This window comes from Streptomyces sp. NPDC006372, assembly GCF_040612515.1.
Classification (GTDB): Bacteria; Actinomycetota; Actinomycetes; order Streptomycetales; family Streptomycetaceae; genus Streptomyces.
In genome coordinates, this window is record NZ_JBEXQJ010000014.1 from 114,773 (window position 1) to 171,278 (window position 56,506).

Here is a 56,506-nt window from a genome sequence, read left to right on the forward strand (position 1 = left end):
ACCCGGACCGGGTCGGCACGCTGGCCTATGTCAGCGGAACGGGCATCGGCCCGGACACCGGCTGGCACGGCGCGTACCAGGAGAACCAGCGGGCCCGGCTCGGGGAGCGGCCCGGACGTCTGGCCCGCTGGCGGGAGCTGACGGACACGCCGGGGCGCGACGAGGCCCAGGAGCGGGAATGGGCGGTCCTGCACTGGTCGGCCGAGTTCCCGGACACCGGCCGGGCGACGGAGCACGCCGAGCGGATGGCCGAGCCCTGGTTCGGGATCAACTCCGCGTGCAACAAGCAGCTGAACGCCGAGGCGAGGAGCGTCTGCGGCACCCCCGGCCTGTACGCCGCCTGCGCGGCCCTGGACGTGCCCGTGCTCATCGTCGACGGGGCCGAGGACATCCGGCCGCGCTCGGCGGTGGACTCGCTGGAGCGGGCCCTGCCGCACGTGACGCGAGTGACGTTCCCGGACGCCGGTCACCTGCCGTGGGTGGAGGATCCGCGGGGCTTCCGGGAGGCTGTCGCGGCGAGCCTCGGGTCCGGATAACCGGTCGAGAGCCACCCGGTCCGTTCGCATACTGGGCCGATGACCATCCGAGTACGCACCACCCACACCGCGGACCTGGCCCCCACCGAACTCGACGCCGTACGGGCCCTCCTGGACGCCGCTTTCGACGGCGACTTCGGGGACGAGGACTGGGACCACGGCCTCGGCGGCATGCACGCCCTCGTGCACGACGCCGCCGGGCTCGCCGCGCACGGGGCGGTCGTGATGCGCCGGGTGGAGCACCGCGGGCGGTGGCTGCGCGTCGGGTACGTCGAGAACGTCGCCGTCCGGGCCGATGTCCGTCGCACCGGCCTGGGCGGGCGGGTCATGGCGGAACTGGAACGGGTCGTCGACCGTGCCTACGACTTCGGCGCCCTCTCCGCCGGCGACGACGGCGCCCGGCTCTACACCTCCCGGGGCTGGCAGCTCTGGAGCGGTCAGGTACACGCCCTCAGCCCGCGGGACGGCATCGTCCGGCTGCCGGAGGAAGAGGACAGCACCTACGTCCGGCCTGCGCTCGCAGGCGCCCTCGACCCCGCGCACGCACTCCTCTTCGACTGGCGCGACGGCGACGTGCTCTAGAAATCAGCGCAGGTCAGCGCGGTGTGACCCAGTCCACCGTCTCAGATAGTAGGAAGTCCGAGTAATTGTGGAGACAGACGCTCCGGCCTCCCTTACTTTTGTAGGAGCCGAACGTCTCGCTCGACCAAGCGAATGGCGGTCGTGAGCCGGGCCCCGTGCAGGCAACCCCTGCGGCACCGCTCCCCGCCCCCTCCGGCGTCTCGTATCTCTCTCTGCGCTCCACGCTGTCGAAGGAGTCGATTTCCCATGGCCGAGACGACCGTCCGCCGCCGAGTCCGCCACGTCTCCCGTACGAGCGAGTCCGACCGCAAGAACGCCGCAGCCGCCCTCCAGCGCGCCCTCGACCGCAGGGACAACGGCGGGTCCAGCGGCCACTGAGCCACCGGCGAGCGGTGCGGGGTTCTCACGCCCCGCGCCGCACCTCGAAGTGGTCGATCCGCTCACCGTCCGACGCCAGCGCCGACACCTTCAGCCTCGGCGCGGCGCCGCTCAGTGCCTCCACCGAGAGGAACGAGAACCCCCGGTAGCGGACCCGCGACCACTGCACCGACTCCGCCTTGGTGTCCTGCGACCTCGTCCACCGGAAGGTGGCGACCGACTCGTGGTCGGCGGTGTTCCCCTCGTAGCTCTCCTTCACCCCGTCGGGGAAGCCGTACAGCTCCTTGCCGCCGCCGCCCGCCGTGACGTACACGATCCCGTCCCGCCGCGGATCCGTCGTCCCGCCGACCGGCACCGGCCTGCCCACCTCGCCGTTCTTGACGGCGTCGGTCCGCTCGTAGACGTGGTTGTGCCCGTTGATCACCAGGTCCACCTCGTGCTGCGCGAACAGCGGCAGCCACTCGGCGCGCACCCCGCCGTCGGAGGCGTGCGTGGACGTCGAGTACGCGCAGTGGTGGAAGAAGACGACGATGAAGTCGACCGAAGCGTCGGCCCGCAGCTCCCCGAGCTTCTTGTCGAGCCACTTCGTCTGCCGCCCCTCCGTGTAACCGAAGTTGGCCGGGATCTCGTACGACACGTCGTTCGCGTCCAGCGCGACCACGCCGACGTTGCCGTACGTGAAGGCGTACACCCCGGGTGCCGTGCGCGCGTCGAAGCCGCTGTCCGGCAGCGCGAAACGGGCGAGTTGGCCGCCGTAGCCGTCCGGCGAGTACCAGGCCTCCATGTCGTGGTTGCCGGTCGTCACCATCCACGGCACCGACCTGGCCACCGGCTCGGTCTGCTTGAGGAACCGGTCCCACTGCCCGGCGTCGAAGACGTCCGACTCCTTGCCCTTGCCGGTCGGGTCGGCGTAGCAGATGTCACCGGCGTGCAGATGGAAGGCGGGGTCCCGGCGCAGCAGCGTGCGGTCGTTGAGGGCCGCCTCCTCGCCGACGCCCTGGTCGCCGAACGCGGTGAACACGAACCGGTCCGGCGGGCTCGCCGGTGCCGTGCGGAAGGTCGTGACGGTCGACCGGTGCTTCGGGGACGCCGGGTCGAAGCCCTCGTGGCCGACGCCGTAGTAGTACGTCGTGCCCGGGCGCAGGCCGTCGAGCGCCGCGTGCAGGTAGTACTGCTCGACCGCCGGCCGTACGCCCTTCAGCTCCGGGGTGTGCAGATCGCGCAGTTCGGCCTCGACCTTGCGGCCGAGGTCGTCGGGGCGCAGCCCGACCCGGACGTACGGCTTCTTGACCGCGAGCGGCACCTGCCAGGAGATCCGCATCTGGGTCTTCGGGTCGGCGCCGAAGGCGAGATGGCGGCCGAAGGGCGTGATGAAGGAGCCGGGCGCCTTGGACGTGCTCGGTGACGGGCTCCCGGTCGCCGTGGCGCCGCCCTGCCCGGAACCCGAGCCGGAACCGGAGCCGCAGCCGGTGAGCAGCCCGCCCGCCACGGCTCCCGCCGTCACCAGCGTGCGCCGGCGCGTCAGCCGGGTCCGCAGGTACTCGTGCTGCTCCGCCATGCTCATCCGGCGGGCGAGCTCGGGCGGGATGCCGAAGTGGGGGATCTCCATGTCCAGTCAACTTCCCAGCGAAGCCCAACGTCCCCACCACGTACGGGTGAACGCAAACCGACGGCCGCGTGCCGTCACCCGAGCGGCCGCCCCGCCGCTGTCCGCATCACGGACACCGTGTGTCATCCCATGGGACGAGGAGTAGGGTGCCCGCATGTCTCGCAGCATCAATCTCGCAGTGATCCCCGGTGACGGCATCGGCCAGGAGGTCGTGGCCGAAGGTCTGAAGGTCCTCTCCGCCGTCCTTCCGCAGGATGTGAAGCTGGAGACCAAGGAGTACGACTTCGGCGCCCGGCGCTACCACGCCACCGGTGAGACCCTCACCGACGCCGACCTCGACGCCCTGAAGCAGCACGACGCCATCCTGCTCGGCGCGATCGGTGACCCCAGCGTGCCGTCCGGCGTCCTGGAGCGCGGCTTCCTGCTCAAGCTCCGCTTCGCCTTCGACCACCACGTCAACCTGCGGCCGAGCAAGCTGCTCCCCGGTGTGGCCACCCCGCTGGCCGGCGAGCCGAGCATCGACTTCGTCGTGGTCCGCGAGGGCACCGAGGGCCCGTACACCGGCAACGGCGGCACGATCCGCCAGGGCACCGAGCACGAGGTCGCCACCGAGGTCTCGGTGAACACGGCCTACGGTGTCGAGCGCGTGGTCCGGGACGCCTTCGCGCGTGCCCAGGCCCGCCCGCGCAAGAAGCTGGCACTGATCCACAAGAACAACGTGCTGACCTTCGCGGGTCACCTGTGGACGAACATCTTCAACAAGGTGGCCGCGGAGTTCCCCGAGGTCACCACCGAGTACATGCACGTCGACGCGGCCACCATCTACCTGGTCACCCAGCCCGAGCGCTTCGACGTGATCGTCACCGACAACCTCTTCGGTGACATCGTCACCGACCTCGCCGCGGCCGTCTCCGGCGGCATCGGCGTGGCGGCCTCCGGCAACATCAACCCGTCCGGAGAGTTCCCGTCCATGTTCGAGCCCGTGCACGGCTCGGCCCCGGACATCGCCGGCCAGGGCAAGGCCGACCCGAGCGCCACGGTGCTGTCCGTCGCCCTGCTCCTGCGCCACCTCGGCTACGAGGCCGAGGCCGCCCGCATCGACGACGCGGTCTCCGCCGACCTCGCGGAGCGCACCGGCAAGCCCGCCCGCTCCACCTCGGAGATCGGCGACGCGCTCGCCGTACGCGTAGCCGGCTGACCCGCCGCCGCTCCTCCACAAGCCGCCGGGTCGCATCCGCACCCGGCGGCTTCCGCATGTTCCCGCCGGGTGCCACCATCGACCACCGGGCCGGATTCACCCCGTTCCGTCCGCCGCCGCCCCCCGGGCGATAATCGAACGTGAGGCCGCGGAACGAGGGAATGCTCGGACGTCCTAGCACTGGTCATCATCAGAGCAGTACCGAGCGCGGCCCGTCACTACAACCGGTGAAGGACATCAACCCATGACGACGCCCACGATCGAGCTCAAGCCCTCCGCCAACCCGCTCTCCGCCGCAGAACGCGAGGCGATCCTGGCCAGCCCCGGGTTCGGCCGCCACTTCACCGACCACATGGTGACGATCAAGTGGACGGAGGGCCGTGGCTGGCACGACGGTCAGCTCGTGCCGTACGCGCCGATCTCCCTCGACCCCGCCACCACGGTCCTGCACTACGCGCAGGAGATCTTCGAGGGCCTGAAGGCCTACCGCCGCCCCGACGGCTCGGTCGCCACGTTCCGGCCGGAGAAGAACGCCGAGCGCTTCCAGCGGTCCGCGCGCCGGCTGGCGATGCCCGAGCTGCCGGTCGAGACGTTCATCGAGGCGTGCGACGCGCTGGTGAGGCAGGACAAGGAGTGGGTTCCCGCGCACGGTGGCGAGGAGTCCCTCTACCTGCGCCCGTTCATGATCGCGACCGAGGTCGGTCTGGGCGTGAAGCCGGCCAACGAGTACCTGTTCCTGGTGATCGCCTCCCCGGCCGGCGCGTACTTCCCCGGCGGGGTGAAGCCGGTGTCCATCTGGGTCTCCGAGGACCGGGTCCGGGCCGTCCCCGGCGGCATGGGTGACGCGAAGACCGGCGGCAACTACGCGGCGTCCCTGCTCGCGCAGGCCGAGGCCGCCGCCAAGGGCTGCGACCAGGTCTGCTACCTCGACGCCGTGGAGCACACGTGGGTCGAGGAACTGGGCGGCATGAACCTGTACTTCGTCTACGGCGACAAGATCGTCACGCCGTCGCTCACCGGCTCGATTCTGGAGGGTGTCACGCGTGACTCCCTGCTCGCCGTCGCCCGTGACCTCGGTTACGAGGCCGAGGAAGGGCGGGTCTCGGTCGAGCAGTGGCAGCGGGACTCGGAGAACGGGTCGCTGACCGAGGTGTTCGCCTGCGGTACGGCTGCTGTGATCACGCCGGTCGGTACGGTGAAGCGGGCCGGGGCGGAGTGGAAGCAGAGCGGGGGAGAGCCGGGCGAGGTCACGCTGCGGCTTCGGCAGGCGCTGCTCGACATCCAGCGCGGTACGGCCGAGGACACGCACGGCTGGATGCACCAGCTGGGCTGAGTGGTCCGGCCTTCTTCCGGGGGCTCCGCCCCCGGACCCCCGGGCTCAGTCCGGCCCGGACACCGAGGGCGGCCCGCACGGCCAGAGCGTGTCCGCGCCGGTGCTCGACCGGCAGGGACGCACGGTCGCCTTCGCCAGCTCCTCACCCGACCTCGTGCCCGGCGACACCTACGGCACCTCGCCCTACGTCCGCCATCTCGGGTGACTGACCGCATTCTGAGACAACCGTGAGTGAGACGCGGGGGCTGTGCCAGACTGCCCCCGTGCTCTCGTTCGCCACGATTATTGGCAGCAGGCGCGCCGGTCCGCAGTGACCGCCACGTACGACCAGGTACGGGCGGACACCGTCGTCCTCGACCCGCGCGCAGACCTCTCGCACCCGCGAGAGGTTTTTCGCTTTTCTGGCCCACCCGCAGTCAGGAGCGAGAGCGCGAGGGACTATGTGGGGGCGGTGGAGCCGGTCATTCCGGTACGACCGAGATCCAATCCTCAGGAGCCTTGAGACCATGACCGCAACCAGCGAGCTCGACGATTCCTTCCACGTCTTCGACACCACCCTGCGCGACGGCGCCCAGCGGGAGGGCATCAACCTCACCGTCGCCGACAAGCTCGCCATCGCCCGGCACCTGGACGACTTCGGCGTGGGCTTCATCGAGGGCGGCTGGCCGGGCGCGAACCCCCGGGACACCGAGTTCTTCGCCCGCGCCCAGCAGGAGATCGACTTCCGGCACGCCCAGCTGGTCGCGTTCGGCTCCACCCGCCGGGCCGGCACGACCGCCGCGGAGGACCCGCAGGTCAGGGCGCTCCTGGAGTCCGGCGCGCAGGTGATCACGCTGGTCGCCAAGTCGCACGACCGCCATGTCGAGCTCGCCCTGCGCACGACCCTGGACGAGAACCTGGCGATGGTCCGCGACACGGTGTCGTTCCTCAAGGAGCAGGGCCGCCGGGTCTTCGTCGACTGCGAGCACTTCTTCGACGGCTACCGCGCCAACCCCGAGTACGCGAAGTCGGTGGTCCGCACGGCGTCCGAGGCCGGCGCGGACGTGGTGATCCTCTGCGACACCAACGGCGGCATGCTCCCGGCGCAGATCCAGGCGGTCGTCTCCACGGTCCTCGCCGACACCGGCGCCCGGCTCGGCATCCACGCCCAGGACGACACGGGCTGCGCGGTGGCCAACACCCTGGCCGCCGTCGACGCGGGCGCGACGCACGTGCAGTGCACCGCGAACGGGTACGGCGAGCGCGTCGGCAACGCGAACCTCTTCCCGGTCGTCGCGGCCCTGGAGCTGAAGTACGGCAAGAAGGTCCTGCCCGAGGGCCGGCTGCGCGAGATGACGCGCATCTCGCACGCCATCGCCGAGGTGGTCAACCTGACCCCCTCCACGCACCAGCCCTACGTCGGCCTCTCCGCCTTCGCCCACAAGGCCGGACTGCACGCCTCGGCCATCAAGGTCGACCCGGACCTGTACCAGCACATCGACCCCGAGCTGGTCGGCAACACCATGCGGATGCTGGTCTCCGACATGGCCGGCCGGGCCTCCATCGAGCTCAAGGGCAAGGAACTGGGCATCGATCTGGGCGGCGACCGGGAGCTGGTCGGCCGGGTGGTCGAGCGGGTCAAGGAGCGCGAGCTCAAGGGCTACACGTACGAGGCGGCCGACGCCTCCTTCGAACTCCTCCTGCGCACCGAGGTCCAGGGCCGGCCGCTGCGGTACTTCGAGGTCGAGTCCTGGCGCGCCATCGTCGAGGACCGGCCCGACGGCTCCCACGCCAACGAGGCCACCGTCAAGCTCTGGGCCAAGGGCGAGCGCATCGTCGCCACGGCGGAGGGCAACGGCCCGGTCAACGCGCTCGACCGGTCCCTGCGCGTGGGCCTGGAGAAGATCTACCCGCAGCTCGCCAAGCTTGAGCTGGTGGACTACAAGGTCCGCATCCTGGAGGGCAAGCACGGCACCAACTCCACGACCCGCGTCCTGATCTCCACGTCCGACGGCGCGGGGGAGTGGTCCACGGTGGGTGTCGCCGAGAACGTCATCGCCGCGAGCTGGCAGGCCCTGGAGGACGCCTACACCTACGGGCTGCTGCGGGCCGGGGTGGATCCGGCCGAGTAGCCGACGACCCTCCCGGGGCGCGTCTCACATCGCCGTGTCCCGGGAACGCGGTACCGGGACCTCGCCGCCCCGGTCACGTCCGGGCGCCCGGTCGAGACGGAAGAGGCCCGCGGTGTGGGGACGCTGGCCGGTGGCGTGGGTGGTCGAGCGGGTCAGCTCCTCGACACCGTCGGCCAGGTAGCCGACCCATGCCGTGCCCTCGTCCTCGATGATCCGCTGGGCGTCCGTGCGCAGCCGCTCGATCACCCCGAGCAGCGCGGCCTGCTCCTTGTCGCTGGGGGAGTCGGTGGTCCGCAGGAACGCCTGCGCCCACTCGGACTGCGCCCTCTTGAGGATCTGCTGGAGGGCCTGCTGCGTACGGATGTACCGCGTCCAGGACGCCGAGAACCCGAAGATCCGGTCGAACAGGACGCAGCCCGCCCCGCCGGCCAAAAACACGAAACCCCACTCGGGCTGCACGGTCGTGGGGGCCGCCGCGTGCACCAGCGGGGTGAGCGTGCCGACGATGCCCAGCAGCGCGGCCAGCGCCCGCAGCGAACGCGACCACAGCGACGGCCCCCGGCGACGCGCCAGGTACCAGTCGATCGCCCCCGTCACCTCCCCCTCGGCGTGCCGGAACAGCTCCCACAACAGGTCGGCCCGCGTACGCGACCGGTCCAGCTCGGCCAGTGCGGACACCGTCATGTCCGCGGCCTTGCGTCTTGTGAACATGCCTCTGTCTCCGCCCCTTCTGCTGCGACCGCCGGCCCGGACCGCCCGGCCCCCGCACGGCAGTGAGGGCCCCCCGTGCCAGAAGGCATCGTAGGGGCAGCCGCCTTCCGAAATCCCCGCCCCGGCAGATCTCCCTTTCTGTCCGGTTTCAGGTAGCTTCGAAGATATGAAGGCCGCGCTGACGCGTACCGTCGTACGTCTGCTGATCGTGCCGGTCGCCGCCGTACTGGCGGTGCTGATGGCCGGTGCGCCCGGCGCACACGCGGCCACCGACCTCTCGACGGTCGCCCAGGAGCTGCGCCGGAGTCCCGTCTACGTCGATCCGGCCGCCTCCGACCAGCTGGCCGCGTCGGACGCCGAGGCACTCGCCGCCAAGATCAAGGACGCGGACAAGCCCGTCTTCGTGGTGGTCCTCCCGGCCGGTTACCCCACGCAGGACCTCTTCCGGAACCTCCGCACCGAGACCGGCATCACCGGCCTGTACGGCATCCGCCTCGGTGACGCGTTCGACGCCCGTGCCGACAGCGCCGTGATGAGCCGCCAGTCGGTGTCCAACCTGGTCAGCGCCGTCCAGGGCGCGGGCGATGCCAAGGCCCAGCTGAACGACTTCGTCGACGACGCCCTGCGCAGCAACGTGGGCGGTTCGGCGCCGAGCAGCTGGAGCGGCGGATCGGGCCACGACGTGCCGGTCGGCGGCCTGATCACGTTCGGCGTGCTGGCCGCGGCCGGCGGCGCGGGCGCCTACGCGGTGGTCCGGCGCAACCGCCGCCGCCACGAGGAGGAGCAGCGGGCCGCACTGGAGAAGCTGCGGGTGGTGGTCGACGAGGACATCACCGCCTTCGGCGAGGAACTCGACCGCCTCGACTTCCACCCCGGGGAGCCCGGCGCCGACGACGCGATGCGCGCCGACTACGAGCGCTCCCTCGACGCCTACGAACAGGCGAAGTCCCTGATGGACGCCGCGAACCGGCCCGAGGACGTCAAGGCGGTCACCGAGGCCGTGGAGGACGGCCGGTTCTCCCTGGCCCGCCTCGAGGCCCGCCGTGCGGGCGGCCCGCTGCCGGAGCGCCGCCCGCCCTGCTTCTTCGACCCGCGCCACGGCCCCTCGGTCGCCGACGCCCTCTGGACGCCCCCGGCCGGCACCGAGCGCGAGGTTCCGGTCTGCGAGGCCGACCGGACCCGTCTCGCCGAGGGCCGCGACCCGGTGATCCGCGAGGTCGACACCGACCGGGGCCGCCGCCCGTACTGGGAGGCCGGCCCGGCGTACGGCCCCTGGGCCGGCGGCTACTTCGGCGGCGGCATCCTGCCCGGCCTCCTCGTCGGCACCCTGCTCGGCAGCATGATGGCGGGCCCCGCCTACGCGGCCGACTACGGCTCCGGCTACGGCGACTTCGGCGGCTACGACGGCGGTGACATCTCCGGCGGGGACTTCGACGCGGGCGACTTCGGAGGGGGCTTCGGCGGCGGCGACTTCGGCGGTGGCGGGGACTTCGGCGGCGGCTTCTGACCCCGCCGGGTTCAGCGCCGCCCCCGCGTGCCCACGAGCCGGGCCGGGCTCAGCGCTTCAGCGCCGCTCCCTGGCCCACGAGCCGCGCCCGCCGCCCCCACAGCGGCACCGCCGCGACGAACGCCAAGGCGACCAGCCCGGCACTGACCCACACCGGCGACCGGTACCCGAACCCCGCGTCGATCGCCGCGCCACCGGCCCAAGGGCCCAGCGCGGCGCCCACGTTGAACGCCGCCGTGGCGAAACCCCCGGCCAGCGTGGGCGCGCCCGGTGCCGCGTACAGCACCTGGGAGATCAGCGTCGAGCCGACGCCGAAGGACAGCGCACCCTGGACGAAGACGAGCCCGAGTGCCAGGGCCGGGTGCCCGGCCCCGAGCGCCAGGAGACACCAGCCCGAGCAGGCCGCGACGCCCCCGCCGGCCAGGACCGCCGCCGGGCGCCGGTCGGCGAACCGCCCCGCGGCACTCACGCCCACGAACGAGCCGGCCCCGAACAGCGCGAGCACCCCGGGAACCCAGCCGCGGCCCAGCCCCGTCACCTCGGTGACCAGCGGCGCGAGATAGGTGAAGGTGCAGAACGTCGCGCCGTTGACCAGGGCGCCCAGCAGCAGGGTGACGACCAGCCGGGGGCTGCGCAGCGACCGCAGCTCACGGCGCAGCGCGGGCGGCGCACCCTCGGCGGCCGCGCCGCCCGGCACCGACCTCGCCACCGCCACCAGCGCCGGCAGCGACACCAGTGCCACGGCCCAGAACGCCGCGCGCCAGCCCCACAGCCCGCCCAGCACGGCCCCGGCGGGCACCCCGGCCACACACGCCAGCGTCACCCCGCCCAGCAGCATGGAGGTGGCCCGCCCCTTCGCGTCCGCCGGGACCATGCCCACGGCCGCCACGAGGGCGACGGCGAGGAACCCGGCGCCCGCGAGCGCCCCCACGACCCGCGTGGCGAGCAGTACTTCGAAGCTGTCGGTGACGGCACCGACGACATGGACGGCGAGGAACACGATCAGGAACGCCAGCAGCGCGCCCCGCCGCGGCCAGCGCCGCGCGAGCCCCGCCACGAGTGGCGCCCCCACGACCATCCCCACCGCGAAGGCGGAGGTCAGCGCCCCCGCCGCGGGAACGGACACCCCCAGATCCCGCGCGATGTCCGGCACCAGACCGGACAGCATGAACTCGGACGTTCCCTGCGCGAACACGGCAAGGCCCAGCAGAAGAAGAGCGAACGGCATGAAGAAACCCCGCACCGAAGGTCGACGACGGACATGACTCGTCGGACGGCGATCCGGCAGCGGGGTGAGCGGGCCTGGCCTCAGCGGCCCGGCGTCAACGTCACGAACAGCCACCGGAGAGCCGGTGGTTCGGGTCTGTCGGACTCGGGGCTGGACACGGAACGCAGGCTAGGCAGTCGCGGCAGCGCCGGTCCACCGGTTTTTCCCCCGGACCGGACCCCTGCACGATGACGACCGCCGCCAGGCAGACGGCCAGCCCCAGAGCGGTCTGCGCGCCGAACGGCTCACCGAACATCAGCGCGCCCCACACGGCGGTGACCGGAGCCATCAGGAACATCAGCGTGTTCACCTTGGTCACCCCGGAACGCTTCAGGATGAGCCAGTACAGCCCGTACCCGCCGAACGTGGACAGGCCCACGAGCCAGGCGACCGCCACCCAGAACCCGGCCTCGGCGGGCGGCGCGGCGGCCCCGGTGGCCAGGGCGAGCACGGAGAAGAGGACCGCGCTGGTGGCGCAGTGGACGGTCAGCGACACCGAGGGAGCGACCCGCGATCGGGACCGGCTCTCCAGGAAAGTCGCCGCGACCAGGGCCAGCATGCCGAGCAGCGGCACCGCGTACGCCCACCAGGCGACATCGGTCCCGGCCGCGGCGTCGGCCAGAGTGACCACGGCGACGCCGCTCAGGCCGAGACCGAGGCCGACCCACTGCCGACCGGAGACGTACTGCCCCAGCAGCGGCCCCGCGAGCGCTCCGGCGACGAGCGGCTGGACCCCGTCGATCAGCGCCGTCGTGCCGCTGGAGACGCCGAGCTGGATGGCGTAGTACACGCTGAGCAGATAGCCGCTCTGCGACAGCACGCCGATCACCGCCTGCCGGGTCACGTCCCGTGCGGTGAGCCCCCGCCAGGCCCGCCGCATGACGACGGCGACGCCGACGAGCATGACGGCCAGCGGCAGGAACCGCCACATCAGGACCGTGATCGCGGACGCGCTGCCCGCGCCGAGCTTGGCCCCGATGAACCCGGAGCTCCAGCACAGGACGAAGGCGGCGGAAAGCAGGATGTTCACGACACCACAACCAGTAGACAGATCGGTTTACCCGTTCCCGTTGACTATACAGATCGGTATACTCGGATGCCATGGGTACCACCGCCGACACCCCGCACCGGATCACCATGACGCCCGCCGCCCGCCGCGCCCTGGCGGCCGCCGGCCGGCTGTTCTACGAGCGCGGCATCCACGCCGTCGGCGTCGACCTCATCGCCGCCGAGGCCGGGGTGACGAAGAAGACCCTCTACGACCGGTTCGGCTCCAAGGAGCAGATCGTCGTGGAGTACCTGGCGGACCGCGACGAGCGCTGGCGGGCCTTCCTCGGTGAGCGCCTCGACGTGGCGGGTCCGGACCCGCGGGAGCGCGTCCTGACGGTTTTCGACGCCTCACGCGCATGGGCGACGGAGAGCAGCCCCAAGGGCTGCAGCATGGTCAACGCGCACGCGGAGATCAGCGACCCCGCCCACCCGGCCCACCCGGTCATCACCGGGCAGAAGCGGTGGATGCTCGACCTGTTCACCCGCCTTGCCTCGGACCTCGCCCCGGACGGCGCCGAGGGCCTGGCCCGGGCGCTGATGCTGCTGCACGAGGGAGCACTCGTCGCCCACGGCCTCGGCATCTTCCCGGACGCCATCGCCCAGGCCCGCGAACAGGCGCGCGCACTGCTCCCGTAGCGGACAAGAGCTGGCCTACTCGCGCCCTACGGTGACGCCATGACCAGCTCCGACGGGACCGCCCCTGTCTCCTTCGCGACCGCCGCCGACCTGGACACCTGGCTGACCGCGCACCCCGCCCCGTGCTCCGGCCTGTGGGTCAAGGTCGCCAAGAAGGGCTCGGGCATCCCTTCCGTCAGCGCCGCCGACGTCAACGACGTGGCGCTGTGCCACGGGTGGATCACCGGGCAGCGCAAGGGGCTCGACGCGTCGTACTACCTCCAGCGGATCACCCCGCGGCGCCCTGGCAGCCTCTGGTCCGCGGTCAACGTCCGGCGGGTCGGGGAGCTCACCGCCGCCGGGCGGATGCGGCCCGGCGGGCTCGCGGAGGTGGCGGCCGCTCAGGCGGACGGGCGGTGGGCAGCAGCGTACGCGTCGCAGCAGGAGGCCGAGGTCCCGGAGGACCTGGCGGCGGCGCTGGAGCGGAGCCCACGGGCCGCCGCGGCCTTCGAGGCGCTGGGGCGGACGGACCGGTACCTCGTGATGCTCGGGGTGCTGCGCGCCCGGACCGCGGCCGGGCGGGCGGGGCGGGTGAGCGCGGCGGTCAGGAAGCTGGAGTCCGGCCGGTGAGGCCGGCGGAACGGGCCCGGCACCGCACGGCGCCGGGCCCGGAAAGCCGTTGGGCGGGTCAGAGTGTGGACGCCGCCGAGGCGATGGCGGAGGCGAACGTCGAGACCTCCGTGTAGACGCCGGGCGCCTCGGGCCGGGCGCAGCCCTCGCCCCAGCTGACGATGCCGACCTGGATCCAGTTGCCGGCGTTGTCCTTGCGGAACATCGGGCCGCCGGAGTCTCCCTGGCAGGTGTCGACACCGCCCGCGTCGAAGCCGGCGCAGATCTCCTCGTTCGCGACGAGGCCGCTGTAGAGGCCGCCGTAGGCCTTGCAGGCGGCGTCACCGACGAACGGCACGGTGGCCTTCAGGAGGTAGCGCTGCTGGGCACCGCCCTCGCGGTTCGCGCCCCACCCGGCGACGGTGAAGTCACCGGTGTTGTACTGCGCCGTGGTGGCGATCTTCAGGGTCGGCAGGTTGATGGGCTGGGCGAGCTTGATGAGCGCCCAGTCCTTGCCGGTGCCGTTGTAGCCGGGCGCGCGCAGCACCTTGGTGGAGCGGACCTGGACCCGGCCGCTGGTGGACTGGAGGTCGACGACCCCCGCGGTGGCCGTGATGCCGGTGTTGTTGCCGGAACTGCCCACGCAGTGCGCGGCCGTGAGCACGATCTGCTGGGTGTAGAGCGCGCCGCCGCAGCCCATGGAGAGCCGGACCATGAACGGGAACTCGCCCTGCGCGGCGCGTGTCCCGCCGACGACGGGCGACGGAGCGGCCTGCGCGGCGGAGACGGGCTGGAGGCTGGCGACCGCGAGTGCGGCTGCGCCGAGGACCGCGCATCTCTTGAGGGCCGTGAGAAGTCTCTTCAACGTGATGCCTTCCGTGGGGGGTTGACTCGGGGAGATGTGCAACCGAAGCATCCGTTTGACGAGCTCATGTCAGTAACAGGGCAAAAAAGAACGGCCCTGTGCTGGCATGGACCGGTCAAAATTGTGCTGCTGGATTATGAGAACGCCGACAGACTTCACACAAGGGGCCCGATTCGGCCATGCCGCACGGGCATGGCCCGTGCGGCATCACCGCCGGTCTCAGGCGTTCCTGATCGCCGAGATGTCGAAGTTGAGCTTGATCTTGTCGGAGACCAGGACGCCACCGGTCTCCAGCGCCGCGTTCCAGGTGAGGCCCCACTCGGAGCGCAGGATCTCCGCCTTGCCCTCGAAGCCCACGCGCTCGTTGCCGAAGGGGTCCTTCGCCGCGCCGTTGAACTCCAGGTCGATGGAGAGGGGGCGGGTGGTGCCGAGGATCGTCAGATCGCCGGTGACGCGGTAGTCACCGCCGCCGAGGGCCTCCGCCTTCGTGGAGCGGAAGGTCATGGTCGGGAACTCGTCGGTCTTGAAGAAGTCCGCGCTCTTCAGGTGACCGTCACGGTCGGCGTTGCCCGTCCCGATGCTGTCCATCACCACGTCGATGGAGGCGGTGGAGCGCGACGGGTCGGTGCCGTCGACGTGGAGTGTGCCCGTGAAGTCCTGGAAGGAGCCCTTGACGTTGGTGACCATGGCGTGCCGGGCCACGAAGCCGATCGTCGAGTGCGCGGGGTCGATCGTGTAGTCGCCGGTCAGGGCGGCCAGGTCCGGGGCGGCGGCGGTGGTCTCGGTGTCGTTGCGGCTGAAGATGCTCATGGGGTGTGCGCCTCCTGCGTGATGTTGAACGTTTAACTACATCAACGCGGCCCACCGTAGACCTATTCCGTTCAATGTTCAACATCATGGCGAGTGGGTCTTCGGATTCGCGGAGGCCGTCCCATACCGCCGCCTGGCGGCACCGGGTGGACGTGCGGTGGCGGGGTCCTGGAAGACAGGGTTCCGTTTTTAGGGACCGTATGGAGACAGACGAGTCCACGGCGGACGCACAGCGCAGGGGAGACCGCACTCGTGACACTCACCGGTTCCGGCTCGGCCCACGACCCACCGGCGGGCGCCGCCCCACACCGTTCCACACCCCCCGGGCCCGCCAGGGCGCGCGAGCACGGGCCGCCGCGGCGTCTGGACCGGCGCGTGGCTCTCGTCACCGGTGCCTCCTCGGGTATCGGGGCGGCGACGGCACGGCGCTTCGCCATGGACGGCTGGCAGTTGCTCCTCAGCGGGCGGGACCGGAACCGCCTGGAGCTGACCGCGTCCGGCACCTCGGCGGTCGTGCTGCCCGCCGACCTCGCCGCCCCGGACGGCCCGCGCCTGCTGGCCCAGTCCGCGCTGCGCACGACCGGCCGGATCGACGTCCTGGTCGCCGGGGCGGGCATCGGCTGGGCGGGCCCCTTCGCCGCCATGCCGCACACCGACATCGACCGCGTTCTGGCCCTGGACCTCAACGCCACGTTCCATCTCGTGCGTGAGGTGCTGCCCGCCATGATCGCGGCCGGACGCGGCCGCGTGGTGCTGTTCGGCTCGCTGGCGGGCTGCGTGGGCCTCCGGGAGGAAGCGGTGTACTCCGCCGCCAAGGCGGGTCTGGCCGTCTTCGCCGAGGTGCTGCGCCAGGAACTGCGCGGTACGGGCGTGGGCGTCACGCTCGTCGTGCCCGGCCCCGTCGACACGGCGTTCTACGCCCGCCGCGGCAGGCCCTACGACCGCTCCCGGCCCCGGCAGATCTCGCCCGGCTCCGTCGCCGGCGCGGTGTGGGAGGCCGTGCGCCAGGGCCGCGACGACGCCTACGTCCCCGGCTGGCTGACCCTCCCGCCCCGCGTCCGCGCCCTGGTCCCGGGGCTGTACCGGCGCCTGCTCGACCGCTTCGGCTGACCCGGCCCACACCCGACGCCGTTGCGGCAGCCGCTGCTCCCAGGCCGACCAGGTCCGCGCCACCACCCACCCGGAGGCGATCGGTCCGCCACACACCCCGCGACCGAGCCGCACACCCCACACCCCGCAACCCGGCCCGTGCACCGGCTCACGAGCACTGCCCCGAGCCGTCACCCTCTCACGGTCACTCCCTCTCCCGGTCACTCCGGCCGGATCGTCCGTTCAGGTCAGCCTCTCCCCGTGGTAGGGCATGGACATGACTCCCCAGGATCGCGTTGTCTCCCGCCTCAAGGCCCGGGCCGCCGCCGCCCTGCCCGGCCCCAGCCGCCGTGCCCTGCTGCTGGCGGCCGCGGCCCTGGCGGCGACCGGCGGTGCGATGCCCGCGCCCTCCGTCCCGGGCACTTCCGGCGCCGACCCCTACGAAACGCTCCGCAGGCGCTGGCTCGGCATCGCCCTCGGCACGGGCTACGATCCGGCCGCGGAGCCGTACGCCTCCCGCCTCGCCGAGACCGGCCGGCTCGCCCGCGACCTGCGCGCCGGCATGGCCCCGGCTGCGGACTCCCTCTGGCCCGGCCACCCCTTCGACCCGCCGGCCGGCATCACCCTCAGCTACGGCCGCCTGTGGACGATGACCCAGGCCTACGTACAGCAGGGCACCGGCTCGACCGCCGACCCCGGGATGCTCGCCGACGTCCTGCGCGGCCTCGACCACCTCGCCGCCACCGTCTACAACCCCTCCACCACCCGCTACGGCAACTGGTGGGAGTGGCAGATCGGCAGCCCGCGCCTGCTCACCGACATCACGGCCGCCCTGTACGACCGGCTGGGCGACAGCCGCGTCGCCGCGGCCTGCGCGGCCGTCGACCACTTCGTCCCCGACTCCGCCCTCGGCGACTACTCCGGCACGTCCACCGGCGCCAACCGCGTCGACCTGTGCCGCTCCGTCGCCCTGCGCGGCATCCTCGGCCGAGACCCGGACAAGATCGCCCTCGCCCGTGACGCGCTCTCCCCGGTCTTCCCCTACGTCACCCGGGGGGACGGCCTCTACGCCGACGGCTCGTTCGTCCAGCACACCTGGGTCGCCTACTCGGGCACCTATGGGCAGGTCATGCTCGACGGCCTCGGCCGGCTCTTCACCCTGCTCGCCGGGTCCGACTGGGAGGTCACCGACCCCAACCGGCAGATCATCCTCGACAGCGTCGAACGGGCCTACGCCCCGCTCATCCACGACGGGCTCGTCATGGACAGCGTCAACGGCCGGGCCATCAGCCGCGGTTACCTCACCACCGACGACCGCAAGGTCATGCGCGGCGACCACTTCCACGGTCGGCAGCTCATCGCGGCCATCGCCCTCCTCGCGGCCGGCGCGAGCCCGGCGGAACGCGACCGCTGGCACGCCCGGGTCAAGGGCTGGATCGAACGCGACACGGCCACCCCCGTCCTCACGGCACGCCAGTTCGGCGTGGCCGACCTGGCCCGGCTGCACGCGATCGCCGCCTCGCCCGTCCCGGCCGCCCCCGAACCCACCGGGCACCATCTCTTCGCCGCCATGGACCGCGCCGTCCACCGCCGCCCCGGCTTCACCGTGAACATCGCCATGGCCAGCGACCGCATCGCCCACTACGAGTGCGGCAACGGCGAGAACCCACGCGGCTGGCACACCGGCGCCGGGATGGTGAGCTGGTGGGCCGGCACGAGCGACCAGTACACGGACTGGTTCTGGCCGACCGTCGACTGGTACCGCCTGCCCGGCACCACCGTCTCCACCAAGCGCCTCGCCGACCGGGAAGGCGGCGAGTGGGGCACGGCCCGCCCGGACGCCCGCTGGGTGGGCGGCACCACCGACGGCGTGTACGCCGCCCTCGGCCAGCACCTCAAGGGCCTCGGCTCCACCCTCCAAGCCCGCAAGTCCTGGTTCTGCCTCGCGGACGCGGTGATCTGCCTGGGCGCCGGGATCAACTGCTCCGACGGCGTCCCGGTCGAGACGGTCGTCGACAACCGCAACCTCGGCGAGTCGGGCACCCAGCGCTTCGTACGGGCCGGGAACTGGGCCCACCTGGAGGACCACGGCGGCTGGGTCCTGCTCGACGGCGAGCCGCGGGTGCTGCGCGAGGACCGCACCGGAGCCTGGTCCGACATCAACACCGGCAGCACCCCGGAACGCCGCACCCGCCGCTGGCAGACCCTCTGGCTCGACCACGGCACCGACCCGGCGGACGCCACCTACGCCTACCTCCTGATGCCCGGGGCGTCCCGCCGCGCGGTCGCCCGCCGCGCCACCGACCGACACTGGCTGTCGGTTCTCGCCAACGACGCCGACCGTCAGGCCGTCAACGTGCCCTCCCTCGGCTGCATGGCCGCGAACTTCTGGCGGGCGGGCACGGCGGGCCCGCTCACCGCCTCCGCCGGGGCGAGCGTGCTGGCCGTCCGCCGGGGCCGGACCGCTACCCTCTGTGTGAGCGAACCGCCCCGCACGGGCGAGCCGCTGGAGATCACCTGGAACCGCCCGGTCCGCCGGGTCCTCCACGCGGACGAATCGGTCGACGTGCTCGCCACGGGCCGCCGGCTGCGGGTGCGCGTCACCCCGGGGGAGGCATGCGCCACGCATGTCTGTGAGGTGACTCTCGACTGACGGCCTTGTGCGACCCCTACAAGCCGCACGCCCCCTGAGCAGTCGAAAAGGCTGCACCGCGCCACGGTTCTGTTCAGGGGTACCAGGAAAACACGCCGGAGACTGTGAGGAGTCGACGGCTCGCATTCCCCGGTTGTCTTCGTAAGGTCACTACATGACCGTTTTGGATGAGGCGCCGGGTGAGCCGACCGACGCGCGTGGACGCGTGGCCGAACTGCACGAGATCCGTGCGCAGGCGGTGGCCGGCCCGAGCGAGAAGGCGACCGAGGCGCAGCACGCCAAGGGCAAGCTGACCGCGCGGGAGCGCATCGAGCTGCTCCTCGACCCGGAGTCCTTCCGTGAGGTCGAGCAGCTGCGCCGGCACCGGGCCCAGGGCTTCGGCCTGGAGACCAAGAAGCCGTACACCGACGGTGTGATCACCGGCTGGGGCACGGTGGAGGGCCGTACGGTCTTCGTCTACGCCCATGACTTCCGCATCTTCGGCGGCGCGCTGGGCGAGGCCCACGCCACGAAGATCCACAAGATCATGGACATGGCCATCGCGGCCGGTGCGCCGCTGGTCTCCCTGAACGACGGCGCGGGCGCCCGCATCCAGGAGGGCGTCTCGGCGCTCGCCGGCTACGGCGGCATCTTCCAGCGCAACACCAAGGCCTCGGGTGTCATCCCGCAGATCTCGGTGATGCTCGGCCCGTGCGCGGGTGGCGCCGCCTACAGCCCGGCGCTCACGGACTTCGTGTTCATGGTCCGCGACACCTCGCAGATGTTCATCACCGGCCCGGACGTGGTCAAGGCCGTCACCGGCGAGGAGATCACCCAGAACGGCCTGGGCGGCGCAGACGTCCACGCCGAGACCAGCGGTGTCTGCCACTTCGCCTACGACGACGAGGAGACGTGCATCGCCGAGGTGCGCTACCTCCTGTCCCTGCTCCCGCAGAACAACCGTGAGAACCCGCCCCGCGCGGAGTCCTCCGACGCGGTGGACCGCCGCTCGGACGTCCTCCTCGACCTGGTCCCGGCCGACGGCAACCGGCCCTACGACATGGCCAAGGTCATCGAGGAGATCGTCGACGACGGCGAGTACCTCGAGGTCCACGAGCGCTGGGCGCGGAACATCATCTGCGCGCTCGGCCGGATGGACGGCCAGGTCGTCGGCATCGTCGCGAACCAGCCCCAGTCGCTCGCCGGTGTCCTGGACATCGAGGCCTCCGAGAAGGCGGCCCGCTTCGTCCAGATGTGCGACGCCTTCAACATCCCGATCATCACTCTTCTGGACGTCCCCGGCTTCCTGCCGGGCGTCGACCAGGAGCACGGTGGAATCATCCGCCACGGCGCGAAGCTGCTGTACGCCTACTGCAACGCGACCGTGCCCCGGATCTCGCTGATCCTGCGCAAGGCCTACGGAGGTGCGTACATCGTCATGGACAGCCAGTCCATCGGCGCGGACCTCACCTACGCCTGGCCGACCAACGAGATCGCCGTCATGGGCGCCGAGGGTGCCGCCAACGTCATCTTCCGCCGCCAGATCGCCGACGCCGAGGACCCCGAGGCCATGCGGGCCCGCATGGTCAAGGAGTACAAGTCCGAGCTGATGCACCCGTACTACGCGGCTGAGCGCGGACTCGTCGACGACGTGATCGACCCGTCGGAAACCCGCGAGGTACTGATCAAGTCCCTGGCGATGCTCCAGACCAAGCACGCCGACCTGCCCTCCCGCAAGCACGGCAACCCTCCGCAGTAACCCGGCGGACATCTTCCTCACGGAGACTGAGACCCATGGACACCCCTGACATCCGCGTCGAGAAGGGCCACGCCGAGCCCGAGGAAGTCGCCGCCATCACGGCGATCCTCCTGGCCCGCGCCGCCGCCCGCCCCACCGACCCGACCCCGACGCACCGCGGCCGCGTCAAGGCAGGCTGGCGCCGCCTCGAACGCGAGCCCGGCTTCCGCGCCCCGCACAGCTGGCGCTGACCAACAGCTGTAAAGGAGGCCCCTCCGCACGGAGGGGCCTCTGTTTTGTCTTTTTTGGGGGCGCGGGGAACTGCGCGATCAGCCCCCACGGCCCCGCACCCGGCAATGCAACAGCCCCCGGCAGCCCAAAGGCCGCCAGGGGCTGTCCCACAGCAACTGACCTACCGAAGACGCGCCATCAACGCATGCTCCACCAGCGTGATCAGCGCCGACTTCGCATCCGCACGGTGCCGCGCATCGGTCGTGATGATCGGCGTGTCAGGCCCGATCTGAAGCGCTTCCCGCACCTCGTCCGGCGTGTACGGCTGCTGCCCGTCGAAGCCGTTGAGGGCGATGACGAACGGCAGGCCGCTGTTCTCGAAGTAGTCGACGGCCGGGAAGCAGTCGGCCAGGCGGCGCGTGTCCACCAGGACGATCGCGCCGATGGCACCGCGCACCAGGTCGTCCCACATGAACCAGAAGCGGTCCTGACCCGGCGTACCGAAGAGGTACAGGATCAGGTCCTGGTCCAGGGTGATACGGCCGAAGTCCATCGCGACCGTCGTGGTCGTCTTGTCTCCGGTGTGGGTGAGGTCGTCGATGCCGGCCGAAGCTGACGTCATGACGGCCTCGGTACGCAGCGGGTTGATCTCCGAGACGGCCCCGACGAACGTGGTCTTGCCCACGCCGAAGCCACCCGCCACCACGATCTTCGCCGAGGTGGTGGAGCGGGAAGGACCGCCGCTAGAGCTTGCGAAGTCCACTGAGCACCCTTTCGAGCAGTGTCACGTCTGGCTGGCCGCCGGCGTTCTCGTCGCCGCCGGGCTGATGGATGGCGACCAGTCCCGCCTCCGCCAAGTCGGCGACGAGGATCCTGGCCACGCCGAGAGGAATCGTGAGCAGAGCCGAGATCTCGGCTACCGACTTGATCTCCCGGCAGAGGTTGCAGATCCGCTGATGCTCGGGCAACTGACCCTGCATCTGGTGCGGCTGCGCAGTGGTGTGCACCAGCGCCTCGATGGCGAGCTGGTAACGCGGGCGGGTCCGGCCACCGGTCATGGCGTACGGACGCACCAGCGGGTTGTTCGACGCCCCGGCGGGCGCCGACTCGGGGCTGCGGCGCTGCGGCTGCACAGGCTGGATACGCGGGGCCGGCGGCTGGTCGTACGGCGACGGGCCGGGGCCCTGCGGCGCGTACGGCTGCCGGTGGCTCGGTGCGGAGGGGAAGTTGTAACGGTTGGGGTTCTGCCCACCGTCGCCCTGGCCCTGGCCCTGGGCAGGGCCGTACGACCAGTTGCCCGAAGACGAACCGCCTGGGGGTGTTGCCACTTTCTCCTCCTCCGACTGTGCCTGGCACCCATCGCTGTGGAGCCGCGTCCCAAGACCTTACGGCCATGGGACGCCAAAACGCACCGTCCGTCTGTTAGTTGAGCAGGCTCCCCTGGAGCTCCGCACGAAGGTCCGGTGTCAGGACCGTACCGGCTCGGTCCACCAGCAGCGCCATCTCGTATCCGATGAGGCCGATGTCCGCCTCGGGATGTGCGAGTACCGCGAGCGAAGAGCCGTCGGATACGGACATGATGAAGAGGAATCCCCGCTCCATCTCCACAACCGTCTGGTTCACATGGCCTCCCTCGAAGATCCGGGAGGCGCCTGCCGTCAGGGACGTCAGACCGGATGCGACGGCCGCGAGCTGGTCGGCGCGGTCGCGGGGGAAGCCTTCGGACATCGCCAGAAGGAGTCCGTCGGCGGAGACCACCACCGTGTGGGACACCCCCGGGGTGTTGTCCACGAAGTTGGTGATCAACCAGTTCAGGTTCTGTGCCGCCTGGCTCATCGGGCTCACACTAACGCTCCTGGTTGTAGGTGCTGTCAGGACCGAAGCCCTGGCCGTTCGTTTCACTGCCTGCGTTACGTCCGCGCTGTACGCCGCGACGCAGGTTGCTCAGCCTGCCCCGGACGTCCTCCGGGGCGCGGGAGACCTGTGGGCCTCCCTGGGGGGTGCTTTCGGCGGAACCCTCGATCAGATTGGCCTTGGGTACCCGCCTCGGCAGGCCGGAGGAGGTGACCCCGCCCGCCCTGGGCTTCCGGAGCTGCGAGGCCTGCTGCCAGCGCTCGTCGTTCGCCGAGCGCCAGTCGCTGTCGCCGTCGCTCTCCGGGGTGGAGGCCGGAGGCTCCTGGCTCACGTGCCGGGCGCCGCCCGTGCCGTTCGCACCGCTCGCGGCGGATCCGCGGCGGGGAAGCCCCGAGTCGGTCAGCGAGTGGGCGGCGGAGTTGGCCGGTCCCGGACGGTCGAAGCCTACGCGGTCCTGCTCGTGTCCGTCAGCGGCCTGCGCAGATTCCGTTTCCGGGGCCTGAGAAGGGTACTGGTTCTGATAGCCGTTCTGGTAGCCGTCCTGCTGCGGCCAGTCGTCCTGGTAGCGCCGCTGCTCGAAGGCGGGGAAGCTGCCGGGCACACCCGCACCCGGCGCCGAGGGCTGCTCCTGGGCCGGCTCCGCATAGGAGGGCTCCGGGTAGCCGCCGTTCGGCGAGAAGGTGTCGTTCTGCGGCAGGCCGCCGTTCGGCGCGTAGTACTGCTCGTCGTACGCAGCCCGCTGCGGCTCGTCGTACTCCGTCTGCCGCTGCTCCTCGTACGGCGCCTGCTGCTCCTCGTAGGGGGCCTGGCGGTCGTACGCGGAGGGCTGCTGCTCGGGGTAGCCGTTCCGGCCGGTGTCGTAGGCCTGGCCGGTGTCGTAGCCCTGCTGCCCGTTGTACTCGTCGCGGTACCCGGTCGCCTCGGTGGGCTCCTGGGTGTTCTGCCCGGGCAGCTCGGGGTGCTGGTGCGACTGGGCCTCCAGGGCCGCCCTGCGCTCCTCGCGCATCAGGGAGCGGCCGACGGGGTCCAGCTCGCGTATGTCGTCGGGGACGTCGGAGTAGCGGCTGTCGTCGAAGCCGAGTTCCGCCGCCGTGCGCATGGGCTGCTGGTTGAAGTTCTCGCCGCCGCCGAAGTTCTGCTCCGGGATGATCTGCGAGACGGTGAACTCGTCGCGGTCCACGTGCTGCTCGCCGCCACCGCCGTGGGTGATCGCGTCGGGCAGCATGACCAGCGAGGTCGTACCGGCCTGCTCGCCCGAGGGGCGCAGCTGGACGCGGATGCCGTGCCGGTCGGACAGCCGGCCGACCACGAACAGGCCCATGCGCTGCGAGATCGCGGCGTCCACGGTCGGCGGGTTGGCCAGCTTGTGGTTGATGTCCGCGAAGTCCTCGGCGGTGAGGCCGATGCCCTTGTCGTGGATCTCGATCATGACCCGACCGTCGGGGAGACGGGTGGCGGTCACGCGAACCTTGGTCTGCGGGGAGGAGAACGTCGTGGCGTTCTCCAGCAGCTCGGCGAGCAGGTGCACGAGGTCGGTCACGGCGCGGCCGTGGATCTCGGCCTCCGGGACGCCGGAGAGCTCGATGCGCTCGTACTGCTCCACCTCGGAGGAGGCGGCGCGCAACACGTCGACCAGCGGCACCGGCTGGTCCCAGCGGCGGCCGGGCTCCTCGCCGGCGAGGACGAGGAGGTTCTCGCCGTTGCGGCGCATACGGGTCGCGAGGTGGTCCAGCCTGAAGAGGTTCTCCAGCTGGTCCGGGTCGGCCTCGTTGTTCTCCAGGTCGGTGATCAGGGTCAGCTGGCCCTCGATCAGCGACTGGTTGCGGCGCGAGAGGTTGGTGAAGATCGCGTTGATGTTGCCCCGCAGCAGGGCCTGCTCGGCGGCGAGCCGGACGGCCTCGCGGTGGACCTGGTCGAAGGCGCGGGCCACCTCGCCGATCTCGTCCGTGGTGGAGATCGGGATGGCCTGGACACGGGTGTCGACCCGGCCGGGGTCGGTGCGCGAGAGCTGGTCGACCAGCATCGGCAGGCGCTGCTCGGCGATACCGAAGGCGGCGTTGCGCAGCTGGCGCATCGAGCGGCTCATCTGGCGGGCCACCGCGCCGGCCAGGATGAAGGCGAGGAGCAGGGCGACCACGACGGCGGCACCGGTGATGTAGGCGTCCTGCTGGGCGCCGTCCGCGATGTCGGAGGCTTCGCTCACGGCCTTGTCGGCCATGTCCGTCTCGATCTTCTCGTACGCGTTGAACTTGAGCGTGTTGACCGCCCACCAGTTCTCCGCGGTGATGCCCTTCTCGGCGAGCGCGGCACGGGCGCTCGGGTCCGTGCTCTGCAGCGTCGCGACGGCCGTGACCATCGTCGTCGGGTTGGACGGCGGGGCGACGTAGTCCGGGTTCTTGGCCTTGGCCTCCCGGGCCATCGCGGCACCGTCGGCCTTGATCCTGGTCTCGGCCGTCTGGAGCTTGGCCGCGTCCTGCTCGGTGCCACCGCCGATGTACTCGCCGATGGCGATGCGCTCGAGGTAGGCGTACGAGGACAGGGCGATGCGCTGGCTGGCCAGGTTGCCGTCGTCCGGGCCCGGCTTGACCAGGATGTGCATGCCGATGGAGCGCTGCAGCGACAGGGCCGCCTTGGTGAGCTCCATGGCGTACACGGTCCGGCCGTAGCTGGTGATGTTGCCGGTGCCGAGGCCCAGCTCGTTGGCGAACTCCGTCAGCGGGTGGGCTACCTCGACGTAGCCCTCCTCGGTCTGCACGCCCTTGAGCTTGGAGGTGTACGCGACCTGGCGCAGCGTCTGCAGCTTGGGCTCCGCCTTGCGGAAGAGATCCAGCCGGCGCTCCAGGCCGGGCTTGGCCGGCATGTTCTGGGCCGCGGCGTCGAAGGCGTCGGCCGCCTGGTCGGTGGCCTTGCGGACCTGGGTGACGGTCGCCTTGTCCTGGGCGGTCTGGGCGCTGCCCTTCAGCAGGGGCGCCGCGGAGGCGTCACGCTCGTTGTAGAGGGCGTTGGCGTAGAGGAGGGAGGCCCGCACCAGACGCGCGGTGCTCTCCGCGTCCTCGGCCTCCTGCCAGGTGTTGATCGAGCTCTTCACCTGGAAGCCGCCCATGACGAGGCCGACCAGCACGGGTATGAGCAGGATCGCGTTGAGCCTGGTCGCCACGCGCCAGTTGCGCGGGGAGAGACGGCCACCGCTCTGGGCGGGCGCGGCCGTCGGCTCCGAACCGGGCACGGGGGCGGGCGCCGCTGTGCGCGGCGGCGGGGTGAAGTTGCCCCGGGCCGACGGCTCGGGACTGTTCTTGCTTCGCCTCACTCGACCAACAACCTCTCGGCGGTCGGCACCAACGTTGTGCCGCAGTGTCTCAGAGCCCAACACGCCACTCGACTGACGAGTACGTCATTGACTATTGGGCAGTTCAGGCATTCCAGCACGACGACCTGCGCTCTTCCAAACAGTCCTGGGGGCGGATTCCCGGGGATGTAAGCCCCAGATAAAACGGTCATAAAGAGCGAGCCCCGCCAAAAGGCGGGGCGATTGTGCGCGCAGCGAGACCGAATGTGCGCGACGCGTGGCCGTACCACCCGATTCCTCTGCCGAAACGTTATGAACACCTTGGCCGACCGTGTCAAAGGACACAGTCGGCTCCGGTGCATCTACGACAACTGCCGTATGGCGCTTCTGAATTGATGTGTTACCGCAGCCGTGCCATCAGAGCGTGCTCGACCAGCGTGATCAGCGCGCTCTTGGCGTCGGCCCGGTGCCGGGCGTCCGTCGTGATGATCGGGGCGTCCGGCCCGATCTGGAGCGCCTCACGGACCTCGTCCGGTGTGTAGGGCTGCTGGCCGTCGAAGCCGTTCAGGGCGATGACGAACGGCAGGCCGCTGTTCTCGAAGTAGTCGACGGCCGGGAAGCAGTCGGCCAGGCGCCGGGTGTCCACGAGCACCACCGCGCCGATCGCGCCGCGCACCAGGTCGTCCCACATGAACCAGAAGCGGTCCTGGCCCGGCGTACCGAAGAGGTACAGGATCAGGTCCTGGTCCAGGGTGATACGGCCGAAGTCCATGGCCACCGTGGTGGTGGTCTTGTCCCCGGTGTGGGTGAGGTCGTCGATCCCCGCGCTGGCGGAGGTCATCACGGCCTCCGTGCGCAGCGGGTTGATCTCCGAGACGGCGCCGACGAACGTGGTCTTGCCCACGCCGAAGCCGCCCGCCACCACGATCTTCGCGGACGTGGTGGAACGACCCGCGTCAGAGCTTGCGAAGTCCACTGAGCACCCTTTCGAGCAGTGTCACGTCCGGCGCGCCGGTGGCGTCGTCGCCGCCCGGCTGGTGGATCGCGACGAGACCGGCCTCGGCGAGGTCCGCGACCAGGATCCGGGCCACCCCCAGCGGCATGTTGAGCAGTGCCGAGACCTCGGCCACCGACTTGACCTCGCGGCACAGGTGGCAGATGCGCTGGTGCTCCGGGAGGAGCGCCATGAGTGCGGCCGGGTCGGCGGTCGTGCTGATCAGTGCCTCGATGGCCAGTTGATAGCGCGGCCGCGTCCGGCCGCCGGTCATGGCGTAAGGCCGAACCAGCGGCTGGTCGCCCTCGTCCTCGTACGGCTCCGCGTACGGATCATGAGAGGCGGGGGGCGGGGTCATGGGTCCTCCGGTCGGGACAGCAAGTCGGTCAGTCGAGCCGTCTGACGAGGCCTGTGTGGGGTGTGTGGCGGCCGGACGGTGATGTGGTGAGACGGGTGGTGCCGGGGCCGATCAATGCAGCAGACTGCCTTGGAGCTCAGCTCGCAGGTCGGGGGTGAGGACCGCGCCCGCGCGGTCGACCAGGAGCGCCATCTCGTAGCCGACGAGGCCGATGTCGCAGTCGGGGTGGGCGAGGACGGCGAGCGACGAGCCGTCGGACACGGACATGAGGAACAGGAATCCGCGCTCCATCTCCACGACCGTCTGCGCGACGCTGCCCCCCTCGAAGATCCGCGAGGCGCCCGCCGTCAGGGACGTCAGGCCGGAGGCGACGGCCGCGAGCTGGTCCGCGCGGTCGCGCGGGAAGCCCTCCGACATCGCCAGGAGGAGACCGTCGGCGGACACGACGACGGTGTGGGACACCCCGGGGGTGTTGTCCACGAAGTTGGTGATCAACCAGTTGAGGTTCTGTGCCGCCTGGCTCATCGGACTCAACTAACGCTCCTGCTGGTGAGAGGGCCGAGGGAAGCTGCCGGTCTGTGCCGACCCGGCCTGACGACCCTGTGCTATACCCCGACGGAGATTGGTCAGCCGGCCGCGCACGTCATCGGGGGCGCGCGAGATCTGCGGACCGCTCTGCTGCGGTTGCTGCTGAGCCGTGCCCGGGACGAGGTTCGCCCGGGGCACCCGGCGAGGCAGGCCTGAGGTGGTGACACCACCCGCGGCGGGCTGGCGGACGCGCTCGGCCTGCCGGACGAGGTCGTCGTTCGGCGAGCTGCGCCAGCCGGTGGGGGCGGACCGCTGCGGACCGGTGGGTCCCTGCGGCTGCTGCGGGGCCGGAGCCGAGCCGTTGCTCTGCGGCTGCTGCTCCTGCTGGTCCTGTTGCGCCTGCTGTTCCTGCTGACCGCCGTGGAACCAGTTGGTCTCCAGCGTGTCGTACAGCGGGGTGCGCCCGTCGCCCGGACCGGACGCCGGCGGCAGGGCCTCGGGCTCCTGCCGGGCCGGCCGCGCCTGCGGGGCGGGCGGACGCGGGGCGCCGAAGTCGGCATCGCCGCGGGCGCCGTTGACCTGCGGCCGCTCGTACTGGCCCCGGCCCGTCGGGTCGGCCGGCGTGGCCGGTCCCGGGAGGGTGTGCCGTCCGGAGCCGTTGTCCTGGCGCGGCGCGGGGTACTGGCCCGTCGAGCCGTCGTCCTGCCGGGATGCCGGGTACTGGCCGGTGGCGTTGCTGTCCTGGCGCGGCGCGGGGTACTGGCCCGTGGAGCCGTTGTCCTGGCGAGGCGCGGGGTACTGGCCCGTCGAGCCGTTGTCGTAGGACTGCGGAGCCGGGTACTGGCCCGTCGAGGGCGACGGGTCGCGGCGGCCGGACGGGGCACCGAAGACGTCCGGGCGGACGAACTGGCCCGAGCCCTGCTGCCCGTTCGCGTCCGAGGTGCCGAACGAGTCCGTGTGCTGGGGACCGCCCGTGCCGAAGTCGGCCGCGGAGCCGGGGCCCTGCCGGTCGTCGTCACGCGGCACGGCCGGGATCTCCGCCGTCGCGCCCGGGCCCTGCCGGTCGTCGATCCGCGGCATGGGAGAGGTGCGGGAGACGTCCGGCTCCTCGTGACCGCGCGGCGCGTCCAGCGAGGCACGCGGCACCGGCGGCTGGGCGTTCTCGTCGCTCCAGCTCGGCCCGCGCGACTGCGCGTCACCGCCGGGCAGTTCGGCCCGCGGACCGCCACGCGGCGGCAGCTGCGGCCGACGGCCCTGGCCCTGCTCGGCGTTGCCGCCCGGGCGCTGCGGGTTCCTGCCGCCGCCGAAGGCGTCCTGCAGTCCGTTCGTACCCGCCGCCTGAAGGCCCTGCGGGGCACCCGGCGCCTGCTGCCCGAACCCGGCACCGGCGGCCGGAGCCGGACGGCCCTGCGGGGGCGAGGGGGGAGCACCCTGGTCGAACAGCGACGGGGACTTCTCGGGACCCTGCGGTCCACGCGCACCACCCGGCGCACCCGGACGGCCACCGTCCCCGTCCCGCCCGGGCAGCGCGGCCCGCGGGCCCTGACCGGCACTCAGCCGGCCACCGCCGGACGGCGCACCGCCGCCGAAGCCGCCACCGGACGGACCGGCACCGAGGGCGCCGGTGCCCTGGCCGGCACCGGCCGTACGCCGGGCCGCCGCCGCACCGGCCGCGGCCTGCGCGGCGGCCGGGCCGCCACCGCCGAGCGGCGGCTGGCCGGGCTGCTTGGGCTGGGGCTTCTTGCCGCCCTGGGCGACGTCGACGGGCAGCATGACCAGCGCGGTCGTACCACCGGAGTCGGACGGGCGCAGCTGGATGCGGATGCCGTGGCGCTGCGACAGCCGGCCGACCACGAACAGACCCATGCGGCGGGAGACGGAGACGTCCACGGTCGGGGGAGAGGCGAGCCGCTCGTTGATCGCCGCCAGGTCCTCCGGCGACAGGCCGATACCGGTGTCGTGGATCTCGATCAGCACCCGGCCGTCGGGCAGGGCATGACCGGTGACCTTGACCTTGGTCTGCGGCGAGGAGAACGAGGTGGCGTTCTCCAGCAGCTCTGCGAGCAGGTGCACGAGGTCGTTGACGACCCGGCCGGCCACTTCGGTGGTCGGCACGGCGGCCAGCTCGATGCGCTCGTACTGCTCCACCTCGGACGCGGCGGCGCGGAGCACGTCGACCAGCGGGACCGGGCGGGTCCAGCGACGGCCGGGCTCCTCACCCGCGAGGACGAGGAGGTTCTCACCGTTACGGCGCATACGCGTCGCGAGGTGGTCGAGCTTGAACAGCGAGGACAGCTGGTCCGGGTCGGCCTCGCGGGACTCCAGCTCGGAGATGAGCGAGAGCTGGCGCTGGATCAGACCCTGGGAGCGGCGCGAGAGGTTGGTGAACATCGCGTTGACGTTGCCCCGCAGCAGGGCCTGCTCGGCGGCGAGCCGGACCGCCTCGCGGTGCACGTCGTCGAAGGCCGCGGCCACCCGGCCGATCTCGTCCCGGGAGTGCACACCGACCGACTCCACGGACGTGTCGACGTCCTGCGGGTCGGACTCGGACAGCTGCTTGACCAGCTCGGGCAGACGGTCGGAGGCGACCTTCGTCGCGGTCTCCTCCAGGCGGCGCAGCGAGCGGATCATGGAGCGGGCCACGACGAACGCGCCGACCAGCGACACACCGAGCACGATCAGGATCAGCGCACCGGAGATGATCGCGTCGCGCTCGGTGGCGCTGCGCAGCTCGCGGGCCTTCTGTTCCATCTCCTCGAGCAGGGTGTGCTCGATGTTCTTCATCTGCTGGATCTTGGTGGAGCTGTCGTCCAGCCAGTCGCGGTAGGACCGCTTGTCCTGCTGTGCCAGGCCGCTCGCGGAGACCAGGGCGCGGCCCGCGTAGGTGTCCGTGGCCTTGATCGTGGAGTTGCCGCCGTCCTCGATGGGCTTCAGCAGCTCGGCGGCGGAGTCCTCGCCGTAGATGCTCTTGAAGCTGCGGATCTCGGACTTCTGGCTCTCCAGGGCGGACTCGGCGTAGAGCCGGTCGTTCGGCGAGAGCTTGCCGGTGGTGGTGTTGCTCGCGGGCAGCGCCGCCGCGAGGGCCGCGCGCTGGATCGAGGAGTACTCCTTGGCGGAGGAGAAGGCCGCGAGCGCACGCGTGCGCTGGATCATGTCCGGGTTGCTGGTCGCCTCGGCCATGTCCTGGGAGAGGTCGACCAGGTTCTCGATCAGACGGTGGTACGCCTCGATCGTCTGCGTGGAGTTGTCCTCGGAGGCGTAGGCGCTCTTGCGGATCTGCTCGAGGTCGCCCAGCTCGCCGGCGAGCTGGACGAGGTACTCGCGGACGCCCTTGAGGTTGCCGTCCTTGCTGGCGCCGTCGATCTGCTCGGAGCTGTCGAGGAAGTTCTTCCGCGCCCGGTCGGTCTTCTCGCGCAGACCCTTGACCGTGAAGTCGGTCGCCTTGCCGCCGTGCGCCAGCGGGCCGGCCGACTGGTCGCGCTCCTCCTGGAGGGCGGCGGACAGCTCGGTGGCCTGCTTGGTCATGTCCGTCAGCAGCTTCATGTTGTCGAGCTGCTGGATGTCGTCCATGGACTGGTTGATACGCAGCGCGCCCAGCGAGGTGGCCGCGACCACCGGCAGCGCGAGCAGCGAGACCAGGCGGGTGGAGATGCGCCAGTTGCGCAGGGCTATTCGCGGACCGGGGCCGGTGGGGCCCGTCGGCGGTTTCAGCGCCGGGGCCGGGCTCGCGGGCCCCGAGGGGGCCGACGCGCCGGGGCGCCCGGAGCGCTCACCGCTGTCACCGGCGGGGCCCGGGTTCTGGGCGTGCTGGGGCGAGGGGCCGCCATTCATGGGGCCAGTCCCGCCGTGCGGCTCCGGCTCCGCCGAAGCGTTGCCATCCCTCTTGAAACGTCCCTGCACTAGCGTCGCAACCTCTGGACCAGGCACCCCGTCGGATGAACGGCGGGGCACGGTGTCGGCGTTCTGGGGACGCCCTGAGTACGCCCCCGTGGTGGTCGTGAGTGACCGGCGCTGGCTCCCCCTTCTCGCCGCCACTCGGCGCGTCTGTGCGCCCCCTGTGCGCCGGCTCGATCCCTGCGGCGGTCCGTGAGATTCCAGCACAGCACAGGATCTCCAACAAGGCCCGTAGGCCAGGCCGTGACATAGGTGACACCACGTGAGGGCCGGATCACCGGACGTAGAAAGTGAGTTCACCCATTTCGGGCGTAAACCCGCGAGTCGCGGGGCCGCTGCGGGTGTCCCAGTCGCCATGATCAGGAGCGGAATGGTGGCTTCAGTGGGTCAATGTCCGTTTCGGTGGGCCAGATGGCCGGTCCGGATTGACCGATTCGCCCCCTGATTCGTGAGAAAACTCACATGCCGATCATGCTCTCCTCGCGATTGCGCCGGGAATCCCATGTTTAGCCTGACGCTTTACAGAGTTGGCAAAACCGACAACCCGCGCCCGTCCGGGGCCCCACGTGCCCTTCGGGCGCCCGTCACAGAACAGGGTCAAGTAAACAGTGAAGACGACGACGATGTTCCACAAGATCGCCAACCCGCGACGCACGACGCTGGCTCACCTGGACGACGCCGGCGAACTGCAGACGCCGGAACAGCCGGAGCACAACGTCGAACTTCCCACCCAGACCGCCAACCCCAAGCGCACCGTCCTCGTCGACGTCCCCGTCGCGGCCGCCGCGGCCGCGGAGTGACACCAGGTAGTACGCGCACCGGCCGCCGGATACTCAGGGCGGCGGGACACGAAGATCGAGGGGCGTCCCCCCGGAGGCGGAGGACGCCCCTTCTCCATGCGCGCGGTGGGGACACCTCCCCGCGTTAGCCTGGAGCGTCAGACTCCAGCCGCTTCAGTCAAGGGGCCAAGCAAGCCGTGCGCATCGCCAGGTTCTCCATCGACGGGAACGTCGCCTTCGGCGCCATCGAGGGCGAGAAGCAGGACGAACTCGTCCTGGACATCATCAAGGGCATCCCGTTCGCGGACTTCGAGCTCTCCGGCACGAAGGTCCCGCTGAACAAGGTCAGGCTCCTGCCGCCGGTGCTCCCCAACAAGGTCGTGGCCTTCGGCCGCAACTACAGCGAGCACGCGCGCGAGCTGGGCAACGAGGTGCCCGACACCCCGTTCGCCTTCTTCAAGCCGTCCACCTCGGTGATCGGCCCCGGCGACGAGATCCAGTACCCCTCCTTCTCCGAGGAACTGCACCACGAGGCCGAGCTCGCCGTGGTCATCGGCCGGATGTGCCGTGAGGTCCCGCGCGAGCGCGTCCAGGACGTGATCTTCGGCTACACCTGCGCCAACGACATCACCGCCCGCGACGTCCAGAAGCGCGAGAAGCAGTGGGCGCGCGCCAAGGGCTTCGACACCTCCTGCCCGCTCGGTCCCTGGGTCGAGACGGACCTGGACGCCGGTGACCTGACCATCCAGCTCACGGTCAACGGCCTGCAGCGCCAGCTGGGCCGCACCAGCGAGATGATCCACTCCGTCGAGGACCTGATCGTCAACATCTCCGAGGCCATGACGCTGCTCCCCGGCGACGTGATCCTCACGGGTACCCCGGCTGGGGTCGGCCCCCTCAACGTCGGCGACGAGGTCGCCGTCACCATCGAAGGCATCGGCACTCTCACCAACAAGGTTGTCAAGCGTGGCTAGCGCACCCGTACGCGTCCGTTTCTGTCCGTCGCCCACCGGCAACCCCCACGTGGGCCTGGTCCGCACCGCCCTGTTCAACTGGGCGTTCGCCAAGCACCACCAGGGCACGCTGGTCTTCCGCATCGAGGACACCGACGCGGCCCGCGACTCCGAGGAGTCCTACACCCAGCTGCTCGACTCGATGCGCTGGCTGGGCTTCGACTGGGACGAGGGCCCCGAGGTCGGCGGCCCGCACGCGCCGTACCGCCAGTCGCAGCGCATGGACCTGTACAAGGACGTCGCGGCGAAGCTCCTGGACGCCGGCCACGCCTACCACTGCTACTGCTCCCAGGACGAGCTGGACACCCGCCGCGAGGCCGCCCGCGCCGCCGGCAAGCCCTCCGGCTACGACGGCCACTGCCGTGACCTGACCGACGCCCAGGTCGAGGAGTACAAGGCCCAGGGCCGGGAGCCGATCGTCCGCTTCCGGATGCCCGACGAGACGATCACCTTCACCGACCTGGTCCGCGGCGAACTGACCTTCACCCCGGAGAACGTTCCGGACTACGGCATCGTCCGTGCCAACGGCGCCCCGCTGTACACGCTGGTCAACCCGGTCGACGACGCCCTGATGGAGATCACCCACGTCCTGCGCGGCGAGGACCTGCTCTCCTCCACCCCCCGCCAGATCGCCCTGTACAAGGCGCTGATCGAGCTGGGCATCGCCCAGCAGGTTCCCGCCTTCGGCCACCTGCCGTACGTCATGGGCGAGGGCAACAAGAAGCTCTCCAAGCGGGACCCGCAGTCCTCCCTCAACCTCTACCGGGAGCGCGGCTTCCTTCCCGAGGGCCTGCTGAACTACCTCTCGCTGCTCGGCTGGTCCCTCTCGGCCGACCAGGACGTCTTCGGCATCGACGAGATGACCGCGGCGTTCGAGATCTCCGACGTGAACCCGAACCCGGCCCGCTTCGACCTGAAGAAGTGCGAGGCCATCAACGGCGACCACATCCGGCTGCTCGATGTGAAGGACTTCACCGAGCGCTGCCGCCCATGGCTCCAGGCCCCGTTCGCCCCCTGGGCCCCGGAGGCCTTCGACGAGGCCAAGTGGCAGGCCATCGCCCCGCACGCGCAGACCCGCCTCAAGGTTCTGTCGGAGATCACGGACAACGTCGACTTCCTGTTCCTGCCGGAGCCGGTGGCGGACGAGGCCAGCTGGACCAAGGCCATGAAGGAGGGCTCGGACGCCCTGCTGCGCACCGCCCGCGAGAAGCTGGAGGCGGCCGACTGGACCTCGGCGGACTCCCTGAAGGAGGCCGTCCTGGCCGCCGGCGAGGCCCACGGTCTCAAGCTCGGCAAGGCGCAGGCCCCCGTCCGTGTCGCCGTCACCGGCCGCACGGTCGGTCTGCCACTGTTCGAGTCCCTGGAGGTCCTGGGCAAGGAGACCACCCTGGCCCGGATCGACGCGGCCCTGCGGAAGCTGGCCGCGTAACGCGCGACATCGCACACCACGAGGGCGGCGCCCGGACCGGGCGCCGCCCTCGTGGCGTCCGCCCGGCCGTCACCCGGAGTTCACCCTTCCGGCCAACCCCCGTCCCTTGAGGGGACGTTGGATCCCCCGTGTGCACACGGAGCATGTGCGATCTGGACCGGGGGAGGCAACATGAGCCGTTCACGAAGACTCGTCCACGCGGCCGCCGGCGGTGATCGGCAAGTCGTTCCCCTGACCGCCGGTGTGGCAGCTGAACAAGCCGTTTACCTGCACCCTGACCCTGACCACCGACACCGGCGCCGCGGCTTTGTCCGGCGGCTCACCGCCCACCCCCGAGACGACCAGGGTCCGGACCTCACCCTCACCGGCACCATGACCCTGGGCTGAGCACGGGATGCGGTGGGTACGGTCGCATCATGAGCATCCAAGCCGTGGTCTGGGACGTCGACGACACCCTCTTCGACTACACCAGCGCCGACCGCCTCGGCATGAGCGCCCACCTGACGACCGAGGGCCTGCTCGACGACTACGCCACCGTCGAGCAGGCCCTCACCCGCTGGCGGGAGATCACCGACCTGCAGTGGGCGCGCTTCGCGGCCGGGGAGGCCACCTTCGAGGCCCAGCGGCGTGACCGCGTACGGGTGTTCCTGGGCCGGGAGCTGACCGACGCCGAGGCCGATGAGTGGTTCCGGCGCTACCGCGCGCACTACGAGGCGGTCTGGACCCTCTTCCCGGACGTCCTGCCTGTCCTCGACGCCCTCGCCGCCAGCCACCGGCACGCCGTGCTGTCCAACTCCAGCATCCACGTCCAGGACCACAAGCTGCGCGTCCTCGGTGTCCACGACCGCTTCGAGGCCATCGTGTGCGCGGCTGAGCTCGGCGTCTCCAAACCGGAGGCCGGCGCCTTCCACGCCGTCTGCGAGGCCCTCGGCCTCGCTCCGCACCAGGTCGCCTACGTCGGCGACCACCCGGAGATCGACGGGCGTGGTGCGGCGGACGCGGGGCTGCTGTCGGTCTGGATCGACCGCGGCGGCGCGTACGCCACGATCGAGCCGCCGGTCGGGCCGCACCGCATCGCCTCCCTCGCCGAACTGCCCTCATTGCTCGGCACGGATAGTCGTTTTGGAGCCCCGTCCACCTTCAGGTAATGTTCTTCCTGCGCCGCGGGGAGCGGGCCGGAAGGCAGGATCCCCCAGGCGCACAACTAGAACAAGAACCCCTCAGGGGCTTGCGTTCCAGTGGCCTATGGTGTAATTGGCAGCACGACTGATTCTGGTTCAGTTAGTCTTGGTTCGAGTCCAGGTAGGCCAGCTCGCAGAGCTTATCTGCAAGGCCCCCGTTGTGTAGCGGCCTAGCACGCCGCCCTCTCAAGGCGGTAGCGCCGGTTCGAATCCGGTCGGGGGTACTGGTTCCGAAAGGTCGACGATCATCTCGGAACTGCTAGGGCCCCCGTTGTGTAGCGGCCTAGCACGCCGCCCTCTCAAGGCGGTAGCGCCGGTTCGAATCCGGTCGGGGGTACTGACTGGTCTAAACCACATTGGTCTATGGTGTAATTGGCAGCACGACTGATTCTGGTTCAGTTAGTCTTGGTTCGAGTCCAGGTAGACCAGCTCGGACCTGCGGAAACGCAGGCTCCACGCCCCCGTTGTGTAGCGGCCTAGCACGCCGCCCTCTCAAGGCGGTAGCGCCGGTTCGAATCCGGTCGGGGGTACACACAGCGAGAGGCCCCTCACTTCGGTGAGGGGCCTCTCGCGTATGCCCCGGGAGCGCGGGGAACTGCGCGAACAGCCACTGAAGGCCCGCACTCGACGACGAAACCGCCCCTGTCACGGCGCTGAGTCGGGGAAAGCCTGCCGCGGCGTTGAGGCCGGCCTTCCCCAAAAACGTCCCGCCGGTTCAGCCGGTGCGCCGCAACGCCTCGGAGAGCCGCCCGGCGGCGTCGATCACAGCCTGTGCGTGCATCCGCCCCGGGTGCCGAGTGAGGCGCTCGATGGGCCCCGACACCGACACGGCGGCGACCACACGGTTCGACGGCCCCCGCACCGGCGCGGAGACGGACGCGACACCGGGCTCGCGCTCGCCGATCGACTGGGCCCAGCCCCGGCGCCGTACACCGGACAGCGCCGTCGCCGTGAAGCGGGCACCTTGGAGGCCGCGGTGCAGCCGCTCCGGCTCCTCCCAGGCCATGAGGATCTGAGCCGAGGAGCCCGCCTTCATCGTGAGCGTCGAACCGACCGGGACCGTGTCCCTCAGGCCGGACAGGCGCTCCGCCGCGGCGACGCAGATGCGCATGTCGCCCTGGCGGCGGTAGAGCTGCGCGCTCTCGCCCGTGATGTCACGAAGGTGCGTGAGGACCGGGCCGGCGGTGGCGAGGAGACGGTCCTCACCCGCGGCCGCGGCCAGTTCCGCGAGACGGGGGCCGAGAATGAAACGGCCCTGCATGTCGCGCGCCACCATGCGGTGGTGTTCCAGCGCCACGGCCAGGCGGTGGGCCGTGGGTCGTGCCAGTCCGGTGGCACCGACCAGACCCGCGAGGGTGGCCGGACCGGACTCCAGAGCGCTCAGGACGAGGGCCGCCTTGTCCAGAACGCCGACGCCGCTACTGTTGTCCATGAAACGATACTCGCGTCTCACTCTGTGAAACGCAAGTTCAATTTTCCGTGGAACCCGCCACTCTGGAAGACACGAAGTCACAACGGCCCGTGACGTACGGGCCTGGCGGCGGATGCCCGGAATCCGGGGCAGGGGCCCGCCTCCTCAAGATCTCTAGTTGGGCCGTCGGATCGTCGTCGGCCGGAGGGAACAGCGATGGGTAGGACACTCGCGGAGAAAGTCTGGGACGACCATGTCGTCCGGCGCGCGGAGGGCGAGCCCGACCTTCTCTTCATCGATCTGCACCTGCTGCACGAGGTGACCAGCCCGCAGGCCTTCGACGGGCTGCGCAAGAGCGGCCGCAAGGTCCGGCGCCTCGACCTCACCATCGCCACCGAGGACCACAACACCCCCACCCTCGACATCGACAAGCCCATCGCCGACCCGGTCTCCCGGGTCCAGCTGGAGACGCTGCGCAAGAACGCCGCCGACTTCGGCGTGCGCCTGCACCCGCTGGGCGACGTCGAGCAGGGCGTCGTGCACGTCGTCGGCCCGCAGCTGGGCCTGACCCAGCCCGGCACCACCGTCGTCTGCGGCGACTCGCACACCTCCACGCACGGCGCCTTCGGCGCGCTGGCGTTCGGCATCGGCACCTCTCAGGTGGAGCACGTGCTGGCCACCCAGACGCTGCCGATGTCCCGCCCGAAGACCATGGCGATCACGGTCAACGGCGAACTGCCCGAGGGCGTCACCGCCAAGGACCTGATCCTCGCGATCATCGCGAAGATCGGCACCGGCGGCGGCCAGGGCTACGTCCTGGAGTACCGCGGCGAGGCCATCGAGAAGCTCTCGATGGAAGCCCGCATGACCATCTGCAACATGTCGATCGAGGCCGGCGCCCGCGCGGGCATGATCGCCCCGGACGAGACCACCTTCGCCTACCTCCAGGGCCGCCCGCACGCCCCCGAGGGCGCGGACTGGGACGCCGCCGTCGAGTACTGGAAGACCCTCAGGACGGACGAGGACGCCGAGTTCGACGCCGAGGTCGTCATCGACGCCGCCGAGCTGTCCCCGTTCGTCACCTGGGGCACCAACCCGGGCCAGGGCGCACCGCTTTCGGCGTCCGTCCCCGACCCTGCTTCGTACGAAGACGCATCGGAGCGCTACGCCGCCGAAAAGGCCCTGGAGTACATGGGGTTGGAGGCCGGGCAGCCGCTGCGCTCCATCAAGGTGGACACCGTCTTCGTAGGCTCCTGCACCAACGGCCGTATCGAGGACCTGCGCGCCGCCGCCGAGCTGCTGCAGGGCCGCAAAGTCGCCGACGGAGTACGGATGCTGGTCGTCCCCGGTTCCGCGCGGGTCGGTCTGCAGGCCGTCTCCGAGGGCCTGGACGTCGTCTTCAAGGACGCCGGCGCCGAATGGCGGCACGCGGGCTGCTCGATGTGCCTGGGCATGAACCCCGACCAGCTGGCCCCGGGTGAGCGCTCCGCGTCCACCTCCAACCGCAACTTCGAGGGCCGGCAGGGCAAGGGCGGTCGTACGCACCTGGTGTCCCCGCAGGTCGCGGCCGCGACCGCCGTCCTGGGGCACCTGGCCTCCCCGGCCGACCTGTCCGCCGCCGACACCCGTACGCCCGCTGGAGTCTGAGAATCATGGAAGCCTTCACCACCCACACCGGCCGGGCCGTCCCGCTGCGCCGCAGCAACGTGGACACCGACCAGATCATCCCCGCCCACTGGCTCAAGAAGGTCACGCGGGACGGGTTCGAGGACGGGCTGTTCGAGGCCTGGCGCAAGGACGCTTCGTTCGTGCTCAACCAGCCCGAGCGGGAGGGTGCGACCGTCCTGGTCGCCGGCCCCGACTTCGGCACCGGCTCCTCCCGGGAGCACGCCGTCTGGGCGCTGCAGAACTACGGCTTCAAGGCCGTGATCTCCTCCCGCTTCGCCGACATCTTCCGCGGCAACTCGCTCAAGAACGGCCTGCTCACGGTTGTTCTGGAGCAGAAGACCGTGGACGCGCTGTGGGAGCTCACCGAGAAGGACCCGCAGGCCGAGATCACCGTCGACCTGGAGCGCCGCGAGGTGCGCGCCGAGGGCATCACCGCCTCCTTCGAGCTGGACGAGAACTCCCGCTGGCGGCTGCTGAACGGCCTCGACGACATCTCGATCACCCTCCAGAACGAGGCGGACATCGCCGCGTACGAGGCGAAGCGCCCCACGTTCAAGCCGCAGACCCTCCAGATCTGATCCGGAGCACGTCCGGCCGCCCCTGAACAAGGCGACTTTCGGCCACCGCAACACCCCTCTGTACCCCCGATCAGCCCGATCGGGGGTACAGCCGTGTCTGCACCCGAACGGCCCTGCCCGAGCTGGGCCGAGTTGTCAACTTCCCACGTTATGCCGGTGGTTGTTGGGGTACGCGAGATGTACAGCCGCGACTTCCGCGTGTGCCCGGAAGGCCGTTTGAGGCGGCAGTTGTCCCCTGGGCAGGCGACAACTCGCCCCAGATGGCACAATCTGTGCATGGAACACGACGGCCAACTCGAGCTCTATACGGCAGTCGCGGGCCAACTCAAGGAAGCGCATGCAAGGGTGCGCGCACTGCAAGTCCCGGAGGGCGTACGGATGGCGCTGACCCGGAAGCTGCTGGTCATTACGGCCGCGGCCAAGCACGATCTCGCCGACGCGGCAAGGCGGCTGGATCGGTTCACCACGGACCTCGACGAGGGGCGTCTCCCCGACGAGGAACGCTGAACCGGACGACACCGCCGAGTTCGTTGCGGCACAAGGGTGAGAAGCCCGTTTCGTGTTTGATTTGCGGTATATATCTGCCTAACGTGCGAAAAAGCTTGAACACTTTCGTTCTGGCGATGTCTCCGAAGGGGAAGACGTGAACAAGGCGCAGCTCGTAGAAGCGATTGCCGACAAGATGGGCGGCCGCCAGCAGGCCGCCGATGCTGTCGACCACGTACTGGACGCCATCGTCCGCGCGGTCGTCTCGGGTGAGCGGGTCTCGGTCACCGGCTTCGGTTCGTTCGAGAAGGTCGACCGTCCGGCGCGCTACGCCCGTAACCCGCAGACGGGCGAGCGGGTTCGGGTCAAGAAGACCTCCGTTCCGCGCTTCCGCGCGGGCCAGGGCTTCAAGGACCTGGTCAGCGGCTCGAAGAAGCTGCCGCGTGGTGGCGAGGTCTCCGTCAAGAAGGCGCCCAAGGGCAGCCTGAGCGGCGGCGCCGGCGCCACGGTCAAGAAGGCCGCCGCGAAGAAGGCGACCACCAAGAAGGCCGCCGCCGCGAAGAAGACCACCGCCAAGAAGACGACGGCGAAGAAGGCCACCACCAAGACGGCGGCCGCGAAGAAGACGACGGCGAAGAAGGCCCCCGCGAAGAAGACCACGGGCACCGCCAAGACCACCGCCGCGAAGAAGACCACGGCCAAGAAGGCCCCGGCGAAGAAGGCGACCGCGAAGAAGGCGCCCGCCAAGAAGTCGACGGCGCGCAAGACCACCGCGAAGAAGACCACCGCCCGCAAGAAGTAGGGACGCTGGGACACTCACGCGCCGGGCCGGACTCCCGCACGGAGTCCGGCCCGCGGTGTGTTCAGGGAGTGGTCAGAGGGTCTGCAGGGTCACCAGAGTGATCCTGAGGGTGTCCCCGGAGCCCTCCACCTCGATCCGCACCCGCTGCCCCGCGCGCAGCAGCCTGAGGCCCCCCGCCTCGAACGCGGCCGCGTCGAAGGGCACCGGGGTGCCGTCGTCCAGGAGCACCTGCCCGCTGCGGCTTTCGGGGTCGTACGTGTACGCGGTCGCCTGCATGGCCGCAGCCTACTGCCCGGGTATCAGCAACCGCGCGGCGGCCGCGGCCGTATGAGGGCCGACCCCCAGGGCCAGCGCGCTGCGCAGGTCGTCGCCGGTGTCCACGTCCTGGCGGACCGAGTCCACGCCGGTGAGGGACAATTCCACGGCGCCGGACGCCCGGTGCCGGGCCCGGGAATCGGTTCCGAAGGCAGGGAGCAGGGACCGCCCGGAAGCAGCCGCCAGCAAGGTCGTACCGATTCCGGCCGCGTCCGGGAGAAAAGCGCGCGGGAATTCCGCGGCGGCTTCCAGTACCCGGGACAATTCCGCGGGGCGCAACGCCGGCAGATCGGCGTTCAGTGCCGCCACCGGACTTCCGGGCCGGGCGGACCGCACGACCCCCGTCGCGTGCGCGAGCGCGGCGTTGAGGCCGCCGCCCGGCTCGTCCGGGACGATCGCGGCGCCCAGCGCGGCCAGCTCACGCCCCGCCCGGGCGTCGTCCGTGACGACTGCCACATCCCGCACCGCGGGACAGGCCAGCACCGCCGCCACCGTGTCCTGGGCGAAGGCGAGCGCCAGGTCCGGCCGCAGCCCGTCGTCCGCGGTGTCCGCGAGCCTGCTCTTGGCCTGGGCCAGGGGCTTCAGGGGTACGACCAAGGTCCACTGCACAGGTGTTCCGTCCCTCTCTTGTCGCGGTCATTGTCACCCGGGGCATCGGGCGGGCGGCGTGTCGGGGCGTACGGTGTTCTCGACAGACCGGCGGCCTGGGGCGACACTTGTGCGGCCCCCGGTGGCCCCCCGTTCCAGGCCCTAGAGGAAGGTGTCCGCGTGCCCCGCCGCAGAATCGGCTTCTGGTACCGCTTCGCCGCGGTGATCTGCAAACCGCCGCTGGTGGTTCTCCTCAGGCGGGACTGGCGCGGAATCGAGCACATTCCGGCCGAGGGTGGATTTATCACCGCGGTGAACCACAATTCGCACATCGACCCCTTCGCTTACGCGCACTTTCAGTACAACACCGGGCGCGTCCCGCGATTCCTCGCGAAGAGCGGGCTTTTCAAGAAGGGATTCGTCGGCGCCGCGATGCGCGGCACCGGGCAGATCCCCGTCTACCGCGAGAGCACGGACGCGCTCAGCGCCTTCCGGGCCGCGATCGACGCCGTGGACCGCGGTGAATGCGTCGCCTTCTATCCCGAGGGCACCCTCACCCGCGACCCGGAGGGCTGGCCCATGACCGGCAAGACCGGTGCCGCCCGCGTCGCCCTGCAGACCAAGTGCCCGGTCATCCCCGTCGCCCAGTGGGGCTGCAACGAGCTGCTGCCGCCGTACGCGAAGAAGCCGAACCTGCTGCCGCGCAAGACGCACCGGGTGCTCGCCGGGCCGCCCGTGGACCTCACGCGGTTCTACGACCGGGAGATGACCGCGGAGCTCCTGAAGGAGGCCACCGAGGTCATCATGGCCGCCGTGACCCACCAGCTGGAGGAGATCCGCGGCGAGAAGGCGCCCGAGACGCCCTACGACCCGCGCCGGGAGCGGATCGAACAGCGGCGCCGAACCCAGGCGCAGACACATGAGAATTCCGGGCAGACCGTGCAGGAAGAGGGGCTGGGCAAGTGAGCAAGCCGGTCAAGGCGGCGGTGCTGAGCGCCGGTTCGTGGGGCACGGCCTTCGGCATGGTGCTCGCCGACGCCGGGTGCGAGGTCACCCTGTGGGCGCGCCGCCCGGAGGTCGTTGAGGCGATCAACTCCACCCGGACCAATCCCGACTACTTCCCGGGCGTCGAGCTCCCGGAGAACGTGCGGGCCACCACCGACCCCGCGGAAGCCGCCGCGGACGCCGAGTTCACGGTCCTTTCCGTCCCCTCGCAGACCCTGCGCGGCAACCTCGCCGAGTGGAGCCCGCTCCTCGCCCCCGACACGGTCCTCGTGTCGCTGATGAAGGGCGTCGAACTCGGCTCCGCGATGCGGATGAGCGAGGTCATCGACGACGTCGCCAAGGTCGGCCCGGACCGGATCGCCGTGGTCACCGGGCCCAACCTGGCCCGCGAGATCGCCGCGCGGATGCCGGCCGCCGCCGTGGTCGCCTGCACCGACGAGGCCGTGGCCCAGCGGCTCCAGGCCGCCTGCCACACGCCGTACTTCCGCCCGTACACCAATACGGACGTGGTGGGTTGCGAACTGGGCGGAGCCGTGAAGAACGTCATCGGCCTCGCCGTCGGCATCGCGGACGGGATGGGCCTCGGCGACAACGCCAAGGGCTCGCTCATCACCCGCGGCCTCGCGGAGACCACCCGGCTCGGCATGGCGCTCGGTGCCGACCCGCTGACCTTCTCCGGACTCGCCGGCCTGGGCGACCTGGTGGCCACCTGCTCCTCGCCGCTGTCCCGCAACCACACGTTCGGCACCAACCTCGGCAAGGGCATGACCCTGCAGGAGACCATCGCGGTCACCAAGCAGACCGCCGAGGGCGTCAAGTCCTGCGAGTCGGTGCTGGATCTGGCCCGCCGGCACGGCGTCGACATGCCGATCACGGAGACGGTCGTCGGCATCGTGCACGAGGGCAAGCCTCCGGTGGTCGCTCTCAAGGAGCTGATGTCGCGCAGCGCGAAGCCCGAACGACGCTGAGCGACGCGAGGCGGCGGCGCTGTCTCCGGGACCTACCAACGGGTACTCTCAAGCCGATATGAGCACCGAGAACCTCCCCCAGAGCCCCGAGCAGCCGCCTCGCAAGCCGCGTGTGGCCGTCGTGTTCGGCGGGCGCAGTTCCGAACACGGGATCTCCGTGGTCACCGCCGGCGCCGTCCTCAAGGCCATCGACCGGACCAAGTACGACGTCCTGCCGATCGGCATCACCCAGGACGGCCGTTGGGCGCTCACGGCGGACGCACCGGAGCGGATGGCGATCGTCGACCGCCGGCAGCCGAGCGTCGACCTGCTCGCCGAGTCCGACGGGGGCGGAGTGATCCTCCCGGTCGACCCGTCCAACCGTGAAGTCGTCTACAGCGAGCCGGGATCGGTGCCCAAGGCGCTCGGCGAGGTCGACGTGGTCTTCCCGGTGCTGCACGGCCCCTACGGCGAGGACGGCACCCTGCAGGGCCTCCTAGAGCTCTCCGGCGTCCCGTACGTGGGGTCGGGAGTGCTGGCCTCGGCCGTGGGCCAGGACAAGGACTACATGAAGCGGGTGTTCACCTCGTTCGGGCTGAAGGTGGGCCCCTACCTGGTGATCCGGCCGCGCGAGTGGCAGCGGGACGAGGCGGCCGCCCGCAAGAGGATCGTCGACTTCGCGGGCGAGCACGGCTGGCCGCTGTTCGTGAAGCCGGCACGCGCGGGATCGTCGATCGGCATCACCAAGGTCGACGACCTCTCCGGCCTCGACGAGGCGATCGCCGAGGCCCAGCGGCACGACCCCAAGATCCTCGTCGAGGCGGCCCTGCGCGGCCGTGAGATCGAGTGCGGTGTCCTGGAGTTCGAGGACGGCCCGCGTGCCTCGGTCCCGGCCGAGATCCCGCCGCCGGACGCGCACGCGTACTACGACTTCGAGGCCAAGTACATCGACTCGACGCCCGGCATCGTCCCCGCCCCGCTGACGCCGGAGGAGACCGCCGAGGTCCGGCGCCTGGCGGTGGAGGCCTTCGAGGCGGCGTCCTGCGAGGGCCTGGTCCGCGCGGACTTCTTCCTCACCGAGGACGGCGAGTTCGTGATCAACGAGATCAACACGATGCCCGGCTTCACGCCCATCTCGATGTACCCGCAGATGTGGCAGGCGAGCGGCGTCAGCTACCCCGAGCTGGTGGACCGCCTGGTCCAGGCGGCCCTGCACCGTTCTACGGGCCTGCGCTAGACCGCGCCCCGCGGGTGCGGACGCACGGCGCTCAGGAGGCGATCCCCTCGGGGATCGCCTTTTTCACAGCCGAGGCCAGATCGATCAGCACACCCGAGCTGTCCACACCCTTCGGCACCCCGACCTCCACGTACACCTCACGATTGGCCGTGGTGAACCGGTACCCCCCGTCGTCCTGCTTCTCCATCAGCCAGTCGACGCCGTTCACACCCCCGGCCACCGCGTCCGGATCATGCCCGCCGGCCACCCCGGGATCGACCATCTTCGGCGGCTGAGGCACACCGCAGCGAAGTATGATCGCCGGGCTGCCCCAGCCCGCCGTCAGTGCCGACGCGGGCTCGGGATCCTCGCGGCGCTCACCGTCCACCTTCCCGGGCAGTACCTTGTCCAGGTCCCGGCACAGTTCCGTGACCTTCGCGTCCGGACTGGGAACCGCCGCCGACGCGCTGTCGTCTGCCGATGAGCAGCCCGTCGCAGTGATCAACAGCGCGAGAGCGGGCAGGGGAACGACGCGGAAGACAGAACGGTGCCGGTGACGGAAAGAGTTCACCGGCACAGGGTAGACGGGGGCTACAGATGCACGACCGGGCAGGTCAGGGTGCGGGTGATGCCGTCCACTTGCTGGACCTTGGCGACCACCATGCGACCGAGGTCGTCCACGGTGTCGGCCTGTGCCCGGACGATCACGTCGTAGGGTCCGGTGACGTCCTCGGCCTGGATGACCCCGGGGATCTTGCTGATCGTCTCGGCGACGGTCGACGCCTTGCCGACCTCCGTCTGGATCAGGATGTACGCCTGTACCACGGAACCTCCAGGGCGGCCACGAGGATCATGTGGGGAAAAGGAACGCCACGGTATCGCGTCGCCGGTCACCGCGGGGAGACCCGGGGGGACCGGGTCTTGCGCGCCGGGGTGCAGGTCCGGCAGAACTTGACGGTCACATCGACCGTAGCGAGGCCCGAGAGGCCCCGCGACCGGGCACGGACAGGGACAGAAGGGGAGAACGGGTAATGAAGGGCACTGTTGGTGAGCTCGGTGAGTTCGGGCTCATCAGGGAGCTCACCTCCCGTCTGACCACCACCCCGGCGGTCCGGGTCGGCCCCGGCGACGACGCCGCCGTGGTGGCCGCGCCCGACCGCAGGGTCGTGGCCAGTACGGACATCCTGGTGGAGGGCCGGCACTTCCGCCGGGACTGGTCGACGGCGTACGACGTGGGCCGCAAGGCGGCCGCGCAGAACCTCGCCGACATCGCCGCCATGGGCGCCGTGCCGACCGCGCTGCTGCTCGGTCTGGTCGTCCCGGCCGAGCTGCCGGTGACGTGGCCGAGCGAGCTGATGGACGGGCTGCGCGACGAGTGCCAGGTGGCCGGTGCCGCCGTGGTCGGCGGTGACGTCGTACGCGGCGACTCGATCATGGTGTCGATCACCGCGCTCGGCGATCTGCGCAACCAGGAGCCGGTGACGCGGGCGGGCGCGCAGCCCGGCGACCTCGTCGCGGTGACCGGCTGGCTGGGCTGGTCGGCCGCCGGATACGCGGTCCTGGCCCGGGGCTTCCGTTCGCCGCGCGCGTTCGTGGAGGCCCACAGGCGGCCCGAGCCGCCGTACCACGCGGGTCCGGCCGCCGCCGGGCTCGGGGCGACCGCGATGTGCGACGTGAGCGACGGGCTGATCGCCGACCTGGGGCACATCGCCGAGGCCAGCAAGGTGCGGATCGACATCCGCTCCGGGGCGATCGACATCCCGTCCCAGATGAACGACATCGGGCAGGCCGTGGGCGTCGATCCGATGCAGTGGGTGCTGACCGGGGGAGAGGATCACGCGATCGTGGCGACCTTCCCGTCGGACGTGAAGCTGCCCGCCCGCTGGAAGGTCATCGGCGAGGTCCTCAACCCCTCGGCGCTGCCCCAGGTGACGGTCGACGGGGCGCCGTGGACCAGCAAGGGCGGCTGGGACCACTTCGGAGACATGGAGACATGATGTCCAACGTCCTCACTGTGGCGGGCTCCGACTCGGGCGGCGGCGCGGGCATCCAGGCCGACCTGAAGACGATGCTCGCCCTCGGCGTGCACGGCATGAGCGTCATCACGGCGGTGACCGCCCAGAACTCCCTCGGTGTGCAGGGGGCCTGGGAGCTGCCGGTGGAGGCCGTACGGGCCCAGTACCGCAGTGTCGTCGACGACATCGGCGTCCAGGCGGTCAAGACCGGGATGCTCGCCTCGGCCGAACTCGTGGAGGCGGTGGCCGAGTTGATCGCGGGCACGGACGCTCCGGCGGTCGTCGACCCGGTGGGCGTCTCCAAGCACGGCGACCCCCTGCTCGCCGCGTCCGCGCTGGACTCCGTCCGGACGAAGCTGCTGCCGGCGGCGACGGTCGCCACCCCGAACCTCGACGAGGTGGCCCAGCTCACGGGCGTGCGGGTCGAGTCGGAGGCGGAGCTGCGGCGGGCCGCCGCGGCCGTACTCGCGTACGGGCCGCGATGGGTGCTGATCAAGGGCGGTCATCTGCCCGGGGACGCCGTGGACCTGCTCACCGACGGCTCCGAGGAGCACTGGCTGCGGGCCCCGCGCCACGACAACCGGCACACGCACGGCACGGGCTGCACCCTGGCCTCCGCGATCGCCGCACAACTCGCGAAGGGACAGGCCGTGCCCGACGCCGTGGCGGCGGCGAAGGAGTACGTCACCGGGGCCGTGGCGGCCGGGTTCGCGCTCGGCGGGGGGATCGGGCCGGTGGATCACGGCTGGCGGTTCCGCGGGGGCGCGTAGGCGCTCGGCCCGACGTCTCGCGGCACGGCAAAGAGCCGGCCCACCAGAGGTGGACCGGCTCTGCAGCGAACCAGCAGTGGCCGCGCGCTAGCTGAGCGTCAGCGCGAGACCTTGCCGGCCTTGATGCACGAGGTGCAAGCGTTCACGCGCTTCGGCGTCCCGCCGACCACGGTACGCACGCGCTGGATGTTCGGGTTCCAGCGACGGGACGTACGGCGGTGCGAGTGCGAGATGTTGTTGCCGAAGCCCGGCCCCTTGCCGCAGACGTCGCAGTTGGCAGCCACCGGTCACTCCAAAGACTTCAGATGCACTTACGGTTGATCCCGGCAGGCCGGGATCAGGATCGAGGATCTGAGTGGCGTTGCCAGGGGAATGGCCCGATTTGGATCGGGCAACCGGAGCAGCATACAACGACTGCCCCAGGAGGACGAAACTACCATGCTCGGTCCGTGCCCTCACCTGGCCCGCTTCCGGTGAGCGCCGCCCCGGGGTCTACGCTGCGTGCCACGTCCATCAGCTGAGGGAGGCGCGGTGGCGCAGGTGCCGCAGACATTCTTCGATGCTCTCGCGGTGCGCACCTGGTGCGGTCTCGCCCTCGAGACCCTGGGGCGGGCGCGTGAGGAAATCGACGCGATCAATGTCTATCCCGTCGCGGACGGCGACACCGGCACGAATCTGTATCTGACCGTCGAGTCCGCCGTCGGGGCGGTCGAGGCGGTGTTCGCCGGCCACGCGGCGGGGTCCGGCCCCGAGCAGCCGACGCTCGCCGATGCCGCCCGGGCGATGGCGCACGGGGCGCTCATCGGTGCCCGTGGGAACTCCGGGACGATCCTCGCCCAGCTGCTGCGCGGTATGGCCCAGGTGCTGGCCGACGACGAGGCCGCGCGGGCCGACGGCCAGGGGCTGAGGCTCGCGCTGCGGCACGCGGCCGACTCGGCCCGGCAGGCCGTGGCCCACCCCGTCGAGGGCACCGTCCTCACGGTCGCCTCGGCCGCCGCGGACGCCGCCGGCGGCGCCGAGGGCGACTGCGGGACGGTGGCCAGGGCGGCCTACGACGGCGCACGGGCGGCCCTCGCCGAGACCCCGGGGCAGCTGCCCGTCCTGGAACGCGCCGGAGTGGTCGACGCCGGCGGGCGGGGCCTGGTCGCGGTGCTCGGGGCCCTGGTGGAGACGTTCACGGGGGAGAGGCCGCGAGGGGCCCCGGCGGCCGTGGGTGCGGCGCGGGTGAGTGCGGGGGCGGCGGGCGTGCCGGGGGCGAGGGAGTCCGCGCCCGTGGCGGCCGAGGCGGAGAGCCCGGTGGAGTCGCACGCGTACCTGGTGCCCGGCCAGGCGGACGGGTCGGCGGCGGGCGCGCACGCCGGGGCGGCCGAGGACGCGCGGAATCCGTGTGTGCCCATGGACTCCGTTGCGGAATTCACCCCTGCCGCCGGCCCGGGCGAGTGCGCCGACAGCCCCGCCCCGCCGATCCCCGACGGCCCCGCCTTCGAGGTGATCTACCTCCTGGACGCCGAGGACGCGGCCGTGACGCGGCTGCGGGAGCGGCTGGACGCGCTCGGGGACTCGCTCGTGGTGGTCGGCGGCGACGGGCTGTGGAACGTCCATGTCCATGTCGACGACGCGGGCGCCGCAGTCGAGGCCGGTATCGAGGCCGGGCGGCCCCACCGGATCCGCATCACGCACTTCGGCGCCGGTGATGTGCACACCACCGGCGCGGAGCGGCCTCCCCGCGAGCGCTCCCAGCGTGCCGTCGTGGCCGTCGTGCCCGGCGAGGGCCTGGCCGGGCTGTACGGCGAGGCCGGCGCGACCACCGTCCTCGCCCGCCCGGGGGAGCCGCCCGCGAGCGGCGAGCTCGTGCAGGCCGTACGGCGGGCCCACGCGCGCGAGGTCGTGCTGCTGCCCAACGACGCCGAGCTGCGGCACACCGCGGCGGCAGCCGCCGAGCAGGTCCGCACCGAGGGCATCCGCGTGGCCCTCATCCCGACCCGCTCGGCGGTCCAGGGCATCGCCGCGCTGGCCGTGCACGAACCGGAGCGCCGCTTCGACGAGGACGTCGTGTCGATGACCTCGGCGGCGGGGGCGACCCGCTACGCTGAGGTCACCGTCGCCGAACGCCAGTCCTGGACGATGGCCGGCATCTGCCAGGCCGGCGACGTCCTGGGCCTGATCGACGGCGACGTGGCCGTGATCGGCTCGGACGTCACCGCCACCGCCGAGACCGTCCTGGACCGCATGCTCGCGGCCGGGGGCGAAATGGTCACCCTGGTGCTGGGCGACGAGGCGCCCGACACCGTCGCCGAGCACCTTCAGGGGCGGGTCCGCGAGGGATACCTCGCCGTCGACACGGTGGTGTACCGGGGCGGACGGCAGGGCTCCCTGCTGCTCATCGGCGTGGAGTGAGCGGGACCGGCGATCAGTCGTCCGCCGCGAGGCGGAGTAGATGCTCCGCCTCCGCCCGCCGGGCCGACACCGTCGAGCGGCCCTGGCCGTCGGCCTCGGCGGCGTCGCAGCCCTCGTAGGCCGCCAGCACCGCGCGTGCGCGTGCCCTGGCTTCGGCCAGGCGGCCCATCTCGATCTCCAGCAGGCCCGCGGTGAGTTCGGCGTCGGTACGGCTGTGCAGGGCTCCCTCCCCGAGTGAGGCGAAGACCTCCGCGGACCGCAGCAGTTGGGACAGCGCCTCCTCGAACACGGCCCGGACGGCGCCGTCGTCGGCACTCCCGGAGACGGACCGGGCCAGCAGGTCACCGAACTGCCGGTGGGTGTCGCCGAGTTCGGCGACATACTGCTGCCGCGCCTCGATGTCTTGCGCCGTGTCCCGCGCCGCCTCGCACTCCCGGACCGCCTCCGCCATCAGGTCGCGTGCCTCCTCCAGCCCCTCCGGCGTCCGCAACGCCAGCCAGGCCCGGGCACGCAGCGAGCGGATCAGGCCGGGTACGTTGCCGAGTTCGCGCCACAGGTCACCCGCCCGTGCGTAGGCACGGTCCGCCTCGGCGGGCAGCCCGGCCTGTCCGAGGGACTCCCCGGCCAGGTGGGCGAGGGTCGCGTGGTCGTGCTGCTCGGGCCAGTGCCGGGCGATCCCGGCGGCCTGGAGGCGCCGTTCGGCGGCCGCGCGGTGTTCGCCGAGTTCGCTCAGACAGTCCCCGAGCCACCACTGCGTCTGCACGATCGCCCCGTCGCCGTGTGTCGCGGCCGTCAGATCGGGCAGCGCCGACTCCAGCACCTCCGCGGCCTCGGCCCATCTGCCCTGCCGCAGCAGGAACCCGCCGAGCTGCTGCCGCGCCCAGGCGCCCAGCGTGGCGCCCTCACCCGCCTCGTCGGCCCAGTGCGCGGCCTCCAGAGCGTGCCGGGCGGCCTCCACGGCCTCGCCACGGCCCCCGACGACCTCGGCGAGCTGGAGGTGCAGCTGGGCCCTCCCCGGCGCCTCCAGCTGGGCTCCGCCGTGCTCCAGGGCCGCTCGCAGCGCCCGTTCCGCCTCCGCCATGTCGCCGAGGTGGTGGGCGAGCGAGGCCAGCCGGGCCTCGTACTCCACGGCGAACCACGGCAGCCCCGCCGCGACGAACGCCGCCGCGCCCCGCGCGAACAGCTCCGCGGCCGTCTCCAGGTCCCCGTCCAGCCCCGCCAGCTCGGCGAGCATCGCCTGCGCCTCGGCGCACCGCGCGGCCAGCCGTACGCCCTCCCCGGCCCGTCCCTCGACCAGCGCCAGGACCTCCCGCACGGCGGCCCCGGCCTCGGCGCGCACCGGCTCCGCCCCGGGCCCCTCGGCCTCGTGCGCCCGCCGCATCAGGATCCGCGCCCGCCCCATCAGGACGGACGCCGTCTGGCGTATCCCCGTCTCCCCGGCGGCGTGGAGCGCGAGGACCTCGTCGTACGGGCCGGACACGGCCGCGAACGCCCCGTCCACGTCACCGGCGAGCGCGCGCACGTACGCCGCACGCGCGCGTGCCGCCAGGGCCTCCCCGGGGTCTCCCGCCGCCGCGTACAGCTCCGCGGCCCGCTCGAAGAGCACGGCGCCCTCGGGGCCGAGGCCCATCGCCCGGTGGTCGACGAGCTCGGCCTGGTCGCGCGGGTCCAGCTCGACCCCCTCCGCGGCCTCGGCGACCGCCGCCCACGCCTCCACGGCGTGAGGCCGCAGGTTGTCCGACAGCCGCCGTGCCTCGGCCAGCAGGCCGGACAGGTCCGGCTGCCCGGAGCCACCGGGCGCGACCGCCGGGGGAGCGGGCGGAGGGACCGGCCGGACGGCCGACCGCACCCCCAGCGGCAGCCGCTCCACCAGCGGTTCCCGCGCCATACGCGCGCGTGCCCGCTCGCTGACGTACGCCGTGCCGTTGCGCTCGTCGAAGCGCGCCGCCAGGGCGAGGGCCTCCGTACGCGCGTGCGCGGCGAGTTCGCGGGCGGTCCACTCCCGGCCGGCCGGACCGGGCACCTGCCGGTCGCCGAGACCGAGGCCGGTCAGGCGGTCCATGAGCAGAGCCACCACGCTGACGAAGTCCAGCCTGCTCTGCGGATGCCCCTCGTCCGTGAAGTACGCCGGCCGCTCCGCGAGCAGTTCGAGTCCGCGCGCCTCGTTGCCGGTCAGCGCGCAGAACTCCACGTGCTCCGCGTACGCCCCGCGCATGCTCTCCATGGCCCTCACGAGCCGGAAGCCCCGCAGATGGTGGGCGCGCGCCTCGTCCGTGCGGCCCAGCCGCAGCAGCGGCAGCAGGGAGGAGGCCAGGACCGTGTGCGGCTCGTGGGCGCAGGTGTACTCGCCCTCCAGCACCGGCCGCCACAGCCGGAGCGCCTCCTCGTCCCGGCCCCGCTCGGCCTGCCACCAGCCCTGCCCGTGCAGTTCGCACGCGTGGCAGTCGGCCATGATGTCCGGGTCGGCGGCCAGCCACGCGGCGTACGCCCGCTCGGCCCGCTCCACGTCCCCGACATGCGCGGCCACACTGTGCTCGGCGCTGCGCACCGCCCGCTCGGAGTGCCCGGCGAGCCGGTAACGGTGCTCCATCTCGCCGAGCCACTTCTCGATCGACGCGAGCGGGATGTGCGGCTGGTCGAGCATGCCCGCCGACACCCACTTGAAGACCCAGTGCAGCGAGTAGGCCTCGTACTCGTCGAAGTCCTCGGGCCGTTCGTCCCACATGCGCAGCAGGCGCGCGAAGGGGACGAACATCTTCCCCTTCTCGGAGCTGTAGTTGTAGACCTTCAGCTGGTGGCCGAGCGCCTCGATCACGGCGAGCGGGACGTTCAGCTTCTCCGCGGCGGTCAGCAACTCCTCGGCACGCGCGTTGCGGGCCGGGCCCTCCGGCCGGTCGGAGTTCTCCGCCATCGCCCGGCGCAGGGCGTCGAAGTCGGTGATGTCGCTCATGCCTGACCGTCCTCGCTGTGCGTGGCCCACTCCAGGAGGCCCAGGAACGCGCGGTTGAGCAGCGCCGAGTCGGCGGGCCGGAGCGGCCGCTGCGCCATCAGCAGCGCCTGCCCGTACAGCGACTCCGTGGCGGTGCCGATCAGCTCCGGGTCGTGCAGCGCGCTGATCCGCCGGACCAGCGGGTTGAGGTGGTTGAGCACCAGACGCGCGCGGGGGGCGCTGCCGCGCAGGGAGCCGAGGATGCCCGCCCACAGGTCGTCGGCATGCGCCTCGGCGTCGGCCCGGGCCTGCTCGTGCCGGGCGTCCCGGTCGTCGAGGTGCAGCGCGGGCAGGGAGAGCGGGTGGAAGGCCCGCAGCACCACGTCGCAGCCCAGCGGGTCGAGCCGGGCCCGCGCCGCCGTCAGGAAGCCCGACAGGGCCAGCTCCTCGGCCGGGTCGACCGCGTCCAGATGCGCGGTCACCGTGTCCGCGTCCAACTCGGCGACCACGGTCCCCGGCCGCACCGAGGGCAGCGCCTCCACCAGCTCGCTGTCGTACGTGTAACCACCGTTGATCACGCCGATGCCCTGCGCGGACGCGATCGGCGCGACCTGCCGGTACTCCTCGACGGTCCGCGTGAAGTGCACCACCGGGTGCCGCTGCGCGAACTCCTCCAGGGACAGCTGCCCGTCGGTCGTCTCGAACGGCAGCCACGGCAGCATCGTGCGCAGCATCTCGCGGTCGTGCCGGGCCAGCGACTTCACGCCCAGGTGGTGCACCGACAGGAACGCCGCCAGCCGCTCCGGATCGCCGGCGGCCAGACCGGTCAGCCAGGCCCGGATCCGCTCGCCCAGCGCCTCCCGGACGGCGGCCAGCGTCTCGTCCTCGTACAGCGCCTCGCGCGAGGCCGTGGGCCGCAGGCTGTCCGTGTCGAGCACACAGCGCACGAAGAACGCCCAGTCGGGCAGCAGCTGTTCGGCCCGCTCGGTCAGCAGCATGCCCTTGAGGTGTACGCGGTGCCCCGCGCGCTGCGCCGGACTGACCGCGGCCGGCAGCACGTACGCCACCCCGCGGACGCCGGCCAGCGGCACGGCCAGGTCGATCGTGTCCAGCGGGGTGAAGCCGAACAGGTCGTGACAGTGCCGGGCGAGGGCCACACGGCGGGCGGCCGGGCCCGGATACGACCGGTCCCAGGGTGCCGGAAGGTCGGTGACCGCCTCGTCGCCCACCCGGACGTCGTACGGCAGCAGCGACCCGAAGTCCCGCGCGAGCGAGCGCACCCGCTCGGGCGCGAGCCACTCGGCGGCCCCCGCCCGGGCCACCAGATGCACGGTCGTACCCGGCTCGGGACGCTCGGCGTCCGGCAGAGTCCGCACCGTGTACGAACCGTCGTCGCACGCCGCCCACTCCACCGGCGGTGCCTCCGGCGTACGGGCACTGCGGCTGACCACCCGGATCCGCTCGGCGACGACGAAGCAGGCCAGCAGACCGATGCCGAACTGCCCGAGAAAACCGGACCGCGCCTCCTGCAGGCTCTCGGCGCGCTTGGAACTGCGCCCGATCGTCGCGAGCAGGTCGTGCACGTCGGCCTCGGTGAGCCCCACGCCGGTGTCCTCGACCCGCAGCGCGCCGCCCTCCGCGGACAGCCGCACCCGGGCCGGAGCATCGGGTTCCGTCGCACGTCTGGCGGTGATGGCGTCCACGGCGTTCTGCAGCAGCTCGCGCAGATACACCTTGGGACTGGAGTAGAGGTGGTGGGAAAGCAGGTCCACCAGACCACGCAGGTCGACCTGGAACGTGTGAGGTGACTGGGGCGGATGAGGTGCCTGGGATGCCTGTGAGCTCTGGGAGTCCATCATCACGGCGCCGGTGGGGAGACTCGCGACGGCGCGGGGTCGGGCGGTCCCGGTGAGGCGGTGACCGCGAGGAGGGCCGGGAGCGCGTCATCCTAGAACCCGAACCAGCCTTCTGACCAGGGGTTTCCGGGATCTTTACGGCAACCCGGGCCCGGGCCTCTACGGCATTGTCAGTGGCGTGGTGTGCAATGGATCTCGTGCCCGCACTGGAAGAACCGCTGCAACAACCACTGAAGTCGGTGCTCGGCCCCGCCACCGCGAAGGTGATGGCCGAGCACCTCGGCCTGCTCACCGTCGGCGACCTCCTCCACCACTACCCGCGCCGGTACGAGGAGCGCGGCCAGCTCACCCACCTCGCCGACCTCCCCATGGACGAGCACGTCACGGTGGTGGCCCAGGTCGCCGACGCCCGCCTGCACAGCTTCGCCTCCGCCAAGGCGCCCCGGGGCAAGGGCCAGCGCCTCGAAGTCACCATCACGGACGGCAGCGGCCGGCTCCAACTGGTCTTCTTCGGCAACGGCGTTCACAAGCCCCACAAGGAGCTCCTGCCGGGCACGCGCGCGATGTTCGCGGGCAAGGTCTCCGTCTTCAACCGCCGCCTCCAACTCGCTCATCCGGCTTACGAGTTGCTGCGCGGTGATGCGGAAGAGTCCGTCGAGACATGGGCGGGGGCGCTGATCCCGATCTACCCGGCCACCGCCAAACTGGAGTCCTGGAAGATCGGCAAGGCGCTCCAGACGGTCCTGCCCACCGCCCAGGACGCCGTCGACCCGCTGCCGGACTCCCTGCGCCAGGGCCGGGGCCTGGTCCCGCTCCCCGAGGCCCTCCTGAAGATCCACCGCCCGCACACCAAGGCGGACATCGAGGACGCCCGCGCCCGCCTCAAGTGGGACGAGGCCTTCGTCCTCCAGGTCGCCCTCGCCCGCCGCCGTCACGCCGAGACCCAACTCCCGGCGGTCCCCCGCAGGCCCGCCCCCGACGGCCTCCTCTCCGCCTTCGACGCCCGCCTGCCGTTCACCCTCACCGACGGCCAGCAGAAGGTCTCCCGAGAGATCTTCGACGACCTGGCGACCGACCATCCGATGCACCGGTTGTTGCAGGGCGAGGTGGGGTCGGGGAAGGCCCAACCGCTCGACTCGCTGGTCCTCACACCGACTGGCTTCCACCGCATGGGGGACCTGCGGGTGGGCGACGAGGTGGTGGTGCCGGACGGGGGCATCGCACTGATCGACGGCGTCTTCCCCCAGGGAGAGCGCGATGTGTGGCGCCTGGTACTGTCCGACGGGAGTTCCGTTGAGTGTGACGACGAGCACCTTTGGATCGTCGGTACGAGTTG

Annotated in this window: 50 protein-coding genes and 5 tRNA genes (2 of these 55 cut by a window edge); 33 read left to right on the forward strand and 22 right to left on the reverse strand. The window is 71.4% G+C overall.

Annotated elements, in window-relative coordinates; all coding sequences use genetic code 11:
• The 3 genes from ABZ016_RS21745 to ABZ016_RS21755 form a co-directional block, all read left to right on the forward strand.
• Window positions 1-536, forward strand: the 3' portion of a protein-coding gene (locus ABZ016_RS21745; RefSeq protein WP_356918291.1) for an alpha/beta hydrolase. The gene continues 331 nt to the left of window position 1, outside the view; the window shows 536 of its 867 coding nt (coding positions 332-867); the start codon falls outside the window, past its left edge; the stop codon is at window positions 534-536.
• A gap of 39 nt (window positions 537-575) precedes the next feature.
• The gene (locus tag ABZ016_RS21750) at window positions 576-1,118 is read left to right on the forward strand and encodes a GNAT family N-acetyltransferase (RefSeq protein WP_356918293.1); all 543 of its coding nucleotides are present in this window, start codon (window positions 576-578) and stop codon (window positions 1,116-1,118) included.
• Between the two features lie 246 nt (window positions 1,119-1,364).
• A complete protein-coding gene (locus ABZ016_RS21755) occupies window positions 1,365-1,496 on the forward strand; it encodes a hypothetical protein (protein ID WP_345665085.1) in 132 nt (43 codons plus the stop codon).
• A 25-nt stretch (window positions 1,497-1,521) separates the two neighbouring features.
• Here the strand turns inward: ABZ016_RS21755 and ABZ016_RS21760 are convergent, their stop codons facing one another.
• Window positions 1,522-3,105 carry a metallophosphoesterase family protein gene (locus tag ABZ016_RS21760; RefSeq protein ID WP_356918294.1) on the reverse strand — a complete coding sequence of 528 codons (1,584 nt, stop codon included), beginning with the start codon at window positions 3,103-3,105 and terminating at the stop codon, window positions 1,522-1,524.
• A gap of 154 nt (window positions 3,106-3,259) precedes the next feature.
• On the opposite strand from ABZ016_RS21760, the gene ABZ016_RS21765 reads away from it, so the two are divergent.
• From ABZ016_RS21765 to cimA, 3 genes are all read left to right on the forward strand, one after another.
• Window positions 3,260-4,303 carry a 3-isopropylmalate dehydrogenase gene (locus ABZ016_RS21765; RefSeq protein WP_356918295.1) on the forward strand — a complete coding sequence of 348 codons (1,044 nt, stop codon included), beginning with the start codon at window positions 3,260-3,262 and terminating at the stop codon, window positions 4,301-4,303.
• Window positions 4,304-4,547: 244 nt separating this feature from the next.
• On the forward strand, window positions 4,548-5,636 hold the full coding sequence (locus ABZ016_RS21770; RefSeq protein WP_356918296.1) for a branched-chain amino acid aminotransferase: 1,089 nt from the start codon (window positions 4,548-4,550) through the stop codon (window positions 5,634-5,636).
• A gap of 506 nt (window positions 5,637-6,142) precedes the next feature.
• On the forward strand, window positions 6,143-7,747 hold the full coding sequence (cimA, locus tag ABZ016_RS21775) for a citramalate synthase (protein ID WP_356918297.1): 1,605 nt from the start codon (window positions 6,143-6,145) through the stop codon (window positions 7,745-7,747).
• Between the two features lie 24 nt (window positions 7,748-7,771).
• Here cimA and ABZ016_RS21780 read toward each other — a convergent pair whose 3' ends face one another.
• Entirely contained in the window at window positions 7,772-8,458 is a 687-nt protein-coding gene (locus tag ABZ016_RS21780) for an SLATT domain-containing protein (RefSeq protein ID WP_356918298.1), read from the reverse strand.
• 166 nt (window positions 8,459-8,624) lie between these two features.
• Here ABZ016_RS21780 and ABZ016_RS21785 point away from each other — a divergent pair, with 166 nt between their 5' ends.
• The gene (locus ABZ016_RS21785; protein WP_356918299.1) at window positions 8,625-9,965 is read left to right on the forward strand and encodes a hypothetical protein; all 1,341 of its coding nucleotides are present in this window, start codon (window positions 8,625-8,627) and stop codon (window positions 9,963-9,965) included.
• 49 nt (window positions 9,966-10,014) lie between these two features.
• Here ABZ016_RS21785 and ABZ016_RS21790 read toward each other — a convergent pair whose 3' ends face one another.
• Window positions 10,015-11,193, reverse strand: coding sequence for a Cmx/CmrA family chloramphenicol efflux MFS transporter (locus ABZ016_RS21790; RefSeq protein WP_356918300.1), 1,179 nt, complete (start codon window positions 11,191-11,193; stop codon window positions 10,015-10,017).
• Window positions 11,194-11,293: 100 nt separating this feature from the next.
• Entirely contained in the window at window positions 11,294-12,262 is a 969-nt protein-coding gene (locus ABZ016_RS21795) for a DMT family transporter (protein ID WP_356918301.1), read from the reverse strand.
• Between the two features lie 71 nt (window positions 12,263-12,333).
• Here ABZ016_RS21795 and ABZ016_RS21800 point away from each other — a divergent pair, with 71 nt between their 5' ends.
• Together ABZ016_RS21800 and ABZ016_RS21805 are read left to right on the forward strand one after the other, a co-directional pair.
• On the forward strand, window positions 12,334-12,918 hold the full coding sequence (locus ABZ016_RS21800) for a TetR/AcrR family transcriptional regulator (protein WP_356918302.1): 585 nt from the start codon (window positions 12,334-12,336) through the stop codon (window positions 12,916-12,918).
• A gap of 39 nt (window positions 12,919-12,957) precedes the next feature.
• A complete protein-coding gene (locus ABZ016_RS21805) occupies window positions 12,958-13,527 on the forward strand; it encodes a YdeI/OmpD-associated family protein (protein ID WP_356918303.1) in 570 nt (189 codons plus the stop codon).
• Between the two features lie 58 nt (window positions 13,528-13,585).
• Here ABZ016_RS21805 and ABZ016_RS21810 read toward each other — a convergent pair whose 3' ends face one another.
• The gene (locus ABZ016_RS21810; protein ID WP_356918304.1) at window positions 13,586-14,371 is read right to left on the reverse strand and encodes a serine protease; all 786 of its coding nucleotides are present in this window, start codon (window positions 14,369-14,371) and stop codon (window positions 13,586-13,588) included.
• A 219-nt stretch (window positions 14,372-14,590) separates the two neighbouring features.
• The gene (locus ABZ016_RS21815; protein WP_356918305.1) at window positions 14,591-15,181 is read right to left on the reverse strand and encodes a YceI family protein; all 591 of its coding nucleotides are present in this window, start codon (window positions 15,179-15,181) and stop codon (window positions 14,591-14,593) included.
• A 252-nt stretch (window positions 15,182-15,433) separates the two neighbouring features.
• Between ABZ016_RS21815 and ABZ016_RS21820 the strand changes: the two genes are divergently transcribed.
• From ABZ016_RS21820 to ABZ016_RS21835, 4 genes are all read left to right on the forward strand, one after another.
• Window positions 15,434-16,291 (forward strand): SDR family NAD(P)-dependent oxidoreductase, encoded by an 858-nt coding sequence (locus ABZ016_RS21820; protein ID WP_356918306.1) that lies wholly within the window; start codon window positions 15,434-15,436, stop codon window positions 16,289-16,291.
• Between the two features lie 376 nt (window positions 16,292-16,667).
• Complete coding sequence (locus ABZ016_RS21825; protein ID WP_356918337.1) at window positions 16,668-18,923, forward strand: polysaccharide lyase 8 family protein; 2,256 nt, start codon at window positions 16,668-16,670, stop codon at window positions 18,921-18,923.
• Between the two features lie 154 nt (window positions 18,924-19,077).
• Window positions 19,078-20,661: an acyl-CoA carboxylase subunit beta gene (locus ABZ016_RS21830; RefSeq protein ID WP_003993181.1), complete on the forward strand. Its 1,584-nt coding sequence runs from the start codon at window positions 19,078-19,080 to the stop codon at window positions 20,659-20,661.
• Between the two features lie 35 nt (window positions 20,662-20,696).
• Entirely contained in the window at window positions 20,697-20,891 is a 195-nt protein-coding gene (locus ABZ016_RS21835) for an acyl-CoA carboxylase subunit epsilon (RefSeq protein ID WP_020271460.1), read from the forward strand.
• A gap of 161 nt (window positions 20,892-21,052) precedes the next feature.
• Here the strand turns inward: ABZ016_RS21835 and ABZ016_RS21840 are convergent, their stop codons facing one another.
• The 8 genes from ABZ016_RS21840 to ABZ016_RS21875 all read right to left on the reverse strand — a co-directional run bounded on the left by ABZ016_RS21840 (window position 21,053) and on the right by ABZ016_RS21875 (window position 31,791).
• Entirely contained in the window at window positions 21,053-21,634 is a 582-nt protein-coding gene (locus tag ABZ016_RS21840; protein ID WP_014675207.1) for an ATP/GTP-binding protein, read from the reverse strand.
• The gene (locus tag ABZ016_RS21845; protein ID WP_356918307.1) at window positions 21,615-22,199 is read right to left on the reverse strand and encodes a DUF742 domain-containing protein; all 585 of its coding nucleotides are present in this window, start codon (window positions 22,197-22,199) and stop codon (window positions 21,615-21,617) included. Before ABZ016_RS21845 ends, ABZ016_RS21840 begins: the two co-directional genes overlap by 20 nt.
• 94 nt (window positions 22,200-22,293) lie before the next feature.
• Complete coding sequence (locus tag ABZ016_RS21850) at window positions 22,294-22,707, reverse strand: roadblock/LC7 domain-containing protein (protein WP_054219305.1); 414 nt, start codon at window positions 22,705-22,707, stop codon at window positions 22,294-22,296.
• Window positions 22,708-22,717: 10 nt separating this feature from the next.
• Window positions 22,718-26,032 (reverse strand): nitrate- and nitrite sensing domain-containing protein, encoded by a 3,315-nt coding sequence (locus ABZ016_RS21855; protein ID WP_356918308.1) that lies wholly within the window; start codon window positions 26,030-26,032, stop codon window positions 22,718-22,720.
• Window positions 26,033-26,411: 379 nt separating this feature from the next.
• Entirely contained in the window at window positions 26,412-26,987 is a 576-nt protein-coding gene (locus tag ABZ016_RS21860) for an ATP/GTP-binding protein (RefSeq protein WP_003993187.1), read from the reverse strand.
• On the reverse strand, window positions 26,968-27,363 hold the full coding sequence (locus ABZ016_RS21865; RefSeq protein ID WP_356918309.1) for a DUF742 domain-containing protein: 396 nt from the start codon (window positions 27,361-27,363) through the stop codon (window positions 26,968-26,970). Before ABZ016_RS21865 ends, ABZ016_RS21860 begins: the two co-directional genes overlap by 20 nt.
• Window positions 27,364-27,474: 111 nt before the next feature.
• Window positions 27,475-27,888: a roadblock/LC7 domain-containing protein gene (locus tag ABZ016_RS21870; protein ID WP_030611534.1), complete on the reverse strand. Its 414-nt coding sequence runs from the start codon at window positions 27,886-27,888 to the stop codon at window positions 27,475-27,477.
• A gap of 9 nt (window positions 27,889-27,897) precedes the next feature.
• Window positions 27,898-31,791 (reverse strand): nitrate- and nitrite sensing domain-containing protein, encoded by a 3,894-nt coding sequence (locus ABZ016_RS21875; RefSeq protein WP_356918310.1) that lies wholly within the window; start codon window positions 31,789-31,791, stop codon window positions 27,898-27,900.
• A 602-nt stretch (window positions 31,792-32,393) separates the two neighbouring features.
• Between ABZ016_RS21875 and ABZ016_RS21880 the strand changes: the two genes are divergently transcribed.
• The 9 genes from ABZ016_RS21880 (at window position 32,394) to ABZ016_RS21920 (ending at window position 36,717) form a co-directional block, all read left to right on the forward strand.
• Window positions 32,394-32,585, forward strand: a complete 192-nt coding sequence (locus ABZ016_RS21880; RefSeq protein ID WP_356918339.1) for a hypothetical protein — start codon at window positions 32,394-32,396, stop codon at window positions 32,583-32,585.
• A 176-nt stretch (window positions 32,586-32,761) separates the two neighbouring features.
• Entirely contained in the window at window positions 32,762-33,538 is a 777-nt protein-coding gene (locus tag ABZ016_RS21885) for a fumarylacetoacetate hydrolase family protein (protein WP_356918311.1), read from the forward strand.
• Window positions 33,522-35,006: a glutamate--tRNA ligase gene (gene gltX / locus ABZ016_RS21890; RefSeq protein ID WP_356918312.1), complete on the forward strand. Its 1,485-nt coding sequence runs from the start codon at window positions 33,522-33,524 to the stop codon at window positions 35,004-35,006. The genes ABZ016_RS21885 and gltX overlap by 17 nt, the downstream gene beginning before the upstream one ends.
• Window positions 35,007-35,422: 416 nt before the next feature.
• On the forward strand, window positions 35,423-36,154 hold the full coding sequence (locus ABZ016_RS21895) for an HAD family hydrolase (protein WP_356918313.1): 732 nt from the start codon (window positions 35,423-35,425) through the stop codon (window positions 36,152-36,154).
• 91 nt (window positions 36,155-36,245) lie between these two features.
• Window positions 36,246-36,317, forward strand: a tRNA-Gln gene (locus ABZ016_RS21900).
• Between the two features lie 21 nt (window positions 36,318-36,338).
• Window positions 36,339-36,411, forward strand: a tRNA-Glu gene (locus ABZ016_RS21905).
• A gap of 40 nt (window positions 36,412-36,451) precedes the next feature.
• Window positions 36,452-36,524 (forward strand) — tRNA-Glu (locus tag ABZ016_RS21910).
• Window positions 36,525-36,544: 20 nt separating this feature from the next.
• Window positions 36,545-36,616, forward strand: a tRNA-Gln gene (locus tag ABZ016_RS21915).
• 28 nt (window positions 36,617-36,644) lie between these two features.
• Window positions 36,645-36,717, forward strand: a tRNA-Glu gene (locus tag ABZ016_RS21920).
• 185 nt (window positions 36,718-36,902) lie between these two features.
• Here the strand turns inward: ABZ016_RS21920 and ndgR are convergent.
• Window positions 36,903-37,619, reverse strand: a complete 717-nt coding sequence (ndgR, locus tag ABZ016_RS21925; RefSeq protein ID WP_003993203.1) for an IclR family transcriptional regulator NdgR — start codon at window positions 37,617-37,619, stop codon at window positions 36,903-36,905.
• A gap of 195 nt (window positions 37,620-37,814) precedes the next feature.
• On the opposite strand from ndgR, the gene leuC reads away from it, so the two are divergent.
• The 4 genes from leuC (at window position 37,815) to ABZ016_RS21945 (ending at window position 41,132) form a co-directional block, all read left to right on the forward strand.
• Complete coding sequence (gene leuC, locus ABZ016_RS21930) at window positions 37,815-39,245, forward strand: 3-isopropylmalate dehydratase large subunit (protein ID WP_356918314.1); 1,431 nt, start codon at window positions 37,815-37,817, stop codon at window positions 39,243-39,245.
• 5 nt (window positions 39,246-39,250) lie between these two features.
• Complete coding sequence (gene leuD, locus ABZ016_RS21935) at window positions 39,251-39,844, forward strand: 3-isopropylmalate dehydratase small subunit (RefSeq protein ID WP_356918315.1); 594 nt, start codon at window positions 39,251-39,253, stop codon at window positions 39,842-39,844.
• A gap of 276 nt (window positions 39,845-40,120) precedes the next feature.
• Complete coding sequence (locus ABZ016_RS21940; RefSeq protein ID WP_356918316.1) at window positions 40,121-40,351, forward strand: hypothetical protein; 231 nt, start codon at window positions 40,121-40,123, stop codon at window positions 40,349-40,351.
• Window positions 40,352-40,487: 136 nt separating this feature from the next.
• Window positions 40,488-41,132, forward strand: coding sequence for an HU family DNA-binding protein (locus ABZ016_RS21945; protein WP_356918317.1), 645 nt, complete (start codon window positions 40,488-40,490; stop codon window positions 41,130-41,132).
• A 72-nt stretch (window positions 41,133-41,204) separates the two neighbouring features.
• Here ABZ016_RS21945 and ABZ016_RS21950 read toward each other — a convergent pair whose 3' ends face one another.
• Together ABZ016_RS21950 and cofC are read right to left on the reverse strand one after the other, a co-directional pair.
• Window positions 41,205-41,408 (reverse strand): hypothetical protein, encoded by a 204-nt coding sequence (locus ABZ016_RS21950; RefSeq protein ID WP_356918318.1) that lies wholly within the window; start codon window positions 41,406-41,408, stop codon window positions 41,205-41,207.
• Window positions 41,409-41,417: 9 nt separating this feature from the next.
• A complete protein-coding gene (gene cofC, locus ABZ016_RS21955; protein ID WP_356918319.1) occupies window positions 41,418-42,056 on the reverse strand; it encodes a 2-phospho-L-lactate guanylyltransferase in 639 nt (212 codons plus the stop codon).
• Between the two features lie 159 nt (window positions 42,057-42,215).
• Between cofC and ABZ016_RS21960 the strand changes: the two genes are divergently transcribed.
• Genes ABZ016_RS21960 through ABZ016_RS21970 form a run of 3 tightly spaced genes read left to right on the forward strand, consistent with a single transcriptional unit; the run spans window position 42,216 to window position 45,224 of the window.
• Window positions 42,216-43,001 carry a lysophospholipid acyltransferase family protein gene (locus ABZ016_RS21960; RefSeq protein ID WP_356918320.1) on the forward strand — a complete coding sequence of 262 codons (786 nt, stop codon included), beginning with the start codon at window positions 42,216-42,218 and terminating at the stop codon, window positions 42,999-43,001.
• Window positions 42,998-44,008 (forward strand): NAD(P)H-dependent glycerol-3-phosphate dehydrogenase, encoded by a 1,011-nt coding sequence (locus tag ABZ016_RS21965; protein WP_356918321.1) that lies wholly within the window; start codon window positions 42,998-43,000, stop codon window positions 44,006-44,008. Before ABZ016_RS21960 ends, ABZ016_RS21965 begins: the two co-directional genes overlap by 4 nt.
• Before the next feature lie 58 nt (window positions 44,009-44,066).
• The gene (locus tag ABZ016_RS21970) at window positions 44,067-45,224 is read left to right on the forward strand and encodes a D-alanine--D-alanine ligase family protein (protein WP_356918322.1); all 1,158 of its coding nucleotides are present in this window, start codon (window positions 44,067-44,069) and stop codon (window positions 45,222-45,224) included.
• 31 nt (window positions 45,225-45,255) lie between these two features.
• Here ABZ016_RS21970 and ABZ016_RS21975 read toward each other — a convergent pair whose 3' ends face one another.
• Together ABZ016_RS21975 and ABZ016_RS21980 are read right to left on the reverse strand one after the other, a co-directional pair.
• On the reverse strand, window positions 45,256-45,774 hold the full coding sequence (locus ABZ016_RS21975; RefSeq protein WP_356918323.1) for a DUF3515 domain-containing protein: 519 nt from the start codon (window positions 45,772-45,774) through the stop codon (window positions 45,256-45,258).
• 20 nt (window positions 45,775-45,794) lie between these two features.
• Window positions 45,795-46,028, reverse strand: a complete 234-nt coding sequence (locus ABZ016_RS21980; protein ID WP_003997603.1) for an Lrp/AsnC ligand binding domain-containing protein — start codon at window positions 46,026-46,028, stop codon at window positions 45,795-45,797.
• A gap of 206 nt (window positions 46,029-46,234) precedes the next feature.
• On the opposite strand from ABZ016_RS21980, the gene ABZ016_RS21985 reads away from it, so the two are divergent.
• Together ABZ016_RS21985 and thiD are read left to right on the forward strand one after the other, a co-directional pair.
• Window positions 46,235-47,200: a thiamine-phosphate kinase gene (locus tag ABZ016_RS21985; RefSeq protein WP_356918324.1), complete on the forward strand. Its 966-nt coding sequence runs from the start codon at window positions 46,235-46,237 to the stop codon at window positions 47,198-47,200.
• Window positions 47,197-47,988 (forward strand): bifunctional hydroxymethylpyrimidine kinase/phosphomethylpyrimidine kinase, encoded by a 792-nt coding sequence (gene thiD / locus ABZ016_RS21990; protein WP_356918325.1) that lies wholly within the window; start codon window positions 47,197-47,199, stop codon window positions 47,986-47,988. The genes ABZ016_RS21985 and thiD overlap by 4 nt, the downstream gene beginning before the upstream one ends.
• A gap of 98 nt (window positions 47,989-48,086) precedes the next feature.
• Here thiD and rpmB read toward each other — a convergent pair whose 3' ends face one another.
• A complete protein-coding gene (gene rpmB, locus ABZ016_RS21995) occupies window positions 48,087-48,272 on the reverse strand; it encodes a 50S ribosomal protein L28 (RefSeq protein ID WP_003993230.1) in 186 nt (61 codons plus the stop codon).
• Window positions 48,273-48,519: 247 nt separating this feature from the next.
• Between rpmB and ABZ016_RS22000 the strand changes: the two genes are divergently transcribed.
• A complete protein-coding gene (locus tag ABZ016_RS22000) occupies window positions 48,520-50,385 on the forward strand; it encodes a DAK2 domain-containing protein (RefSeq protein ID WP_356918326.1) in 1,866 nt (621 codons plus the stop codon).
• A gap of 13 nt (window positions 50,386-50,398) precedes the next feature.
• Here ABZ016_RS22000 and ABZ016_RS22005 read toward each other — a convergent pair whose 3' ends face one another.
• Complete coding sequence (locus tag ABZ016_RS22005; protein WP_356918327.1) at window positions 50,399-53,335, reverse strand: tetratricopeptide repeat protein; 2,937 nt, start codon at window positions 53,333-53,335, stop codon at window positions 50,399-50,401.
• Window positions 53,332-55,170, reverse strand: a complete 1,839-nt coding sequence (locus ABZ016_RS22010; RefSeq protein WP_356918338.1) for an HSP90 family protein — start codon at window positions 55,168-55,170, stop codon at window positions 53,332-53,334. The genes ABZ016_RS22005 and ABZ016_RS22010 overlap by 4 nt, the downstream gene beginning before the upstream one ends.
• A gap of 188 nt (window positions 55,171-55,358) precedes the next feature.
• Here ABZ016_RS22010 and ABZ016_RS22015 point away from each other — a divergent pair, with 188 nt between their 5' ends.
• Window positions 55,359-56,506, forward strand: the 5' portion of a protein-coding gene (locus tag ABZ016_RS22015; RefSeq protein WP_356918328.1) for a helicase-related protein. 2,086 nt of this gene lie beyond the right edge of the window; only the first 1,148 of its 3,234 coding nucleotides appear in the window; its start codon is at window positions 55,359-55,361; the stop codon falls past the right edge of the window.

What these genes read in the sequence shown, in the direction of transcription:
- ABZ016_RS21750 (WP_356918293.1), top strand. Translation starts at nt 576, where the DNA reads ATGACCATCCGAGTACGCACCACCCACACCGCGGACCTGGCCCCCACC.
- ABZ016_RS21755 (WP_345665085.1), top strand. Translation starts at nt 1,365, where the DNA reads ATGGCCGAGACGACCGTCCGCCGCCGAGTCCGCCACGTCTCCCGTACG.
- ABZ016_RS21760 (WP_356918294.1), bottom strand. Translation starts at nt 3,105, where the DNA reads ATGGAGATCCCCCACTTCGGCATCCCGCCCGAGCTCGCCCGCCGGATG.
- ABZ016_RS21765 (WP_356918295.1), top strand. Translation starts at nt 3,260, where the DNA reads ATGTCTCGCAGCATCAATCTCGCAGTGATCCCCGGTGACGGCATCGGC.
- ABZ016_RS21770 (WP_356918296.1), top strand. Translation starts at nt 4,548, where the DNA reads ATGACGACGCCCACGATCGAGCTCAAGCCCTCCGCCAACCCGCTCTCC.
- cimA (WP_356918297.1), top strand. Translation starts at nt 6,143, where the DNA reads ATGACCGCAACCAGCGAGCTCGACGATTCCTTCCACGTCTTCGACACC.
- ABZ016_RS21780 (WP_356918298.1), bottom strand. Translation starts at nt 8,458, where the DNA reads ATGTTCACAAGACGCAAGGCCGCGGACATGACGGTGTCCGCACTGGCC.
- ABZ016_RS21785 (WP_356918299.1), top strand. Translation starts at nt 8,625, where the DNA reads ATGAAGGCCGCGCTGACGCGTACCGTCGTACGTCTGCTGATCGTGCCG.
- ABZ016_RS21790 (WP_356918300.1), bottom strand. Translation starts at nt 11,193, where the DNA reads ATGCCGTTCGCTCTTCTTCTGCTGGGCCTTGCCGTGTTCGCGCAGGGA.
- ABZ016_RS21800 (WP_356918302.1), top strand. Translation starts at nt 12,334, where the DNA reads ATGGGTACCACCGCCGACACCCCGCACCGGATCACCATGACGCCCGCC.
- ABZ016_RS21805 (WP_356918303.1), top strand. Translation starts at nt 12,958, where the DNA reads ATGACCAGCTCCGACGGGACCGCCCCTGTCTCCTTCGCGACCGCCGCC.
- ABZ016_RS21815 (WP_356918305.1), bottom strand. Translation starts at nt 15,181, where the DNA reads ATGAGCATCTTCAGCCGCAACGACACCGAGACCACCGCCGCCGCCCCG.
- ABZ016_RS21825 (WP_356918337.1), top strand. Translation starts at nt 16,668, where the DNA reads ATGCCCGCGCCCTCCGTCCCGGGCACTTCCGGCGCCGACCCCTACGAA.
- ABZ016_RS21830 (WP_003993181.1), top strand. Translation starts at nt 19,078, where the DNA reads ATGACCGTTTTGGATGAGGCGCCGGGTGAGCCGACCGACGCGCGTGGA.
- ABZ016_RS21835 (WP_020271460.1), top strand. Translation starts at nt 20,697, where the DNA reads ATGGACACCCCTGACATCCGCGTCGAGAAGGGCCACGCCGAGCCCGAG.
- ABZ016_RS21850 (WP_054219305.1), bottom strand. Translation starts at nt 22,707, where the DNA reads ATGAGCCAGGCGGCACAGAACCTGAACTGGTTGATCACCAACTTCGTG.
- ABZ016_RS21865 (WP_356918309.1), bottom strand. Translation starts at nt 27,363, where the DNA reads ATGACCCCGCCCCCCGCCTCTCATGATCCGTACGCGGAGCCGTACGAG.
- ABZ016_RS21870 (WP_030611534.1), bottom strand. Translation starts at nt 27,888, where the DNA reads ATGAGCCAGGCGGCACAGAACCTCAACTGGTTGATCACCAACTTCGTG.
- ABZ016_RS21895 (WP_356918313.1), top strand. Translation starts at nt 35,423, where the DNA reads ATGAGCATCCAAGCCGTGGTCTGGGACGTCGACGACACCCTCTTCGAC.
- ndgR (WP_003993203.1), bottom strand. Translation starts at nt 37,619, where the DNA reads ATGGACAACAGTAGCGGCGTCGGCGTTCTGGACAAGGCGGCCCTCGTC.
- leuC (WP_356918314.1), top strand. Translation starts at nt 37,815, where the DNA reads ATGGGTAGGACACTCGCGGAGAAAGTCTGGGACGACCATGTCGTCCGG.
- leuD (WP_356918315.1), top strand. Translation starts at nt 39,251, where the DNA reads ATGGAAGCCTTCACCACCCACACCGGCCGGGCCGTCCCGCTGCGCCGC.
- ABZ016_RS21940 (WP_356918316.1), top strand. Translation starts at nt 40,121, where the DNA reads ATGGAACACGACGGCCAACTCGAGCTCTATACGGCAGTCGCGGGCCAA.
- ABZ016_RS21950 (WP_356918318.1), bottom strand. Translation starts at nt 41,408, where the DNA reads ATGCAGGCGACCGCGTACACGTACGACCCCGAAAGCCGCAGCGGGCAG.
- ABZ016_RS21970 (WP_356918322.1), top strand. Translation starts at nt 44,067, where the DNA reads ATGAGCACCGAGAACCTCCCCCAGAGCCCCGAGCAGCCGCCTCGCAAG.
- ABZ016_RS21985 (WP_356918324.1), top strand. Translation starts at nt 46,235, where the DNA reads ATGAAGGGCACTGTTGGTGAGCTCGGTGAGTTCGGGCTCATCAGGGAG.
- thiD (WP_356918325.1), top strand. Translation starts at nt 47,197, where the DNA reads ATGATGTCCAACGTCCTCACTGTGGCGGGCTCCGACTCGGGCGGCGGC.
- ABZ016_RS22005 (WP_356918327.1), bottom strand. Translation starts at nt 53,335, where the DNA reads ATGAGCGACATCACCGACTTCGACGCCCTGCGCCGGGCGATGGCGGAG.
- ABZ016_RS22010 (WP_356918338.1), bottom strand. Translation starts at nt 55,170, where the DNA reads ATGGACTCCCAGAGCTCACAGGCATCCCAGGCACCTCATCCGCCCCAG.